We start from the raw sequence: 55,940 nt of genomic DNA, 5'->3' as shown, positions 1-55,940 counted from the left end.
CTGCGCCCAGGCGCGCAGGAAGTTGCCCGCCCAGAGCTTGGCGATGTCGGCTTCGCTGTAGCCGCGGGTGAGCAGCTCGGCGGTGACATTGCGGATTTCGCTGACGTCCTTCCAGCCGTCCAGGCCGCCGCCGTCGTTGAAGTCCGAGGCGATGCCGACGTGGTCGATGCCGACCTTCTTCACCGTGTAGTCGATGGCGTCGACGTACTGCTTGAGGGTGGCCTTGGGTTCTTCGTCGAGGATGCTGTAGAGCGAGCTTGCGTACTCGCCGAAGCGCGCCTCGGGCCAGATGGCGATCACCGCATCGCCGGGCATCAGGGCATTGGCCAGGCCTTGCAGCGGTTGCAGGTCGAAGCGCGCGCGCAGGGCGTCGAGCTTGTCCACCACCGGCTGGGTCAGCGGCTTGAGGTACTGGCCGAAGCCGACCACCTGGATGACCCCGCCGCTGTCCTTGATCAGCTGCATTTCCTTGTCGGAGAGGTTGCGCGGGATGTCGACCAAGGCCCGCGGCGCCGAATGCGAGGCCACCAGCGGCGCACGCGACAGGCGCGCGACATCTTCCAGGGCCAGGGTCGACATCTGCGAGACATCGATGATCACGCCCAGGTCGTTCAGGCGCTTGACCGCCTGCTCGCCCAGCGGCGACAGGCCACCCAGTGCGTCGGCGGTGTCGTTGAAGAACGGCAGCGGCCGCGAGGAGTCGGCCCAGTCGTTGTTGCCGACATAGCTGAAGCCGAACATGCGCATGCCGCGTGCCGCCCACAGGTCGAGCTGCGCCAGGTCGTGGCCCAGCGGGTAGGCGTTGAGCATGCTGATGAAGATGGCGAACTTGCCTTCGCCGTTCAGGCGCCGGAAGTCGTCGGGGGTGTAGGCGATGCCGACCTGGTTGGGGAAGTCGCGGACCATGCCGGTGATGATCTTGTAGCGCGCTTCCTGCTCTTGCCGGGCGGCATCGACGAAGCCAGGGGTGGGGCGGTGCGGGGCGTTGGCGCCGTTCCAGATTTCCGGCCAGCCGAACACCGTCAGCGCCGCGCCCGACAGGCGCCCGCGGTTGGCCTTGGCCAGGTCGAACTGGCCGGGGCCGTCCTTGTCCGCTTCGTGGCCGGCGCTGCCCAGGGCCAGTGGCACGGTGACGTGGCTGTCGAACGAGAGCATGTGATCGTGCAGCGCCTCGGCCTGCTGGACGATCTTCAGCGGGTAGCCTGCGTGCAGGTGCCGCCAGTAGAAGTAGCCGGCGGCACTCCCCAGGGCAACCGTCAGGGCCAGGGGCAGGCCGATGTACAGGGCTTTGCGGGAGCGGGTCTTGGTCATTGCCATCTCGTTGCGCGTTGATCGGGTGAGCCTTGCGCCGCAGCGGCGGTGGCGCGGCCAGGGCTTGGGTATCAGGTTGGACGAACGAGGGCGGGGCAAATTTATCGACGGCGCGCGGTGGGCGGGGCGTTAAATTTCGCTGCGTGGGCAACGTTCTAGCCTTGGACAGGCCGTGCTCCATGGCCGCAACGAATGCTCAGGTAGTGGCAATGACGATTTCACGACGCGGGTTCATCGCCGGTGTGGCATTGACGGGCGTGGTAGTACCCGGTGCGCTGTATGCGCGGCATGTGCAGCGCCAGCAGTTCGACGAGCAGTTCCCGGAAACCCCGGGCGAGGCCGTGGTGGAACTGGCCGATGCGACGCTGCAGCAGTTGGGCGATACCTTGCGCGGCGTCTGGCGCTGGAGCTGCCATGGCGCCGATGCCGGCCTGCAAGGCCTGCCCGCAGGGGAGCTGGAGCTGCTGCTGGACGTGGCGCAGAACGGCCGTGGCCTGCGCGGCTACCTGGACACCCCCGAGCGCCTGCGCGGTGAGCAGGAGCCCCGCTACCGGGTGCTCGGCGACCTGCTGACGGAGAAGCCCGGCACCCTGCGCTGGCGCCTGTTTGCCACCCAGGCGGGCGAGGCGCAGGCGGACTATGAATGCCAGGTGGTGCTCGACGAAGCCTGGGGCGGCCTGGGCAATGCCGGGCCGGCCAGCCTCAACGGCCGCATCGCCCGGCTCGACCGGGCCCTGACCCTGCCGCTGCAGGACAACCAGTTCCTGGCGGTCAAGCGCACCTTCCCCGAGCCCCGCGAACGCACGCCGTTGTCACCGGCCTTGCTGGCCTGGCTGGTGGCGCCCGAGCATCGGCTGTTCCACCAGTTGTGGCATGCCTCGCGGGACAAGTGGCACAAGCTGGACGAGCAGAAGCAGGCGTCCCTGCGCGGCCTGGGCTGGCAGCCCGGGCCCCGTGACCAGGAGCGCGATGCCCGCGGCCGGCACAAGGACCGCAATGGTTCGGGGGTGGATTTCTTCTTCATGCACCGGCACATGCTGCGCGCAGCTCGTGCCCTGCAGGACCTGCCCTCGTGGCCGCGGTTTCCGCTGCCGCAGCCGGAGCTGGAGCGCGACCGGGCCGGTTTCGTGCGCTATTTCGACAACCACGATGGCAATGCCTTGCCGCCCACCTGGCTGGCGCCGAGCGATGCGCAGTACACCCAGTGGGTGCGCGACATCAAGACGCCCGACACCTACCACGGCAACTTCCAGGTGTGGGAGTCGCGCTACAGCGACCCGCACTACCTGAGCACGCTGACCCTCGGCCAGTTCGGCTCGGAAATGGAGCTGGGCCTGCACGACTGGCTGCACATGCGCTGGGCGTCGGTGCCGCGTGACCCGTCCAATGGCATGCCGGTGCCGTTTGCGCGGGCGCCGGAGGACTTTGCCGGGCGTTGGTTCGAGGCGCAGAACGACTTTCTCGGCGACCCGTTTTCGTCCCATGTGAACCCGGTGTTCTGGCATTTCCATGGCTGGATCGATGACCGTATCGAGGATTGGTACAGGGCCCATGAGCGCATCCACCCGGGCCAGGTGCGGCGCACTGAAGTCAATGGCGTGCCGTGGTTCGCCCAGGGGCCGTGGGTGGAGGTGGCGGACCCGTGGCTGGGGCCGGATACCCATGGCTGCTCGACGGTGCCTGGGTTGAGGCCGGGGCGCAGCGTGGAGATGGACCCGGAGACCATGAAGCTGGCGTTGCGGATCATTTTTGGGGATGACGACCTGTTTGCCCGGTTGAAGCCCAAAGTGCCGCAGCGGCCTTGGTATGCGCGTAATTTGAAGCTGGCCAAACGCTGATAGCCGTTGTCTTCCCCAGAACCTGAACGCCCCCACGATCCCCTGTGGGAGCCGGCTTGCCGGCGATAGGGCTCTGGCAGGCTGACTGGTTTTTGCCTGCGCCGGCCTCATCGCCGGCAAGCCGGCTCCCACAAGGGCTCCCACAAGGCTTGCTTTTGTGTAATGCGCTGGCGCTCAGCGCTCGACCTGCCACCCGCCACCCAATGCCTTGTACAACGCCACGCTGCCTTGCAGCCGGGCCAGGCGCAGCTGCGCCTGCTGGTCCTGGGCCAGGTACAGGGTGCGCTGGGTTTCCAGCACGCTCAGCAAGGTTTCGGCGCCGGCGCCATAGCGCTGCTGCGCGAGGTCGAAGGCTTGGCGTGCCTGCAGCACTTCCTCATCCTGCCACTGGCGCTGGCGGTCCACGCCGTGGATGGCGTTCAGCGCCTTCTCGACATCGGCAAAGCCAGCCAGGATGCTGCTGCGGTAAGTCTCCAGCAGTTCGTCCTGCTCGGCTTCGGCCAGCTGCCTGGCGGCGCGCAGCCGGCCGTTGTTGAACACCGGCGCCACCAGGCCTGCGGTGAGGGTGTAGTAGGACGTGTCGAACACCTCGGCGAAAGTATTGGCGCCGGTGCCCAGGTTGGCGCCGAGGGTCAGCTTGGGCAGCAGCGCCGCCCGCGCCACTTGCACGTTGGCGCTGGCGGCGGCCAGGCGGGCCTCGGCGGCGGCGATGTCCGGGCGCCGGGCCAGCAGCTCGCTGGGCACGCCGCTGCCGATGGCGGGCCACTGCACGCTGGCGAGTGCCTGCTGGCTGGCTGGCAGCGCCTGCACCGGGTCGCCGAGCAAGGTCGCCAGGGTCACGCGGCTGTCCTGCAACTGTTGTTCGAGCAGCGGCAGCTGGCGCTGCTGGGCGGCCACCAGGCTGCGCTGCTGGGCCAGTTCCAGGCGCGTGGCGGAGCCTGCACGCTCGCGGCTTTCGACCAGGTGCAGCACGTCGCGGGCGTTGCTCAGGTTGAGCTGGGCGATACGCAGTTGTTCACCCAGGGCCAGGCCTTGCAGGTAGCTGTCGGCCACGGCGCTGAACAGGGTCAGCTGCACCGTCTGGCGGTCGAAGCGGCTGGCGTCGAGGCCGTGCAGGGCGCTGGCGCGGGCGGCGCGCAGGCCGCCCCAGAAGTCGAGTTCGTAGCTGGCGCTGAGCTGGGTGCCGAAGGTGGTGTAGGTCGGCTGGCGGCGGCTCACGTCCAGCGAGTCGGCGCCGTCGCCATGCAGCAGGCGCTGGCGGCTGCCGTCCAGGCCCGCCTGCAGCTCCGGCAGCAGCGGGGCGCCGGCGATCACGGCGCGGGCCTGGGCCTGGCGAACCCGCGCCGTGGCGGCCGCCAGGTCATGGGCATTGGCCCGGGCTCGTTCGATGAGCTGGTTCAGCTCGGGGCTGGCAAAGGCTTGCCACCAGGTGGACGACGGCAGGCCAAGGTTGGCGGTGGCTGTTTCGCCTTGCCAGTGCAGCGGGGCGGCGATGCCACTGGCGGGCGGCGGTGGCGTGCTGCAGGCGGCGAGGCCCAGGCACAGGGTCAAAAGGCTGATGCGGCTTGGCAATGTCATGGCTTATTCGCTGGTAAGGGCTTTGACCGGGTCGAGCCGGGAGGCTTTGCGCGCCGGCATGAAGCCGAACACGATGCCGGTGACCACGGCGCAACTGAACGCGCCGAGGATGGCCGGCAGGGCGAAGGCCACGGCCACCTGCGCCAGGGTCAGGGCGCCGCCGATCGCCAGGGCCAGGAGGATGCCGGTGACGCCGCCGACCATCGACAGCATCACCGCTTCGCTGATGAACTGGCGCTGGATGTCGCGCTGGCGGGCGCCGGTGGCCATGCGGATACCGATTTCGCGGGTACGTTCGCGCACGGTCATGAGCATGATGTTCATCACCCCGATGCCGCCGACCAGCAGCGAAATCGCGGCGATGGCCCCGAGCATCAGCGACAGGCTGTTCTGGGTGCGGGCCTCGGCCTGGATCAGCGCTGCGTCGTTGGTCAGTTCGAAGTCGTCCTTGCCCTGGTGGCGCTTGCGCATCAGCTGGGTGATCGCCGCTTCGCTGTCGGCCACCCGGGCCGAGTCGGCGGCGGCGATGATCACGTATTCCGGGTCATGGCTGCCGAACAGGCGGGTGGCGGCGGCGGAATAGGGCACCACGATGCGCTCGTCGCTCTTCTGATCGCCTGAGCTTGCGCCCTTGGCGGCGAGCAGGCCGACCACCTGGAACGGCACGTTGCCGATCAGCAGGTACTGGCCCAGGGCATCGCTGCCGGGGGCCATGAGTTTGTCCCGGACCTTCTGGCCGATCACCGCCACGGCGGCGCCGCTGCGCTCGTCGGCTTCGCTGAAGAAGCTGCCCTCGACCACCGGCCAGTTGAGGATGCGCGGGAACTCGACGTTGTTGCCGCCGACGTAGAACTTCTGGTTGTTGTTGCCATGGCGCACCATCACGTTGCTGCCGATCACCGGCATCACCCGCTGCACCTGGGGCAGCTCGGCGATGGCCGCGACATCGTCGAGGGTGACGATGCCGCCGGGCTCGCGCAGGGTCGGCGGGCGGCCGTTGAGGTAGAGGATGTTGGAGCCGAACGCGGCCATCTGCGCCATCACCTGGCGTTTGCTGCCTTCGCCGACGGCCAGCATGACCACCACCGAGGCCACGCCGATGACGATGCCGAGCAAGGTCAGGGCGGTGCGAAAGCGGTTGATCCACATCACCCGCCAGGCGGCTTGCAGGGCTTCGAGCAGTTCGCCTTGCCAGGCACCGTGCGCGGTGGCGCCGCGGTCCAGGCGCTGGCGCAGGGTATCGGCCTGCAGGCTTTGCGCCGTGGTTTGTGGCGGCTGGCCGGCAGCGGAGTCGCTGACCATCAGGCCATCGCGGATTTCCACCACCCGCCGGGCGCGCTGCGCCACGGCGCGGTCGTGGGTGATGAGGATGATCACATGGCCCTGGCTGGCCAGCTCGTCGAGCAGGGCCATGACTTCGCGGCCACTGTGGCTGTCGAGGGCGCCGGTGGGTTCGTCGGCGAGGATGATGTGGCCGCCGTTCATCAAGGCCCGGGCAATCGACACACGCTGCTGCTGGCCGCCGGAGAGCTGGTGCGGGCGGTTGCCCAGGCGGCTGGCCAGACCCAGGCGGGTCAGCAGGGCGGCGGCGCGGGCGTGGCGTTCGGCCGGTGGGGTGCCGGCGTAGATGGCGGGCATCTCGACGTTTTCCTGGGCCGAGCCGGAGGGGATCAGGTGGTAGCCCTGGAACACGAAGCCGAAGGCTTCGCGGCGTAGCCAGGCCAGTTGGTCGCCGTCCAGCTGGGCGACGTCCTTGCCGGCGAACAGGTAGCTGCCAGTGGTAGGGCGGTCGAGGCAGCCAAGGATGTTCATCAAGGTCGACTTGCCGGAGCCGGAGGCGCCGACGATGGCGATGAACTCGCCGGGCCGGATGCTCAGGCTGATGCCGCGCAGCACCTCGACCGTGGGCGTGTCGCCGCCGCCGTAGGACTTGCGGATATCGCGCAGCTCGATCAGGGGCGTGTCCATTCAACCTCCACTGGCGGCAGGGGCGCCGATGACCAGGCGTTCACCTTCGTCGAGGCCGTCGACGATCTGCACGCGCAGGCGGTCGCTGAGGCCGATGCGCACCTGGCGCTGTTCGACCTTGCCATCCTTGCCCAGCACCTGGGCCAGGCGCAGGCCTTCACCGGCGCCGTCGTCCAGGGCGGCCAGCGGTGCGGTGAGCACTTGGCTGGCGTGGCCGGCGACGAAGAACACCTGGGTGGTCATGTCGGCCATCAGCGCGCCGTCGGGGTTGTCGACGTCCAGCAGCACGGTGTACTGCACCACCTGGCTGGCGGCGGAGCCGGCGCTGGCGCTGAGCGGGCTGCCGCCGCCCTGGCTGGCGTGGGCCAGCGGCTTGGGCGGGATCGGCAAGATCTGGCGCACGGTGCTGTGCCAGCGGCGCTTGCCGCCGGCCAGGGTGGTGAAGTAGGCGGTCATGCCGGGCTTGACCTTGCCGATGTCGGCCTCCGAGACCTGCGCCCACACGGTCATCGGCGACAGTTTGGCGATGCGCAGGATCAGCGGGGTCTGCTGCTGGGCGTTGAGGGTCTGGCCTTCGCGCGCATCCACCGCGACCACGGTGCCGTCCATGGGCGCGTAGATGCGCGTGTAGCCGAGCTCTGCTTCGTCGCTGCGCAGGTTGGCCTGGGCCTGGCGGATTTGCGCCTGGTACATGGCGATGCGGGCCTGGGTCACCTTGAGCTGGGCGTCGGCGGCCTGCAGGTCTTCGGCGCGGGTGGCGCCGGCGGCGGCCAGTTCGCGCTGGCGCTTGTGCTGCTGCTGGGCCAGCAGGTATTGCGCCTGTTGCTCGGCGAGCTGGGCCTTGAGGTTGTCGATCGAGAAACGCCCGGCGTCGAGCCGGGCCTGCTGGGTCGAGGGGTCGATCTCCACCAGCAGCTGGCCCTTGTGCACTTGGTCGCCGGCTTCCACGTGCAGGGTGCGGATCTGCCCGGAGGCCTGGGCCCCGACGTCCACGTAGCGGCGCGGCTGCAGGGTGCCGAGGGCGGTGACACTGCTTTCGATGTCGCCACGGGCAACGGCGACGGTGCTGACCGGCAGGGCGCCATAGGGCAGCGCCTTCCAGGCCAGCAGGCAGCCCAGGGCCAGCAAGCCAAGGCTGCCAAGGGCGATGCGGCGGCGGGTATTGGGTGAGCGTCTCATGCGGGCTTCCAGCCAGGGGTGGGCCACGCGCGGCCAGGGCAGGGCGCGCAGGGAGGTGCCAGTAAGACGAAGGCAGGCAGGGCGGATTTACAGCGGCTGCAGGAGTGTTGCTGAGAATAATTATAATTTGTAAGATCCGTCGCTGTTATCACTCAGACCTTGTCCCGGCCTGTCAGGACGACCCCAGGTGCCGTCGTGGAACATTACTATCGCGAATTGGTGAGCTTCCTTGCTGCCCGCCTGGGCAACCGCCAGGCGGCCGAAGACGTTGCCCACGATGCCTACCTGCGGGTGCTGGAGCGAACCGGCACGCAGCAGATCGAGCACCCCCGCGCCTTCCTTTACCGCACCGCGCTGAACCTGGTGATCGACCGCCATCGGCGCCACCTGCTGCGCCAGGCCGAGCCGCTGGAGGTGCTGGACCAGGACGAGCGCTGGCACACCGCGCCGCCCACCCTGAACCTGCAGCTTGACCAGCGCCTGGCGCTGATGCGCAAGGCCCTGGACGAATTGAGCAAGCCCTGCCGCGACAGTTTCCTGCTGCGCAAGCTGGAGGGCTTGTCGCACCCGCAGATCGCCGAGCGCCTGGGGATCTCGCGCAGCCTGGTGGAAAAGCACATCGTCACCGCCATGAAGCACTGCCGGGTGCGCATGCGCCAATGGGAATCCTGAAAAAGTGGTCGTAAGTCAGTGAAAATTCTGTGTGCTGGCCACTTGATTTCTCCCTGTTTCCCGACAACTATCTAGATTGACCCCTCCAGAAAGTTCCTGGCGGTTGCCGGTTACTGGCGCAGTTTGGTCAGGGAGCGTGCCCCTATTCACCTGACTGCCCAGGTCCGACAATGACCAACAAGACCCTGCGCATCCTGATTGCCGACGAGCACCCGTGCCAGCGCCTGCAGCTGGAAAAACTGCTCAATGGCCTGGGCTATTACCGGATTGCCCCGGTGGAAAGCTTCGACGAACTGCAGCGCCTGGTGCATTGCGCGCTGGAGCCGTTCAACCTGCTGGTGGGCAACTACGAACTGGGCAGCCATGCCGGCGTCGACCTGGCGCGCTTTTGCCGGGTCAGTGCGCAGATCCAGCACGCTCTGCTGTATCACTCCCAGCACCTGAAAGTCCCTGCGGTGCCGCAGACCGAGCGCCAGGCGGTGAACGTCAGCCTGCCGCAGGTGCCGGACAACGAGGCGCTGGAATCTTTCATGGCGATCATCGATGCGCCGGTGGTGATCGGCAAACTGGCCCTGCCACCGGGGTTGTCCGGCGGCAAGCAGGCCTACCAGCGGCGCAACTTCGCGCACACGGTGTTCAGCCGCTAAGCGAGGAGGGCAGGGGCTGGCGGGGATTTGCTATCCTCTTGCCCTTTGCCGATTTGCGGACTCCTGCCAATGACTGCCATCGATACCGCTCGCCCGCCCCGGTTCAGCCGCGGCGATCACCGGACCCTGGGCCTGGCGGCACTGGGCGGCGCGCTGGAAATCTACGATTTCATCATCTTCGTGTTCTTTGCCCTGACCCTCAGCCAGCTGTTCTTCCCGCCCGAGATGCCCGAGTGGCTGCGCCTGCTGCAGAGCTTCGGGATCTTCGTCACCGGCTACCTGGCGCGGCCGCTGGGCGGCATCCTCATGGCCCATTTCGCCGACCACCTGGGGCGCAAGCGGGTGTTCAGCCTGAGCATTTTGATGATGGCCTTGCCGTGCCTGCTGATCGGGGTGATGCCGACCTATGCCGACATCGGCTATGCGGCGCCGCTGATCCTGCTGGGGCTGCGCATCCTGCAGGGCGCGGCGGTGGGGGGCGAGGTGCCGAGTGCCTGGACCTTCGTTGCCGAACATGCGCCACCCGGGCGGCGCGGCTATGCCCTGGGCTTTCTGCAGGCGGGGCTGACGTTTGGCTACCTGCTCGGTGCACTGACCGCGACGCTGCTGGCGCAGGTGTTCACGCCCCAGGAGATTCTCGATTACGCCTGGCGTTACCCGTTCCTGCTGGGTGGGGTGTTCGGCGTGATTGGCGTGTGGCTGCGCCGCTGGCTGAGTGAAACGCCGGTGTTCCTGGCGCTGCGCGAGCGCCAGGAAAAGCCGGTGAAGTTCCCGCTGCGACGGGTGCTGGGCGAGCACCGCCGGGTGTTGATCCCGGCGGCGCTGCTGACCTGCGTGCTGACCTCGGCGGTGGTGGTGCTGGTGGTGATCACCCCGACCGTGATGCAGCAGCGCTTCGGCATGAGCGCCGGGCACACCTTCGCCCTGAGCAGCGTTGGCATCGTCTTTCTCAATATCGGTTGCGTGCTGGCCGGGCTATTGGTCGATCGCCTGGGCGCCTGGCGGGCACTGATGATCTACAGCCTGCTGCTGCCACTGGGCATCGGCGCGCTTTATGCGAGCCTGGTGGGGCAGTGGGGCATGACCTGGCTGGCCTATGCGCTGGCGGGGCTGTCGTGTGGTGTGGTGGGGGTGGTGCCGTCGGTGATGGTCGGGTTGTTCCCGGCCGAGATTCGCGTGTCGGGTATTTCCTTTACCTACAACGTCGCCTATGCGCTCTGGGCCAGTACCACGCCGTTGGCACTGATTGCGCTGATGCCGTGGAGCCCGTGGGTGTGTGTCGGGTTTTGTCTGATCATGGGCACGGTCGGGCTGCTGACCGCGCTGTACTTCGGGCGCCGCGAGCCGCTGGCGTTTGCCGCGGAGCCGATGCCGATCATGTGCGGTGACAAATGAGGGGCTAGTGGCCGGTGGGCGGTGAGGCAATCTTTTGGGTGGAGGCTATTGGAATAACCTATTAGCCAAATTTAACCTAAAAGGTTAATTTCTCATGGAAAAGAGAACGCCTCATTGCTCCCTGGAGCGGGTTCACTCACTCGTTGCCGCCAACCGAATCAAGCCCGACGGGCGCCGCTTTGAAAGGGGCGAGGGCGTTGGGTGTCGATTTTGCCTGCATGGTGGACGTGATTCGTGGGTTGAGTCGAAAGGATTTCTACAAAAGCATGACCAGTCATGGGGATCATCAAGTTTGGCAGGATGTGTATCGGCCACTCACAGCGGTCGGCTACCTCTACCTCAAGCTGTCAGTCATTGATGACGTGCTTATCGTGTCTTTCAAGGAGTTGTGATCATGAAGTGCCCGATATGCGGTGGCGCGGAACTGGCGCAAGATACACAAGACATGCCTTATCGTTACAAGGGGCAGACAACATCGATCCCGGATGTCACGGGCCAATACTGTCCTGTTTGTGGCGAGGTGGTTCTGAGCTTCGATGAAGCCCATCGCGTCAGCGAGCGGATGACGGCCTTTGATCGGCAAGTCAATGCGGCAGAGGTTGACCCCAATTTCATCGCTGCCGTGCGCAAGAAGTTCGACCTCGATCAGCGCGAGGCAGGTGAAATCTTTGGCGGCGGGGTGAATGCTTTTTCTCGCTACGAGAATGGCAAGACCAGCCCGCCTGTAGCGCTGGTCAAGCTGTTCAAGCTGCTCGATCGCCACCCTGAGCTGTTCGAGGAAGTCAGGACTGCCTGAGCTCTGGCGTATACGAAAAAGCCCCCGGGCCGTGAGGCCAGGGGGCTTTTGTTTGCCGCAAGGGCAGGGGTTTACATGTTCGGGTAGTTCGGCCCGCCCGCGCCTTCAGGGGTGACCCAGGTGATGTTCTGGGCCGGGTCCTTGATGTCGCAGGTCTTGCAGTGCACGCAGTTCTGCGCGTTGATCTGGAAGCGCTTGTTGCCGTCTTCCTGGGTGACCACTTCGTACACGCCGGCCGGGCAGTAACGCTGGGCTGGCTCGTCGTACAGCGGCAGGTTGCTGGCGATCGGGATGTTCGGGTCGGTCAGCTTCAGGTGGCAGGGTTGTTCCTCTTCATGGTTGGTGCTGGAGAGGAATACCGAGCTGAGCTTGTCGAAGCTGAGCTTGCCGTCCGGTTTCGGGTAGTCGATCTTCTTCGAGTCGGCGGCCAGCTTGAGGCAGGCGTAGTCCGGCTTGGTGTCGTGCAGGGTGAACGGCAGCTTGCCGCCGAACCAGTTCTGGTCGACGTAGTTGAACGCACCGCCCAGCAGCGGGCCGAACTTGTGCAGTGCCGGGCCGAAGTTGCGGCTGGCGAACAGCTCTTCATGCAGCCAGCTGGCCTTGAAGGCCTCGACGTAGCTGTTCAGCGCATCGCCGCCCTCGCTGCCGGCGATCAGTGCGTCGGCCACGGCGTCGGCCGCGAGCATGCCCGACTTCATGGCCGTGTGGCTGCCCTTGATCTTGGAGAAGTTCAGGGTGCCCAGGTCGCAGCCGATCAGGGCGCCGCCGTTGAAGACCATCTTCGGCAGCGAGTTCAGGCCGCCCTTGCAGATGGCGCGGGCGCCGTAGCTGATGCGCTTGCCGCCTTCGAGGTACTGCTTCATCACCGGGTGGTGCTTGAGGCGCTGGAATTCGTCGAACGGCGACAGGTACGGGTTGGCGTAGGACAGGTCGACGATCAGGCCGACCACCACCTGGTTGTTTTCCAGGTGATAGAGGAACGAGCCGCCGGTGTTGTCGGCGCTGACCACGTCCAGCGGCCAGCCGGCGGTGTGCACCACCAGGCCCTGCTCGTGCTTGGACGGGTCGATTTCCCAGATTTCCTTGAGGCCGATGCCGTAGTGCTGGACGTCGGCTTCGCTGTCGAGGTTGAAGCGCTTGATCAGCTGCTTGCCGATGTGGCCACGGCAACCTTCGGCGAACAGGGTGTACTTGGCGCGCAGTTCCATGCCTGGGGTGTACAGGCCGTCTTTCGGGTTGCCTTCGCGGTCGACGCCCAGGTCGCCGGTGATGATGCCGCGGACCACGCCGTTCTCGTCGAACAGGGCTTCCTGGGCAGCGAAGCCCGGGTAGATTTCCACGCCCAGGTTCTCGGCCTGCTGGGCCAGCCAGCGGCACAGGTTGCCCAGGGAGATGATGTAGTTGCCCTGGTTGTGCATGGTCTTGGGCACGAACAGGTCAGGCACCTTGGTCGAGCTGCCGGCATCCTTGAGCACGTAGATGTCGTCGCGCTTGACTTCGGTGTTCAGCGGCGCGCCGAGTTCTTTCCAGTCGGGGAACAATTCGTTCAGGGCGCGCGGTTCGAACACCGCGCCGGAGAGGATGTGGGCGCCGACTTCGGAGCCTTTCTCGACCACGCAGACGCTGATCTCGCTACCGGCTTCGGCGGCCTTCTGCTTCAGGCGGCAGGCGGCGGACAGGCCCGCCGGGCCGGCGCCGACGATGACCACGTCGAATTCCATGTATTCGCGTTCCACTGGTTCTCTCCTACTCATCAAGGCTCGTGCTGTTGCTTGGGTCTTATTGGGGTGCTTGCGTGCAGCGGCTCGTCACGGGAGCGAAACTGTAGCTACGCAAAGGGGGGACTACACCGTTTTGTCTTGGCCGCGCATTATATCTACACCACTCGGCGGGTCCAATACAAACGTTTGTTTGAATTTGCCGCAGGCCAGTAAAATCACAGGAACGCGGCTGGAGGGTGACCGATTTGCCGTATTGACCGGATTGGGTGTTACGGTCAAGATACGAGCGGTTTTACGCTCGCCGTAGGCTGACCGTCGGGCGCAGGTGCACCCCTAAAGACCAGGCGTAGCGCAGGGTTTTCGGGCCGATCCCGGTTTTGTAGTGGAGTCTACACGCCACGACAGAAAATGACTCGCGGGTTTTGCCTGAAGCGTCTGAACAGGACTGATTGGTCACTGTGAAGTTCGCGCTTCCCGGTACGTTTTTAGAGGTGCCCTTGTACCCACGCGCATCGCAGGGCTTAGCCCAGGCGACTATCTATTCACCGGAGAGTAACGAGGAATCCATGAAGGTTCTTGTAGCTGTCAAACGAGTGGTCGACTACAACGTCAAGGTTCGCGTCAAGGCGGACAACTCCGGCGTCGACCTTGCAAACGTCAAGATGTCCATGAACCCCTTCTGCGAAATCGCCGTGGAAGAAGCCGTGCGCCTGAAAGAGAAGGGCGTTGCGACCGAGATCGTCGTCGTCTCCGTCGGCCCGACCACTGCCCAGGAACAGCTGCGTACCGCGCTGGCACTGGGTGCTGACCGCGCCATCCTGGTCGAGGCCGCCGATGAACTGAACTCCCTGGCCGTGGCCAAGGCGCTCAAGGCCGTTGTCGACAAGGAACAGCCGCAGCTGGTCATCCTCGGCAAGCAGGCCATCGACAGTGACAACAACCAGACCGGCCAGATGCTGGCGGCGCTGACCGGCTTCGCCCAGGGCACCTTCGCCTCCAAGGTCGAGGTAGCGGGCGACAAGCTGAACGTCACCCGTGAAATCGATGGCGGCCTGCAAACTGTTGCACTGAACCTGCCGGCGATCGTCACCACCGACCTGCGCCTGAACGAGCCACGCTACGCGTCGCTGCCGAACATCATGAAGGCCAAGAAGAAGCCGCTGGAGACCATTGCTCCAGACGCGCTGGGCGTATCGCTCACGTCCACCAACAAGACCTTGAAGGTCGAAGCGCCAGCTGCCCGCAGCGCGGGTATCAAGGTCAAGTCGGTGGCCGAACTGGTCGAGAAGCTGAAGAACGAAGCGAAGGTAATCTAAATGACTATCCTGGTTGTCGCTGAATACGAAAACGGTGCCGTTGCCCCGGCTACCCTGAACACTGTTGCCGCAGCCGCCAAGATCGGTGGCGATATCCACGTGCTGGTCGCAGGCCAGAACGTCGGTGGCGTCGCCGAATCCGCAGCCAAGATCGCGGGCGTGGCCAAGGTGCTGGTGGCCGATAATGCGGCCTACGCCCACGCCCTGCCGGAAAACGTCGCCCCGCTGATCGTCGAGCTGGCCAAGGGTTACAGCCACGTGCTGGCACCGGCTACCAGCAACGGCAAGAACATCCTGCCACGCGTTGCCGCACTGCTGGACGTCGACCAGATCTCCGAGATCATCTCGGTGGAATCGGCCGACACCTTCAAGCGCCCGATCTACGCCGGTAACGCCATTGCCACCGTGCAATCGAGCGCTGCGGTCAAGGTCATCACCGTGCGTACCACCGGCTTCGACGCTGTTGCCGCCGAAGGTGGCTCCGCTGCCGTCGAAGCGGTGGCTGCCGCGCACAACACCGGTATCTCCGCCTTCGTCGGCGAAGAACTGGCCAAGTCCGACCGCCCTGAGCTGACCGCTGCCAAGATCGTCGTTTCCGGCGGCCGTGGCATGGGCAACGGTGACAACTTCAAGCACCTGTACAGCCTGGCCGACAAGCTCGGCGCTGCTGTGGGTGCCTCGCGCGCCGCGGTCGACGCAGGCTTCGTGCCCAACGACATGCAGGTCGGCCAGACCGGCAAGATCGTTGCGCCACAGCTGTACATCGCCGTCGGTATCTCCGGCGCGATCCAGCACCTGGCCGGCATGAAGGACTCCAAGGTGATCGTTGCGATCAACAAGGACGAAGAAGCGCCGATCTTCCAGGTGGCTGACTACGGCCTGGTCGCTGACCTGTTCGAAGCGGTGCCAGAGCTGGAAAAGCTGGTCTGATCCGGCTGCTTCACTTATAAAGAAGCCCGGCCCTCCTACTGAGGGCCGGGCTTTTTTTTGCCGGGCAAGGAGTGAGGGATGGCGTTTCGCGAAGCGGGCAGGGTGCTGGTATGCATGGTGGCGATGCTCTCGCCGCTGGCCATGGCGGCGGGCAAGTGCGAGCGCCTGGTGGCGACCGGCAGCCCGGATGCACCGCCCTATTCCTGGCAGGACCCGAAAGACCCGAAGCACCTGATCGGCGCCAACGTCGACCTGCTCGGGCAGGTGGCTGGCGAGCTGGGCGTGAAGGTGGAAGTGCTCAATGCCGGCAGGCGCGACCAGGCGCTGGAGGAAGTGCGCAGCGGGCGCATCGACCTGCTGCTCGACACGCCCATGCAGGTGGAGCAGTTGACCGCGCTGGATTACATCCACCCACCGTTGCAGCTCAACGAATACCTGGTGTGGACGCGCCATGACGCGACGCTGGAGTACCAAGGCCCGGCGGACCTCGCCAAATACCGCGGCAGCCTGTCGGAGCGCGCCCGCCTGACCCCGGCCTTCAGCGCCTTCGCCAAGGCCCAGCTCAAGCTGGAGCCGGCGCAGAACCTGACCCAGGCCTTCCAGAAGCTGGTGCTGGGGCAGGTCGATTATGTGCTCGCCGGGCGCTACTCGGGCATGGCCATGACCCAGAGCCTGGGCATGAGCAGCCACCTGGTGGCCCGTGGCCTGCCGGTGGACCGCCCCGGCCTGTACCTGGCCATTTCGCACAACTCGGCCTGCAATGACGCCTGGTTGCGTGGGCAACTGGCGAAAAAGCTGACAGAATTGCCGATCTCCGGTGCGTCCGAAGCCGTGCTGCAACGCAATGTCGAGCGCTGGAAAGCGCAGATGCAAGTGCAGGCGGACGCCCCCAAACAGTAGGAAGAGTGCGTGAGAACCCAATCACTGATCCTTGCCGTGGCTGTGCTCGGCCTGGCTGGCTGCGCCAATGACCCGGCGCCCAATGAGCAGATGCGTATTTCCGAGCAGGCGCTGGAACAGGCCAAGGCGGTCGGTGCCACCGACCAGGTCGAGGCGATGAAGCTGGCTGAAGGCAAGTTCGCCCGGGCCAAGACCAACATGCTCACCGAAGACTATCGTGACGCCCGCATGCGTGCCGAACAGGCCGAGCTGGATGCGCGCCTGGCCGAGGCGCAGGTGCTGAACCAGAAGAGCGACGAGCAGCTCGACGTGCTGCAGCAGCGGGTCAAGCGCCTGCGCAAGCAGTTGGAGGTGCAGCCATGATGCGCGGCAGACCGATGGCGGCGCTGGCTTTGCTGGCGCTGGTGGCAGGCTTGCAGGGTTGTGCCAGCCAGCGCAGCTCTGCGGCACTGGACGATGCCACGGCAGCGTTCCAGAAGGTCAAGGACGATTCCGATGTGCTGCGCAGTGCGCCACGTGACGTGATCCGTGCCGGCGAGTCGCTGGCGCGGGCCGAACGCCTGTCCAGCTACATCGGCACCGGCAGTGACGTGCGCCATTACGCCTACCTGAGCGAGCGTTACAGCGAGATCGCCAGCGAGCATGCCAAGCTGGCGCTGAACCAGGAGCGCCTGGCCAAGCTCGACCTCGAACGCCAGCGCCTGCAGTTGGCATTGCGCGAGGCCAAGCTGGCCAGCGTGCAGCAGCAGGGCAAGTGGGTCGAAACGCAGATTGCCGCGCTGGCCTCGGAGCAGGCTGACCGTGGCCTGGTGATGACCTTGGGCGATGTGCTGTTCGACACCGGCCGTGCCGACCTGAAGAATTCGGCCAGCCGCACGGTGTTGAAGCTGGTGCAGTTCCTTCAGCTCAACCCGCGTCGCGTGGTGCGCATCGAGGGTTATACCGACAGCACCGGTGCGCCGGAGGACAACCTCAAGCTGTCGCGCGACCGCGCCCAGGCAGTGGCCGACATGCTGGTCGACCTGGGTATCGATGAGAAGCGCCTGCAGGTCGAGGGCTATGGCGACCAGTATCCGATCGAGGCCAATGCCTCGGAGCGGGGCAGGGCGCAGAACCGCCGGGTGGAAATCGTCTTCTCCGACGAGAAGGGCAAGCTCGCACCGGCGCGCTGATCGCGGCGGCCACTCGCCGGCAAGCCGGCTCCCACAGGTCCATGGCAGGTGCTGAAACGGTGGGAGCCGGCTTGCCGGCGATGAGGTTCACAGGTGCCACGTAACTGTAATGTCGACTATTCTGCAATCTGTCCCAGTACACTTTGCAACTGTTACGGTATTCTCTACCGCCAGTGAGTCGCACAAGAACAACGAGCCGCCCGCCATGACCAACCTGCTGCTGTACCAGCGTATCGCCCATCAACTGGCCGATGACATCCGCCGTGGTGTCTACCAGCCAGGCGAGCGGGTGCCGTCCGTGCGCAAGATGAGCGCCCAGCTCAATGTCAGCCATGCCACGGTGCTGCAGGCCTATGCCAATCTCGAAGACCAGGGCCTGATTCGTGCCCGGCCGCAGTCGGGCTACTACGTTCACCAGACCCCGGCACTGACCGCGCAGACCCCGGATATCGCCCGGGTCGAGCGGCCTGGCCTGGTCACTCGGGCCAGCATCATCCAGCAGGTACTGACCGAGGCGCGCCGCGACGGCGTGTTCCCCTTCGGTGCTGCCGTGCCTCACGTCGACTACCTGCCGGTGCGGGCCCTGCATCAGCAGATCGCCAAGGTCACCCGCTTTCACAGCCCGCGCGCCTTCAGCTACATGTTCAGCCCGGGGTTCGAGCCGCTGCGCCGGCAGATCGCCATCCGCATGCGCGATGCCGGCGTGCTGGTGGACCCGCGCGAGGTGATCGTCACCCATGGGTGTGTCGATGCCTTGCAGATGTCGCTGCGGGTGCTGACCCGCCCGGGCGACCTGATCGCGGCGGAGTCGCCCACCTATTACGGCCTGTTGCAGCTGGCGGACTTGCTGGGGCTGAAGGTCATTGAAATTCCCAGTGACCCGTCCACCGGCATCAGCCTGGAGGCCTTGCAGCTGGCGGCCAACCAGTGGTCGATCAAGGCGCTGGTGCTGACCACGCGCCTGAGCAATCCATTGGGCGGCACCGTCCCTGAAGAGCGGCAGAAGCAGCTGTTGCGCCTGGCGTCGGACTTCGACATCCAGATCGTCGAAGACGACATCTATGGCGAACTGATGTTCGAGCAGGGCAAGACCAAGGCGCTCAAGGCGTTCGACCGGCTCGACCGAGTCATCTACTGCTCGAGTTTTTCCAAGACCTTGTCGCCGGGTGTGCGGGTCGGCTGGATGGTTGCGGGGCGCTATCAGGATGAGATTCAGCGGCTGCAGACCTTCACCACTCATTCGGCCTGCAGCGTGACGCAGATGGGCGTGGCCGCCTATTTGGAAAACGGCGGTTACGACCGCCACCTGCGCTACATTCGCCAGGAGTACCGCAAGAACCTCAGTGCCTACCAGTTGGCGGTGCAGCAGCACTTCCCCGAAGGTACGCAGATGACCCGCCCCACGGGCGGTTTCATCCTGTGGGTGAGCCTGCCGGGGCGGGTCAATACCCAGGAATTGCACGTGCGCGCGCTGGAGCAGGGGATCAGCATTGCGCCGGGGCTGATCTTCAGCAATACCGAGCAGTTCAACCACTGCATACGCCTTAATTGCGGGATACCGTGGAACAAGGAAGCCGAGCGGGCGGTGATCACCCTGGGCTTGCTGGCCCAGCAATTGTGCCGCGAGTCGGCGACCCCACTTTTGTAAGGCTTGCCAGGGGCGGGCGGAACGTAGAGCATAGGCACTTTGCCAGCCTGTCCGCCGATGTCCATGAAACTGTTGCGTAGCCTTGCCCTGATCGTTTGCCTCGTGCCCCTGTACCTGCCCGCTGGAGTGGCCGAGGCTGCGCAGCCTGCCGTGCAGGCGCAGGACAAGGCGGCAAAGCCTGCGCCCAAGCAGCCTGCCAAGCCGGCCAAAAGCAAGGCCAAGCCGGTGCACAAACCCGTCAGCAAGGCGGTGCGCCAGCCATTGCCCAAGGCCAAGCTGGACCTGAGCCTGCCCGCCGACATGGTCAACGAGCTTGAGCCCAGCGTCGGCAGCACGCCGCCCAGGCGCAAACCTTTGCTGCCGGCCATGTTCACCGAAAAGCCGGAAACCGACGACAGCCCGTTCCAGCTCAACGGCCGCCTGATCAGCAACGAAATGCAGCTGCAGTTGCGCAACGACAGCCGGCGCGATGTGGAAGGTGCGGCCATCGAATTCCAGTTCCGCCAATAGCCGTACCCAACTGACTGCCGGGTCACGGCAGATTTCATCGGGTCAGCAATTTCAAACGCATGTTTGAGCGGTTACTATCCAGGGACGTTCGTCCCGTCTTGCTCCAGGGAGTCCTGTTTTCATGAAGTGTCGCGAGGGTTGCGGTGCCTGCTGCATCGCCCCGTCCATCAGCTCGGCGATGCCGCGCATGCCTGAGGGCAAGCCGGCCGGTGAGCGCTGCCTGCACCTGACTGTCGACAACCTCTGCGACTTGTTCGGCAAGCCCGAACGGCCAGCGGTGTGTGGAGGGTTCCAGGCGGATGTCGAGGTGTGTGGCAGCGACCGTGAAGAGGCGATCAGGATTCTGGGTTGGTGGGAGCAGATGACGGCGGCGTGACAAGGCTGGATCTTCGACAACAAGGATAAAGATGATGAGATCGTTCAAGCGTATTGCACTGCTGTGTGGCATGGGTGTCCTGCTGGCGCCGGCCGCCTGGGCGGAAAACTGGCAAGTGGCCAAGGACGAGGACGGGATCAAGGTCTCCCTCAGCGAAGTGGCCGGCTCCAAGTACAAGGCCTACCGTGGTGTGACCCTGATCAAGGCCCCTCTGGCCAAGGTGCAGGCGTTGCAGGAAGACGTGGTCGGGGCCTGTGCCTGGATCCACGAGTGCGAATCGCAGAAGCTGCTCAAGCACGAAGGCGACCAGAGCTGGACCTACACCCGTTTCAATACGCCATGGCCGGTGACGCCGCGCGACTCGGTGCTGCATGTCACCACGGTCAAGGATGCCGACGGCAGCCTGACCCGTAACCTGAAGGAAGAGCCGACCTATATCCCGGAAGAGAAGGGCTATGTGCGGGTGGCGAAAGTCGAAGGCTTCTGGAAGCTGGTGCCCAAGGGTGACAGCACTGAAGTGACCTACCAGGTGCACACCGAGCCAGGTGGCAGCGTGCCGGCGATGGTTGCCAACAAGTTCGTGGTCGATGCGCCGTTCAATACCCTGAAAGGGTTGCGCGAGCGGGCCGAGAAGAACTGAGGCCGCTACAGGCAAGCGGCAATGAAAAAAGGCTGCCCGAGGGCAGCCTTTTTTGCGTTCGGCTCGGGGAGCTTACTTGCGGTCCTTCAGTTCGACGATGTCGCGCTGCAGCTCGCCGGTGTACAGCTGGCGCGGGCGGCCAATCTTGTACGGGCTGGAGAGCATTTCCTTCCAGTGCGAGATCCAGCCCACGGTACGTGCCAGGGCGAAGATCACGGTGAACATGCTGGTTGGAATGCCGATCGCCTTGAGGATGATCCCCGAGTAGAAGTCGACGTTCGGGTACAGCGAGCGCTCGATGAAGTACGGATCGGTCAGGGCGATCTCTTCCAGGCGCATGGCCAGTTCGAGCTGCGGGTCGTTCTTGATGCCCAGCTCGCCGAGCACTTCGTCGCAGGTCTTCTTCATCACGGTGGCGCGCGGGTCGCGGTTCTTGTACACGCGGTGACCGAAGCCCATCAGCTTGAACGGGTCGTTCTTGTCCTTGGCCTTGGCGATGTACTTGTCGATGTTCGAGACATCGCCAATTTCATCGAGCATGGTCAGCACGGCTTCGTTCGCACCGCCGTGGGCAGGGCCCCACAGTGCGGCGATACCGGCGGCGATACAGGCGAACGGGTTGGCACCCGAGGAGCCGGCCAGGCGCACGGTGGAAGTGGAGGCGTTTTGCTCATGGTCGGCGTGGAGGATGAAGATCTTGTCCATTGCCTTGGCCAACACCGGGCTGATCGGTTTGATCTCGCACGGGGTGTTGAACATCATGTGCAGGAAGTTTTCCGCGTACGACAGGTCGTTGCGCGGGTACATCATCGGCTGGCCCATGGAATACTTGTAGACCATCGCGGCCAGGGTCGGCATCTTGGCGACCAGGCGCACCGCGGAGATTTCGCGGTGTTGCGGGTTATTGATGTCCAGGGAGTCGTGGTAGAACGCCGACAGGGCGCCGACCACACCGCACATCACCGCCATCGGGTGAGCGTCGCGGCGGAAACCGTTGAAGAACGACTTCAGCTGCTCGTGAACCATGGTGTGGTTCTTCACGGTGCTGACGAACTGAGCCTTCTGCTCGGCATTGGGCAGCTCGCCGTTGAGCAGCAGGTAGCAGGTTTCCAGGTAGTCCGATTGCTCGGCGAGCTGTTCGATCGGGTAGCCGCGGTGCAGCAGCACGCCCTTGTCGCCGTCAATGTAGGTGATCTTCGACTCGCACGAGGCGGTCGCCATGAAACCGGGGTCAAAGGTGAAGTGACCAGTGGCCCCTAACCCGCGGACGTCGATTACATCAGGACCAACGGTGCCGGTTAAAATGGGCAGCTCGACGGGGGCAGCGCCCTCGATGACCAACTGCGCTTTTTTGTCAGCCATGTGGCCTCCTATTAATGCTTGAAATCATCAGACAGACCCCCCACGCAGGGCCCGCACCACTATAGAGAAGTAAATTCGAATGTCAATTTGCCTAAAGGCTGCTTGAAAGCGGGCTGCAGGCCTGATTTTTCACGAAATTCTCGCCCATTTACGCCTTTTGTTCGCTAAAGGCAATGCGCTATTTGGGCTACCCCCTTCCGTTGTCATAAGCAGCCTAACTGTCTATACTCGGCACCCGACTCCCTGGGGCTTGCAAGCCCGAACTGCTGGGGGTCGCCGTTCCCTGGGTGGTGGGTACCTGACCAGTACACTTACCAACAACTTTGCCCTGATTCGCTAGGGGCTCTTCAGTGTGAAAAAAGCCGTGAAAAGCCAACGACCTGTAAACCTAGACCTAAGGACCATCAAGCTCCCGATCACCGCGTACACGTCCATTCTTCACCGTATCTCCGGCGTCATCCTGTTCCTCGGCCTTGCCATCATGCTTTATGCACTGGGCAAGTCGCTGGGTTCCGAGGAAGGCTTCGGCGAGGTGAAGGCGTGTCTGACCAGCCCGCTGGCCAAACTGGTGACCTGGGCCCTGCTGTCCGCCCTGCTGTATCACCTGGTGGCAGGCGTACGCCACCTGATCATGGACATGGGCATCGGTGAGACGCTGGAAGGCGGCAAGCTGGGCTCGAAAATCGTGATTGTCATCTCCGTGGTGGTGATCGTTCTGGTGGGAGTTTGGGTATGGTAACCAATGTCACGAACCTGTCGCGTTCGGGCCTCTATGACTGGATGGCGCAGCGCGTATCGGCGGTCGTTCTCGCGGCTTACTTCCTGTTCCTGATCGGCTACGTGGTCGCCCACCCAGGCATCGACTATGCCCAGTGGCACGGTCTGTTCTCCAACAACGCGATGCGGATCTTCAGTCTGCTGGCCCTCGTTGCCCTGGGCGCTCACGCCTGGGTCGGCATGTGGACCATCGCCACCGACTACCTGACGCCGATGTCGTTCGGCAAGTCGGCGACTGCGATTCGTTTCCTGTTCCAGGCGGTATGCGGCGTTGCGATGTTCGCTTACTTCGTCTGGGGTGTGCAGATTCTCTGGGGTATCTGATCCATGGCTAGCATTCCTACTATTTCCTTCGACGCCATCATCATCGGTGGCGGCGGCGCCGGCATGCGCGCAGCGCTGCAGCTGGCCCAGGGCGGTCACAAGACGGCCGTGGTCACCAAGGTCTTCCCGACCCGTTCGCACACTGTATCCGCCCAGGGCGGCATCACCTGCGCCATCGCCTCGGCCGACCCGAACGATGACTGGCGCTGGCACATGTACGATACCGTCAAGGGTTCCGACTACATCGGTGACCAGGACGCGATCGAATACATGTGTCAGGAAGGCCCGGCTGCGGTCTTCGAGCTGGACCACATGGGCCTGCCGTTCTCGCGTACCGAAACCGGCCGTATCTACCAGCGTCCGTTCGGTGGCCAGTCCAAGGACTTCGGCAAGGGTGGCCAGGCTGCCCGTACCTGCGCCGCTTCCGACCGTACCGGCCACGCGCTGCTGCACACCCTGTACCAGGGCAACCTGAAGGCAGGCACCACCTTCCTCAACGAGTACTACGCCGTTGACCTGGTGAAGAACAAGGAAGGCGCTTTCGTTGGTGTGATCGCGATCTGCATCGAAACCGGCGAAACCATGTACATCAAGTCCAAGGCCACCGTTCTGGCCACTGGCGGTGCCGGCCGTATCTACGCCTCCACCACCAACGCCTTGATCAACACCGGTGACGGTATCGGCATGGCCCTGCGTGCAGGCGTACCGGTGCAGGACATCGAGATGTGGCAGTTCCACCCGACCGGCATCGCCGGCGCCGGTGTACTGGTGACCGAAGGTTGCCGCGGTGAAGGTGGCTACCTGATCAACGCCCACGGCGAGCGCTTCATGGAGCGTTACGCGCCGAACGCGAAAGACCTGGCCGGCCGCGACGTGGTTGCCCGTTCCATGGTCAAAGAGATCATCGCCGGCAACGGCGTGGGCCCGAACAAGGACCACGTACTGCTGAAGCTGGATCACCTGGGCGAGGAAGTGCTGCACAGCCGCCTGCCAGGTATCTGCGAACTGTCCAAGACCTTCGCCCACGTCGACCCGGTCGTCGCGCCGGTGCCGGTGGTTCCGACCTGCCACTACATGATGGGCGGCGTTGCCACCAACATTCATGGCCAGGCCATCACCATGGACGAAGAAGGCAAGGATCACATCATTCCTGGCCTGTTCGCCGTAGGTGAAGTGGCGTGCGTATCGGTTCACGGCGCCAACCGCCTGGGTGGCAACTCGCTGCTCGACCTGGTGGTGTTCGGCCGTGCTGCCGGCCTGCACCTGGAGAAGGCGCTGAGCGACGGCATCGAGCACCTCGACGCCAGCGACACCGACATCGATGTTGCCCTGAGCCGCCTGAACAAGCTCAACGAGCGCTCCACCGGCGAAGACGTCGCCAGCCTCAAGCGCGAGCTGCAAAGCTGCATGCAGAACTACTTCGGTGTATTCCGTACTGGCGAATACATGCAGAAGGGTATCGAGCAGCTGGCTGGCCTGCGCGAGCGCATCGCCAACGTCAAGATCAACGACAAGTCCCAGGCCTTCAACACCGCGCGTATCGAAGCGCTGGAGCTGCAGAACCTGCTGGAAGTTGCCGAAGCTACCGCCATTGCGGCCGAAGCCCGTAAAGAGTCCCGCGGCGCACACGCCCGTGAAGACTTCGAAGACCGTGACGACGAAAACTGGCTGTGCCACACCCTGTACTACCCGGGTGAGAAGCGCGTTGCCAAGCGCGGCGTCAACTTTGCGCCGAAGACCGTTCCGGCCTTCGAGCCAAAAATCCGGACTTACTAAGGGTGGCTGCTATGTTGAAAGTCGAAGTTTATCGTTACAACCCCGACACCGACTCGGCGCCCAAGATGGAGTCGTTCGACGTCGATACCGGCGGCAAGGACCTGATGGTTCTGGATGTGTTGGCGCTGATCAAGGAAAAGGACGAAGGTTTCTCGTACCGTCGTTCCTGCCGTGAAGGCGTTTGCGGTTCCGATGGCATGAACATGAACGGCAAGAACGGCCTGGCCTGCATCACCCCGCTGTCGGGCGTGGTCAAGGGCAACAAGCTGGTTCTGCGCCCGCTGCCTGGCCTGCCGGTCATTCGTGACCTGGTGGTCGACATGAGCATCTTCTACAAGCAGTACGAGAAGGTGAAGCCGTTCCTGCAGAACGATACCCCGGCTCCGGCCATCGAGCGTCTGCAGTCGCCGGAAGACCGCGACAAGCTGGACGGTCTGTACGAGTGCATCCTGTGCGCTTGCTGCTCGACCTCCTGCCCATCGTTCTGGTGGAACCCGGACAAGTTCCTGGGCCCCGCCGCTCTGCTGCAGGCCTATCGTTTCCTGGCCGACAGCCGTGACACCAAGACCCAGGAGCGCCTGGCGTCCCTGGACGACCCGTTCAGTGTGTTCCGCTGCCGCGGGATCATGAACTGCGTCAACGTTTGCCCCAAGGGTCTGAACCCGACCAAGGCAATCGGTCACGTGCGTAACATGCTGCTGCAAAGCGGCACCTGATTCAAAAGTGTTGTAACTGCAGTAAGCCGAGGTGCGGGTGGTGAGCCCGCACTGAGGTAAAACCTGGGCAAGGGCCCACAAAGCCCGCGCCCGATACCTATGAAGATATGAGACCAGCAGGGGCTTCCGGGCTGGTACCCGGAAAATCAGCAGGATCCAGGTGGCGTGGTTCAGTCGCTGTGTTCGGACTTTTCCAGGTTTGCTGTGGCTCTCGCCGATCAGTCCCCTAACCGAGGGTGACCAAGCATGCAAGAAAGCGTGATGCAGCGCATGTGGGAAAGCGCCCACCTTTCAGGTGGTAACGCTGCATATGTGGAAGAGCTCTACGAGCTCTACCTGCACGACCCTAACGCTGTGCCAGAAGAGTGGCGCACTTACTTCCAGAAATTGCCCGCCGACGGCAGCACCGCTACCGATGTATCGCACTCGACAATCCGCGACCATTTCGTACTGCTGGCAAAGAACCAGCGCCGCGCCCAACCGGTTTCCGCCGGGAGCGTGAGCAGTGAACACGAGAAGAAGCAGGTTGAAGTTCTGCGACTGATCCAGGCCTATCGTATGCGCGGCCATCAGGCTGCCAAGCTCGACCCGTTGGGGTTGTGGCAGCGCCCTGCGCCCGTAGACCTGTCGATCAATCACTACGGCTTGACCAATGCCGATCTTGATACGACCTTCCGTGCCGGCGACCTGTTCATCGGCAAAGAGGAAGCGAGCCTACGCGAAATCTTCGAGGCGCTCCAGAAGACATATTGTCGCACCATTGGCGCCGAATTCACCCACATCACCGATTCCGAGCAGCGCAGCTGGTTCCAGCAGCGCCTGGAAAGCGTGCGCGGCCGTCCGGAGTTTTCCGCCGACGTGCAGGCCCACCTGCTCGAGCGCGTGACCGCAGGTGAAGGCCTTGAGAAGTACCTGGGCACCAAGTACCCGGGCACCAAGCGTTTTGGCCTTGAGGGTGGCGAAAGCCTGATCCCGATGCTGGACGAGATGATCCAGCGCTCCGGCTCCTACGGCACCAAGGAAGTCGTCATCGGCATGGCCCACCGTGGCCGTCTGAACGTGCTGGTGAACACCTTCGGCAAGAACCCGCGCGAGCTGTTCGACGAGTTCGAAGGCAAGAAGATGAACGAGCTGGGCTCCGGTGACGTGAAGTATCACCAGGGCTTCTCCTCGAACGTGATGACCCCCGGTGGCGAAGTTCACCTGGCCATGGCGTTCAACCCGTCCCACCTGGAAATCGTCTCGCCAGTGGTGGAAGGTTCGGTGCGCGCCCGTCAGGACCGCCGCAACGACACCGTGGGTGACAAGGTACTGCCGATCTCGATCCACGGCGACGCTGCGTTCGCAGGCCAGGGCGTGGTCATGGAAACCTTCCAGATGTCGCAGACCCGCGGTTTCAAGACCGGCGGTACCGTGCACATCGTGATCAACAACCAGGTTGGCTTCACCATCAGCAACCCGCTGGACTCGCGTTCCACCGAGTACGCCACCGACGTTGCCAAGATGATCCAGGCGCCGATCCTGCACGTGAACGGTGACGATCCGGAAGCCGTGCTGTTCGTGACCCAGCTGGCCATCGATTACCGCATGCAGTTCAAGCGTGACGTGGTCATCGACCTGGTCTGCTACCGCCGCCGCGGCCACAACGAGGCCGACGAGCCGAACGGTACCCAGCCGCTGATGTATCAGCAGATCAGCAAGCAGCGCACCACCCGTGAGCTGTATGCCGAAGCGCTGATCCAGGGCGGTCGCATCGACGCCGAGCGCGCTCAGGCCAAGATCGACGAGTACCGCAACGCGCTGGACAACGGCCTGCATGTGGTCAAGAGCCTGGTCAAGGAGCCGAACCGCGAGCTGTTCGTCGACTGGCGTCCGTACCTGGGCCACGCCTGGACCGCGCGTCACGACACCCGCTTCGACCTCAAGACCCTGCAGGAACTGTCGGCCAAGCTGCTGGAACTGCCAGAAGGCTTCGTCGTTCAGCGCCAGGTATCGAAGATCTACGAAGATCGCCAGAAGATGCAAGCCGGTGGCCTGCCGATCAACTGGGGTTATGCAGAGACCATGGCCTACGCCACCCTGCAGTTCGAAGGTCACCCGATCCGCATGACCGGCCAGGACATCGGCCGTGGCACCTTCTCGCACCGCCATGCGGTGTTGCACAACCAGAAGGACGCCAGCACCTACGTACCGCTGCAGAACCTGTTCCCGGGCCAGCCGCGCTTCGACCTGTACGATTCCTTCCTGTCGGAAGAAGCCGTGCTGGCCTTCGAATACGGCTACTCCACCACCACGCCGAACGCGCTGGTGATCTGGGAAGCCCAGTTCGGCGACTTCGCCAACGGTGCGCAAGTGGTGATCGACCAGTTCATCACCAGCGGCGAGCACAAGTGGGGCCGCCTGTGCGGTCTGACCATGCTGCTGCCACACGGCTATGAAGGGCAGGGGCCGGAGCACTCCTCCGCGCGTCTGGAGCGTTACCTGCAGCTGTGCGCCGAGCACAACATCCAGGTCTGCGTACCGACCACTCCGGCTCAGATCTACCACCTGCTGCGTCGCCAGGTCATCCGTCCGCTGCGCAAGCCGCTGGTCGTCCTGACGCCGAAGTCGCTGCTGCGCCACAAGCTGGCCATCTCGACCTTGGAAGACCTGGCAGAAGGCTCGTTCCAGACCGTGATCCCGGAAGTCGATGCAATCGACCCGGCCAAGGTCGAGCGCCTGGTGCTGTGCAGCGGCAAGGTCTACTACGACCTGCTGGAAAAACGCCGTGCCGAAGGCCGCGAAGACATCGCGATCCTGCGTATCGAGCAGCTGTATCCGTTCCCGGAAGACGACCTGGTCGAAATCCTGGCGCAGTACACCAACCTCAAGCATGCGGTCTGGTGTCAGGAAGAGCCGATGAACCAGGGCGCCTGGTACAGCAGCCAGCACCACATGCGCCGTATCCTGGGCCGCCACAACAAGGCGCTGGTCCTGGAATACGCCGGCCGCGACGCTTCTGCCGCGCCAGCTTGTGGTTACGCTTCGAAGCACGCCGAACAGCAGGAAAAACTGCTGCAAGACGCCTTCACTGTCTAACGCCTTCGCGCACCTGAAACCGAATTTAAGGAAACACTGATAATGGCTATCGAGATCAAAGCCCCAACCTTCCCGGAATCGGTCGCCGACGGCACCGTTGCCACCTGGCACAAGAAGCCGGGCGAAGCTGTCAAGCGTGACGAGCTGATCGTCGACATCGAGACCGACAAAGTCGTTCTGGAAGTGCTGGCTACCGCCGATGGCGTGCTGGGCGACATCGTCAAGGGCGAGGGCGAAACCGTCCTGTCCGACGAAGTACTGGGTTCGATCGTTGAAGGTGGCGCTGCCGCCGCCGCTCCAGCCGCTGCCCCGGCCGCTGCTGCTCCGGCTGCCGCTGCCGCCGACGCTGGCGAAGACGACCCGGTCGCCGCTCCAGCCGCGCGCAAGCTGGCTGAAGAGAATGGCATCGACCTGGCCACCGTTGCCGGCACTGGCAAAGGCGGTCGCGTAACCAAGGAAGACGTGGTTGCGGCCGTTGCCAACAAGAAAGCCGCTCCTGCTCCGGCTGCCAAGCCTGCTGCAGCGGCTGCTGCTCCGGTCGTGGTTGCCGCTGGCGATCGCACCGAGAAGCGCGTGCCGATGACCCGCCTGCGTGCCAAGATCGCCGAGCGTCTGGTCGAAGCCCAGTCGAACATGGCGATGCTGACCACCTTCAACGAAGTCGACATGACCGAAGTCATGGCTCTGCGTTCGAAGTACAAGGACCTGTTCGAGAAGACCCACAACGGCGTGCGCCTGGGCTTCATGTCGTTCTTCGTCAAGGCCGCTACCGAGGCGCTGAAGCGCTTCCCGGCAGTCAACGCCTCGATCGACGGCAACGACATCGTCTACCACGGCTATGCCGACGTCGGCGTTGCCGTGTCCAGCGACCGTGGCCTGGTGGTACCGGTGCTGCGTAACGCCGAGTCGATGAGCCTGGCGGAAATCGAGAACGGCATCGCCACCTTCGGCAAGAAGGCCCGTGACGGCAAGCTGGCCATCGAAGAGATGACCGGCGGTACCTTCACCATCACCAACGGTGGTACTTTCGGTTCGATGATGTCGACCCCGATCGTCAACCCGCCGCAGGCCGCCATTCTCGGCATGCACAACATCATCCAGCGCCCGATGGCCATCAATGGCCAAGTGGTAATCCGCCCGATGATGTACCTGGCGCTGTCGTACGATCACCGCCTGATCGACGGCAAGGAAGCGGTAACCTTCCTGGTCACCATCAAGAACCTGCTGGAAGATCCGTCTCGCCTGCTGCTGGACATCTAACCCTCTGGCTGCGTACCGTTCGGCGCCCGCTCTCGAAAGAAGCGGGGCCGCGCGGTTTGCGGCTTGTAGCTTGTAGCTGATAAGGAATCTTTTATGACCCAGAAATTCGACGTAGTGGTGATTGGTGCAGGTCCTGGCGGCTATGTGGCTGCCATCAAGGCTGCCCAACTTGGTCTGAAGACTGCCTGTATCGAGAAGTACACCGACGCCGAGGGCAAGCTGGCCCTGGGCGGCACCTGCCTGAACGTAGGTTGCATCCCCTCCAAGGCGCTGCTGGACAGCTCCTGGAAGTACAAGGAAGCCAAAGAGAGCTTCAACGTCCACGGCATCTCCACTGGCGAAGTGAAGATGGACGTGGCCGCGATGGTTGGCCGCAAGGCTGGCATCGTCAAGAACCTGACCGGCGGCGTTGCCACCCTGTTCAAGGCCAACGGCGTCACTTCGATCCAGGGCCACGGCAAGCTGCTGGCTGGCAAGAAAGTCGAAGTCACCAAGGCTGACGGCACCACCGAAGTCATCGAAGCCGAGAACGTGATTCTGGCTTCCGGTTCGCGTCCGATCGACATTCCGCCGGCTCCGGTCGACCAGAACGTCATCGTCGACTCCACCGGCGCCCTGGAATTCCAATCGGTACCCAAGCGCCTGGGCGTGATCGGTGCTGGCGTGATCGGCCTGGAGCTGGGCTCGGTATGGGCTCGCCTGGGTGCTGAAGTCACCGTCCTGGAAGCTCTGGACACCTTCCTGATGGCCGCCGACACCGCCGTGTCGAAAGAAGCCCAGAAGACCCTGACCAAGCAAGGCCTGGACATCAAGCTGGGCGCTCGCGTGACCGGCTCGAAAGTCAACGGCAACGAAGTCGAAGTGACCTACACCAACGCCGAAGGCGAGCAGAAGATCACCTTCGACAAGCTGATCGTCGCGGTCGGCCGTCGCCCGGTGACCACCGACCTGCTGGCTTCGGACAGCGGCGTGACCATCGACGAGCGTGGCTACATCTTCGTCGACGATCACTGCGCCACCAGCGTACCTGGCGTATTCGCCATCGGTGACGTGGTGCGTGGCATGATGCTGGCGCACAAGGCCTCGGAAGAGGGCATCATGGTCGTCGAGCGCATCAAGGGTCACAAGGCCCAGATGAACTACGACCTGATCCCGTCGGTTATCTACACCCACCCGGAAATCGCATGGGTCGGCAAGACCGAACAAGCCTTGAAGGCCGAGGGTGTTGAGGTTAACGTAGGCACCTTCCCGTTCGCGGCCAGCGGCCGTGCGATGGCAGCCAACGACACCGGTGGTTTCGTCAAGGTCATCGCCGATGCCAAGACCGACCGCGTACTGGGTGTGCACGTGATTGGCCCATCGGCTGCCGAACTGGTGCAGCAGGGCGCAATCGCAATGGAATTCGGCACCAGTGCCGAGGATCTGGGCATGATGGTCTTCAGCCATCCAACCCTGTCCGAAGCGTTGCATGAAGCAGCGCTGGCAGTGAATGGCGGCGCCATTCACGTGGCCAACCGTAAGAAGCGTTAATTATAAGAAACCACGGCGGACTGCCCGTCGTGAGTCTTGCGTGCATGACTCACCGCGGAACGTCCGCCGGATCGAACTACACGGGAAAAACCGGGGTTAACGGTCACAGGTGGTGCGGCGCCAGCAATGGCGCAGCGCCGAAGCGCAGTACCTAACGAAGACGGTAAAAAGCATGAATCTTCACGAGTATCAGGGTAAGCAGCTGTTCGCTGAATACGGCCTGCCAGTTTCCAAGGGTTTCGCTGTCGATACCCCTGAGCAAGCTGCAGAAGCTTGCGACAAGATCGGTGGTTCCGAGTGGGTTGTTAAGGCCCAGGTTCACGCCGGTGGTCGCGGTAAAGCGGGCGGCGTCAAGCTGGTTCGCAGCAAGGAAGACGCCAAGGCGTTCGCTGCACAGTGGTTGGGCAAGAATCTGGTCACCTACCAGACCGATGCCAACGGTCAACCCGTCTCCAAGATTCTGGTCGAATCCTGCACTGACATCGCCAAAGAGCTGTACCTGGGCGCTGTCGTAGATCGTTCGAGCCGCCGTATCGTGTTCATGGCTTCCACCGAAGGTGGCGTGGACATCGAGAAAGTCGCTCACGAAACGCCTGAGAAGATCCTCAAGGCCACCATCGACCCGCTGGTCGGCGCTCAGCCGTTCCAGGGTCGCGAGCTGGCATTCCAGCTGGGCCTGGAAGGCAAGCAAGTTCAACAGTTCGCCAAGATCTTCGTTGGCCTGGCCAAGCTGTTCAAGGATCACGACCTGGCGCTGCTGGAAGTGAACCCGCTGGTCATCAAGGCCGACGGCGACCTGCACTGCCTCGATGCCAAGATCAACATCGACGCCAACGCCATGTACCGTCAGCCCAAGCTGAAGACCTTCCACGACCCGTCCCAGGACGACGCCCGTGAAGCCCACGCTGCCAAGTTCGAACTGAACTACGTTGCCCTCGAAGGCAACATCGGCTGCATGGTCAACGGTGCCGGCCTGGCCATGGGTACCATGGACATCGTCAACCTGCACGGCGGCAAGCCAGCCAACTTCCTCGACGTAGGCGGCGGCGCCACCAAGGAGCGCGTTACCGAAGCGTTCAAGATCATTCTGTCCGACAGCAATGTCGCGGCCGTTCTGGTCAACATCTTCGGCGGCATCGTTCGCTGCGACATGATTGCCGAAGGCATCATCGGTGCAGTGAAGGAAGTCGGCGTCAAGGTTCCGGTCGTCGTTCGCCTCGAAGGCAACAACGCCGAACTGGGCGCTAAAGTACTGGCAGAAAGCGGTTTGAACATCATTGCGGCAACCAGCCTGACCGACGCTGCTCAACAAGTTGTCAAAGCTGCGGAGGGCAAGTAATGAGCGTCCTGATCAATAAAGACACCAAAGTCATCTGCCAGGGCTTCACCGGCTCGCAGGGTACTTTCCACTCCGAACAAGCCATCGCCTACGGCACCAAGATGGTCGGCGGCGTCACCCCAGGCAAGGGTGGCACCACCCACCTGGGCCTGCCGGTGTTCAACACCGTCAAGGAAGCCGTGGAAGCTACCGGCGCTGACGCTTCGGTCATCTACGTTCCGGCTCCGTTCTGCAAGGACTCGATCCTGGAAGCGGCATTCGGCGGCATCAAGCTGATCGTCTGCATCACCGAAGGCATCCCGACCCTGGACATGCTGGACGCCAAGGTCAAGTGCGACGAGCTGGGCGTTACCCTGATCGGCCCTAACTGCCCAGGTGTCATCACCCCGGGCGAGTGCAAGATCGGCATCATGCCAGGCCACATCCACCTGCCAGGCAAGGTCGGTATCGTTTCGCGTTCCGGCACCCTGACCTACGAAGCTGTGAAGCAGACCACCGACGCCGGCTTCGGCCAGTCGACCTGCGTCGGCATCGGCGGTGACCCGATCCCGGGCTCCAACTTCATCGACATCCTGAAGCTGTTCCAGGAAGACCCGAAGACCGAGGCGATCGTCATGATCGGCGAGATCGGCGGTTCGGCTGAAGAAGAAGCCGCGGCCTACATCAAGGCCCACGTGACCAAGCCAGTCGTTTCCTACATCGCCGGTGTTACTGCACCTGCGGGCAAGCGCATGGGCCACGCTGGCGCCATCATCTCCGGCGGCAAGGGCACTGCGGACGAGAAGTTCGCCGCCCTGCAGGACGCTGGTGTGAAAACCGTGCGTTCCCTGGCTGACATCGGCAAGGCCCTGGCCGAGCTGACTGGCTGGGAAGCCAAGAAGTAAGTAACACGTAATACCCCCACGCGCACAAAGGCCACCCTCGGGTGGCCTTTGTCGTTTCTGCAGCGCGCGGGTCACCAGGATTTTTCGATGGGTTTGATAGGAATTTTGAAGCAGACGAATGTGTCAATCCGAGGATAATTCCTACTGTCCACGGTCACACAGACGACAAACATGTACGCACATCGGACAAGCGTCAGCGTTGCAGTGCGTTTACCGGGTAAAACGGTTAATCTACGCGTTCACTCTGTGCCCGTACCCCAAAAGGGAACGACACGCTAAACGGGTCTGGCCTATCAAGCCGGGCAGCATTTCCCTCATCCATAGGGAAATCCCTTCTCGAATCCCGATTTCAGCAGTGTGGTACTACCCTAAATGAAAGTTTTAAAAGGCCAGGATATCCTGGCGCTTGGCTTTATGACGTTTGCGCTTTTCGTGGGCGCCGGCAACATCATCTTCCCGCCTATCGTCGGCCTGCAGTCTGGCCCGCACGTGTGGATGGCCGCACTAGGCTTCCTGGTGACCGCGGTAGGCCTGCCGGTCATCACCGTGGTCGCCCTGGCCAAGGTCGGTGGCGGCATGGATGCCCTGAGCAGCCCGATCGGCAAGTTCTTCGGCGGCCTGCTGGCGGCTGTGTGCTACCTCTCGGTCGGCCCGCTGTTCGCGACCCCGCGTACCGCGACCGTGTCGTTCGAGGTGGGCGTGGCGCCGCTGACTGGCGAAAGCCCGCTGGCCCTGTTCATCTACAGCCTGGTGTACTTCCTCGTGGTGCTGGCCGTGTCCATGTATCCGGGCAAGCTGCTCGATACCGTGGGCCGCTTCCTCGCGCCGCTGAAGATCATCGCGCTGGCGGTACTGGGCATCGCTGCCTTCGCGCTGCCGGCCGGGACCATTGGTGAAGCGCAGCCGGCCTATGCCGCCGCGGCGTTCTCCAAGGGCTTCTCCGATGGCTACCTGACCATGGACACCCTGGGTGCCCTGGTGTTCGGCATCGTCATCGTCAATGCCATCCGCTCGCGCGGCGTCGAGTCGCCCAAGCTGATCACCCGCTACGCCATCATCGCCGGCCTGATCGCCGGTGTGGGCCTGGCGCTGGTGTACATCAGCCTGTTCCGCCTGGGTGCCGGCAGCCACGACATCGCGGCCGATGCCACCAACGGTGCGGCGGTACTGCACGCTTATGTGCAGCACACCTTCGGCTCGCTTGGCAGCGGCTTCCTGGCCGTGCTGATCGCGCTGGCTTGCCTGGTGACCGCCGTAGGCTTGACCTGTGCCTGCGCCGAGTACTTCAGCCAGATCCTGCCGCTGTCGTACCGCGCGCTGGTGGTGATCCTGGCGGGCTTCTCGCTGGTGATTTCCAACCTGGGCCTGACCAAGCTGATCATGTTCTCGATCCCGGTGCTGACCGCCATCTACCCGCCTTGCATCGTGGTGGTGGGCCTGAGCTTCGTGAAGGAGCTGTGGAATTCGCCGACGCGCATCCTGGCGCCGGTGATGCTGGTATCGCTGGTGTTCGGCATCGTCGATGCGATCAAGGGCAGCACCATCGCCCATGTGCTGCCGGACTTCATGGCGCACCTGCCGCTGAGCGACCAGGGCCTGGCCTGGCTGGTGCCTTCGGTGGTGACGCTGGTGGCTGCCGTGGCCTGTGACCGCATGCTCGGCAAGCCGCGCGAAGCGCTGGCCTGATGCGTTGAAGCCTGGCGACGGCACCGGCCACAAGCCGTAGGGTGCGCGCCGCAGGCGGAAACCAGAAAACCCCGCATTCGCAAGGATGCGGGGTTTTTGTTTGCCTGTACGGGCCTCATCGCCGGCAAGCCGGCTCCCACAAGTGAGCCTCCCGAGGCCAGGCCGGGCAATGAACATTTTGTGCCGAATGTGTGTCTTTACCGACTTGCCGACGTCGAAACCCGGTTCCTATCCTTTGTGCACCTTGCCTTCGGGAAACCTGCATGAACTTCATCCAAAGCAACCTTCACAACCTGCTGGCCATCTGCTGGTTCGCGCTCTGCTGGGGCGGCTACACCCGCTATGCCATCTGGAAAGGGCGCGACACCGCGTGCCTGGCCAGCGTGTTGCACCTGTACCGCGAAGACTGGATGCGCCGCATGCTGCTGCGCGACAACCGTATCGCCGACGCCAGCGTGATCGGCAACCTCGAGCGCAATGCATCGTTCTTCGCCTCCAGCACCCTGATCATCCTGGCCGGTATCCTCACCGTGCTGGGCGCCTCGGACCGTGCGCTGTCATTGCTGGCCGACCTGCCTCTGGTGCAGCAGGCCTCCCAAGGCATGTCGGAGATCAAGTTGCTGTGCCTGGCGATGGTGTTCGTCTACGCCTTCTTCACCTTCAGCTGGTGCATGCGCCAGTACAACTTTGCAGCGGTATTGGTAGGCTCTGCGCCGATGATCGGCGAGCGCCTGGTCAATGAACTGGAGCGCAAGGCCTTTGCCTCAAGAGCCGCCCGGGTATTGTCGCTGGCGGCCAACCAGTTCAACTTGGGTTTGCGTTCCTACTATTTCGGCATGGCCATGCTGACCTGGTTCATCAGCCCCTGGTTGTTCATGGTCATGAGTGTGGGTGTGGTGCTGATTCTGTATCGCCGCGAGTTCCACTCCGATGTGCTCGAAGTGATGGTGTTCACGCCAACGGAAAGTGCACCTGCAGAGTTGGGCAAAGAAGCGACAGTCACTAACTGAAACGGTTAACCCGAAAGTTATAGGCACAAAAAAACCCGACAAAGTCGGGTTTTTTTGTACAGCGCGATTACTGCTTGGCAGGCTCGGCTGGCGCGGTTTCCGGCGCCGGAGTAGCCGGTGCGGCTTCTTCGGCGGCCTTCTGCTCGGCTTCGGCCTGATCTTTGGCGGCTTCGGCGTTTTCCTTGGCAGCGTCGTTCATTTTATCCTGAGCTTCGCCCATCTTTTCCTGGGCTTGCTCGGCGTGTTGCTGTGCGTCTTGGGCTTTGTCTTCGCTCGCTTTATCGCAAGCAGCCAGGCCCATGGCAGCGGCCAGCATCAGAGCAAAAGCAAAAGGTTTACGCATGGGGGTGTATCTCCTTGGTGGGATAAGTGACTTGTTCCTTCGAGTTCACTGCTCCGGAATAAGTTCCGCAGAGGTTACAGATATATAACGCCGCGTTCTATATAGACTTTTTATCCCTTTTATGCCGAGCGGGCAGTTGCCAGGGAAACTACCGATGAGCGATTCCAGCTTGATGGCCATGGCCGAACGATTCTTGTCGGCACTCAAACATTGCCAAGTATTGCAAATGCGCGTGACCCAGGCAGATGCCGAAGGCATGACCTTGATGATGCCCTGGTCACCCGCCATCGTCGGCAACCCGCAGACCGGTGCGGTGCATGGCGGCGCGCTGACCACGCTGATGGACACCACCTGCGGCATGGCCACGCTGTGCGTGCTGCCGCGCTTCGAGGTGTGCCCGACCCTGGATCTGCGCATCGACTACATGCACCCGGCCGAGCCGGGCAAGGCCATCTACGGCCATGCGCAGTGCTACCGGGTCACCCGCGATGTAATCTTCACCCGCGGCGCCGCCTACCATGACGACCCGAACCAGCCGATCTGCCAGGTGGTCGGCACCTTCATGCGCCTGGGCCAGGACATCAAGGGCGGCATTCGTTTCGGCAACAGCCTGAAGGAGGGCGGCGCATGATCCCCGAAGACGTCCGCCAACGCCTCAATGCGGCCCACGCCGTGGGCGACTACCAGCCATTGCTGGCCCTGATACCCTACGCCGCGCTGATCGGCATTACCTGCCAGCGCCAGGGCGACGATCTGCTGTTCTGCCTGCCGGCCAACCAGGACAACATCGGCAACCCCTTGCTGCCGGCCATCCACGGCGGCGTGATCGCAGGCTTCATGGAGCTTTCGGCAGCGCTGTACCTGCTGATCTACAGCGAGAGCGCCAGCATCCCGAAAATCATCGATTTCTCCATCGACTATCTGCGCGCCGGCCACTACCGCGACACCTACGCCCAGTGCCAGCTGTGGCGCCAGGGCCGGCGGGTGACCAACGTGGCGATCACCGCCTGGCAGGCTGACCGGCAGTCGCCGATCGCCACGGCCCGCGCGCATTTCAAGATCGAACCGGAAAAGCCCTTGAAATCATCGGGTCAGCCCCCATCTGAATGACATCCGCCGTCAACGCAGGCCGAATCGGCTGCCAGGCGCCAACTGCCATCAGATCGGAGTTTTGAAGACCATGAGTGTGGAAACACAAAAAGAAACCCTGGGCTTCCAGACCGAGGTGAAGCAACTGCTGCACCTCATGATTCATTCGCTGTACTCGAACAAGGAGATCTTCCTGCGCGAGCTGATCTCCAACGCCTCCGACGCCGCCGACAAGCTGCGTTTCGAAGCCCTGGCCAAGCCGGAGCTGTTCGAAGGCGACGCCGATCTGAAGATCCGCCTGAGCTTCGACAAGGACGCCGGCACCGTGACCCTCGAGGACAACGGCATCGGCATGAGCCGTGAAGACGTCATCGCGCACCTGGGCACCATCGCCAAGTCCGGCACCGCCGACTTCATGAAGAACCTCACCGGTGACCAGAAGAAGGATTCGCACCTGATCGGCCAGTTCGGCGTGGGCTTCTACTCGGCCTTCATCGTTGCCGACAAGGTCGACGTCTACAGCCGCCGCGCCGGCCAACCCGCCGCCGAAGGCGTGCACTGGTCGTCCAAGGGCGAGGGCGAGTTCGAAGTTGCCACCGTTGACAAGCCTGAGCGCGGCACCCGCATCGTCCTGCACCTGAAGAAGGACGAGCAGGAATTCGCCGATGGCTGGCGCCTGCGCAACGTGGTCAAGAAGTATTCCGACCACATTGCCCTGCCGATCCAGTTGCCCAAGGAGCAGGCAGCCGCCGAAGGCGAAGAGCAGCCGGCCGAGGAATGGGAAACCGTCAACCGCGCCAGCGCCCTGTGGACCCGTTCGCGTACCGAGATCAAGGACGAGGAATACCAGGAGTTCTACAAGCACATCGGCCATGACTTCGAGAACCCGCTCGCCTGGAGCCACAACAAGGTCGAAGGCAAGCTCGAGTACAGCTCGCTGCTGTACGTGCCGGCCCGTGCGCCGTTCGACCTGTACCAGCGCGAAGCGCCTCGCGGCCTGAAGCTGTACGTGCAGCGCGTGTTCATCATGGACCAGGCCGAATCGTTCCTGCCGCTGTACCTGCGCTTCATCAAGGGTGTGGTCGACTCCAACGACCTGTCGCTGAACGTCTCGCGCGAGATCCTGCAGAAAGACCCGATCATCGACTCGATGAAGACCGCGCTGACCAAACGCGTGCTGGACATGCTGGAGAAACTGGCGAAGAACGAGCCTGAGCAATACAAGGGCTTCTGGAAGAACTTTGGCCAGGTACTTAAAGAAGGCCCGGCCGAGGACTTCGCCAACAAGGAGAAGATCGCCGGCCTGCTGCGCTTCGCCTCCACCCACGATGACAGCGGCGAGCAGAGTGTTGCCCTGGCCGACTACCTGGCGCGCGCCAAGGAAGGGCAGGACAAGATCTACTACCTCACCGGCGAAACCTACGCGCAGGTCAAGAACAGCCCGCACCTGGAAGTCTTCCGCAAGAAAGGCATCGAAGTGCTGCTGCTGACCGACCGCATCGACGAGTGGCTGATGAGCTACCTCAACGAGTTCGATGGCAAGGCCTTCGTCGACGTTGCCCGTGGCGACCTGGACCTGGGCAAGCTGGACTCCGAGGAAGACAAGAAGGCCCAGGAAGAAGTCGCCAAGGAAAAAGAAGGCCTGGTCGAGCGCCTCAAAGGCGCCCTGGGTGACAGCGTTGCCGAAGTGCGCGTTTCCCACCGCCTGACCGATTCGCCGGCGATCCTCGCCATCGGCGAACAGGACCTGGGCCTGCAGATGCGCCAGATTCTCGAAGCCAGCGGGCAGAAGGTGCCGGATTCGAAGCCGATCTTCGAATTCAACCCAAGCCACCCGCTGATCGAGAAGCTCGACAACGAGCAGAGCGAAGACCGCTTCGCCGAGCTTTCGCACATTCTCTTCGACCAGGCGGCCCTGGCGGCCGGCGACAGCCTGAAGGACCCGGCGGCCTACGTTCGTCGCCTGAACAAGCTGCTGGTCGAGCTGTCTGCTTGAGTTGATGCACAGGAAAGCCCGCTTCGGCGGGCTTTTTTCATGGTGAGCTAAGGAGTGCTTGATGAGCAAGGTAATCGTCGAATCGTTGGTCTATCACCTGTCTGGCAAGACCTATGAAAGCCGCCTGGTCTACGAGCCAGGCGCGCTGCCAAAGCCCGGCCTGGTGATGGCGCCGAACTGGATGGGTATTGGCGAAGGCGCCGAGCGCATTGCCAAGGAAGTGGCCGAAAAGGGTTACGTGGTGCTGATCGCCGACCTGTATGGGCAATCGGTGCGCCCGTCCAATGCAGATGAGGCCGGTGCGGCGATGATGCCGCTGAAAAATGACCGGGCCGAGCTGCGCAAGCGCATGAACGAGGCGTTGTCGCAGTTGCTGGCGCAGTCCAAGGCGCTGCTGGAGCCGGGCAAGGTTGCCACGTTCGGCTTCTGCTTCGGCGGTTGCTGCGCCCTGGAGCTGGCCCGTACCGGCGCCGACCTGAGGGCTGCGGTGTCGTTCCATGGCACGCTGGATACCCCGAACCCGGAAGACGCCAAGCGCATCAAGGGCTCGGTGCTGGTGCTGCATGGCGCCGCCGACCCGCTGGTGCCGAAGGAGCAGCTGCCGGCGTTCGAGGAGGAGATGAACGCGGCCAAGGTGGATTGGCAGTTGCTCAGCTACGGCGGCGCGGTGCATTCGTTCACCGACCCCAACGCCAACGTGCCGGGCAAGATGCAATACGACCGCCGCACCTCGGAGCGCGCGTTCCGCTCGATGCACAACCTGCTGGCCGAAGTGTTCCAGCGCTGACGGCGCAGCCAGGCCCGCTCCCACAGATAAAGTGTTGCCCCTGATGTGGGAGCCGGCTTGCCGGCGATGGGCCGCAAAGCGGCCCTGACCTAGCGAGGCAACTCGATCCGCGAAGTCTCCCCAGGCACCACCGGCCAATCCCCCGCAGCCCACTTCACCCTGGCCCGCTCGATCAACTCCGGGTCACTGGCCACGAAGTTCCAGTTCATCCGCCGCGGCCCATCCAGCGCTGCGCCGCCGATCAGCACCAGCTGGCACTCGCCCTCGGCGTACAAGGCCACTTCTTCACCCTCTGGCAGCACCACCAGGCTGCACGCCTCGACTTCCTCGTCATCAAGCATCAGCTCACCATCGAGCACATACAGCGCACGCTGCGCGTGTTCGGCAGGCACCAGCAAGGTGGTCGCCGGTTGCATGTGCACGTGCGCGTACAGGGTAGGGGAGAGCACCGGCACCGGCGATTCCAGGCAGAACCCGCTGCCGGCGATCATGCGGATGCGCACCCCCAGGCTATCGCTGACCGGCAGGCTCGCTGCCGGGTGATGGCTGTAGCTCGGCGTGCCCTGTTCGAGCTCGCGTGGCGAGGCCAGCCATACCTGCAGCCCATGCAGGCGCGAACCGTGGGCCAGGGCGTCGGCAGGCGTGCGCTCGACGTGGGCCACGCCGCTGCCTGCGGTCATCCAGCTCACATCGCCGGGCAGCACACGTTGCTCCGAGCCGAGGCTGTCCTTGTGCACGATGGCCCCTTCGAACAGGTAGGTCAGGGTCGATAGCCCGATATGCGGGTGCTGGCGGATATCCATGCCGTGCCCGGGCGCGTAATCGGTCTCGAGCATATGGTCGAAGAACACGAACGGGCCGACGCTGCGGCACTGGGCCGAGGGCAGCGGGCGCAGGATCGGTTGGCCCTCCACCGATTCGGCACGTGGGCGGATGACCAGGGGGCGGCTCATGGTGGGCTCCAGGCGGGCGGCATTTGCCCCCAAGCATAGCGGTTTGCCGGGCGCAGCTGAACCGTGGTGCGCGGTGGCGGGTCTATGCTGCTGTATTGGCCAAAGGAAGCTGCCCATGATCGCCAAAACACTGGCTGGCATGCTGTTGTTCGCAGGGCTGTGCCAGGCGGCGCAGGCGCGTGAGTACCGCTACAGTGACGCCCACCTGCACTACGTCGACTTTTTCCAGGAAAGCGAAGGCATGCCTGCGCTGCTCAAGGCCATGGATGAGGCGGGTGTCGAGCATTCGATGATCTCGGGCATCCCGGTGGCCAAGAAGTGGCACGAGGATGAACCCAAGCGCCCGCGCTATTACGCCGGCGACGACGCCGATGCCTACTGGTACAGCGCCACCGACACCTATGTGGCGGCAGCCCTGCAGAAGCTGCCGGCTGAGCAGCGCAAACGCTTTCACCCGTTTCTCAGCGGCTTCAACCCGGTGGACAAGAACGCGGTCAGCCATATCGAGCGCATGCTCGATCTGCACCCCGGCCTGTGGCAGGGCATCGGCGAAGTCTTCACCCGCCACGACGACCTCACCGCACTGACCAGCGGCGATACCCCCCGGGCCAACAACGAGGCGATGACGCGCATCTATCACCTGGCTGCCGAGCGCGACATGCCGGTGCTGGTGCATTCCAACATCACCTCCAAGCGCGAGCGCAACCCGCTGTACCTGGCCGAGATCGAAGAGCCGCTGCGCAATCACCCGCACACCCGGTTCATCTGGGCGCATGCGGGCAGCAGCGTGGAGATTCATCGGCACCAGACGCACATGGACTTTTTGCTGCCGGTGTTGACGCGCCTGCTGGAGGATTACCCGAATTTGTATGTCGACTTGTCGTGGAGTGTGCTGGCGCCTTATCTGCTGGACGAGCAGGGCGTGCCGCGCAAGGCGTGGGTCGATCTGGTGGCGAAGTACCCCGAGCGGTTCATGCTGGGCTCGGATGTGGTGGGCAGGTTTGGCAGCCTGGGCGAGCAGATGCACGGCTTCGAGCCGTTTCTCGATGCCTTGCCCGAGGCGGTGGCGAACAAGGTAGCGCGGGATAATTTTCTGGCTGTCTTGCCCAGGCAGCGTTAGATGTTGCCTTTGCTGGCCTCATCGCTGGCAAGCCAGCTCCCACCTGTACCGCGCTGTGCTCAAGGCGCAAGCACAAAAGAAAACGCCCCGAACCAGTCGGGGCGTTTTCATTTACAGCGCCAGGGCCTTACTTGCCTTCCCAGCGCTTGAGCACCAGGGTGGCGTTGGTGCCGCCGAAGCCGAAGCTGTTGCTCATGACCGTATCGATCTTGGCGTTTTCTTCGGTCTTGCGCAGGATCGGCAGGTCGGCGACCTCCGGGTCCAGCTCGTCGATGTTGGCGGAGCCGGCGATGAAGTTGTTTTCCATCATCAGCAGGCAGTAGATCGCCTCGTGCACACCAGCGGCGCCCAGCGAGTGGCCGGACAGGCTCTTGGTCGAGCTGATCTTCGGTGCCTTGTCGCCGAACACGGCGCGCACGCCCTTCATTTCGGCAACGTCACCGACCGGGGTCGAGGTGCCGTGGGTGTTCAGGTAGTCGATCGGGGTGTCGACGGTGGACAGCGCCTGCTGCATGCAGCGGATGGCGCCTTCGCCGCTTGGGGCGACCATGTCGTAGCCGTCGGAGGTCGCGCCGTAGCCGACGATTTCGGCGTAGATCTTGGCGCCGCGGGCCAGGGCATGTTCCAGCTCCTCGACCACCACCATGCCGCCACCGCCAGCGATGACGAAGCCATCACGGTCGGCGTCGTAGGCGCGCGAGGCCAGTTCCGGGGTTTCGTTGCGCTTGGTCGACAGGGCGCCCATGGCATCGAACAGGAACGACTGGCTCCAGTGCTCTTCTTCACCGCCACCGGCGAAGACGATGTCCTGCTTGCCCCACTGGATCTGCTCCAGGGCGGTGCCGATGCAGTGCGCGGAAGTGGCGCAGGCCGAGGAGATCGAGTAGTTGATGCCCTTGATCTTGAACGGCGTGGCCAGGCACGCCGACACAGTGCTGCCCATGGTGCGGGTGACGCGGTACGGGCCGACGCGCTTGACGCCTTTCTCGCGCAGGGTGTCCAGCGCTTCCATCTGGTTCAGGGTCGAGGCGCCGCCGGAGCCAGCCACCAGGCCGGTACGCGGGTTGGAAACCTGCTCTTCGGTCAGGCCCGAGTCCTTGATCGCGTCCTGCATCGCCAGGTAGGCGTAGGCCGCGGCGTGGCCGACGAAGCGGTAGACCTTGCGGTCGATCAGTTCTTCGAGGTTGAGGTCGATGGAGCCGGAAACCTGGCTACGCAGCCCCTGTTCCTTGTATTCCGGGTTGTAACGGATACCCGGACGGCTGTTGCGCAGGTTTTCGGTGACGGTAGCTTTGTCATTGCCCAGGCACGAAACGATGCCCAGACCAGTGATAACGACGCGGCGCATGCGAATAACCCTTAGAAATTGTCAGTGGAGGTGAACACGCCGACCCGCAGGCCTTCGGCAGTGTAGATCTCGCGGCCGTCAACGCTGACCGAGCCATCGGCGATGGCCATGTTCAGCTTGCCCTTCAGGACGCGCTTGATGTGAATGTTGTAGGTGACGGTCTTGGCGGTAGGCAATACCTGGCCAAAGAACTTCACTTCGCCCGAACCCAGCGCACGGCCGCGGCCTGGCAGGCCCTGCCAGCCGAGGAAGAAGCCGACCAGCTGCCACATGGCATCGAGGCCCAGGCAGCCTGGCATTACCGGGTCGCCTTCGAAGTGGCAGGCGAAGAACCACAGGTCCGGGGTGATATCCAGCTCGGCGACCAATTCACCTTTGCCGTACTTGCCGCCTTCTTCGCTGATATGGGTGATGCGATCGACCATCAGCATGTTCGGCGCGGGCAGTTGCGCATTACCTGGGCCGAACAGCTCACCGCGACTGCAGCGCAGCAGGTCTTCCCGAGTAAAGGCGTGTTGTTTGGTCATGCGAGCTCCTCAATAACCCCCTGTGGCAGGGGATGAATCTTCCCGGCCAACCCGGCATCTCTCCGGGCGGCAGCCTACAGGTAGACTATTGCGTTGTGGTGAAAGTCACAGCGCACCTGGCGAAAGAAGTACAGGTGTGCACTGAAACGTCTATTTTCAGGGCCGGCGAAGGTCCTGTCCAGTCCTTAAGACTGCCGCACTTTAGCATTTATCGCCAGTCGCGGCTGTCCGGCCGGGTAACCAGCGTTGCAATATCCTTTGCAGGTCGGTGCGGCGGAACGGTTTGCTCAGGTAATCGTTCATGCCGGCGGCCATGCAGCGTTCGCGATCGCCCTGTAGCGCGTTGGCGGTCAGGGCGATGATCGGCAGCTGCGCGGTGCCAGGCAGCAGGCGGATGCGCCGGGTGGCCTCGTAGCCGTCCAGCTGGGGCAGGCGGCAATCCATCAGCACCGCGGAAAAACGTTGCTGGCTGACCTGCTCGACGGCCTGGAGGCCGTCGTGGGCCACGCTCACCTCCAGGCCCAGGCTGCGCAACATGGCCTCGATGACGCTTTGATTGACCGGATTGTCCTCCACCAGCAGGATGCGCTCGCCTGCGGCCATCGGCGCCGGCTCCAGGGTGCTGCCCGGCAACGCCGCAGGCGCGGGGCTGGCCAGGGCCAGGGGCATTTCCAGGGTGAAGGTCGAGCCCAGGCCCTCGCGGCTTTCGCCACGCAGCTTGCCGCCCATGCGCTCGGCCAGGGTGCGGGCGATCGACAGGCCCAGCCCGGTGCCGCCATAGCGGCGGGAAATCGAACTGTCGGCCTGCTGGAAGGCGACGAACATCATCTCCAGGCGCTCGCTGTCGATGCCGATGCCCGTGTCGCGCACGCTGCAGGTGAACCACAGTTGTTGGCGGTCGAGCACCTGCCAGCGCGCCTGCACCTGCACCTGGCCGCGCTCGGTGAACTTCAAGGCGTTGCCCACCAGGTTCAAGAGCACCTGGCGAATGCGCGTCGGGTCGCCGACCACCTGGACCTGCTCATCGCCCTCCGGCAGTTGCAGGTGCAGCTCCAGCCCGCGCTGCTGTGCGCTGTGCTGGAACGACTGCACGCTGCTGGCCACCAGCTCGCCCAGGTTGAAGTCGATGCGCTCAAGCTCCAGGGTAGTGCGCTCGATCCGCGAGAAGTCGAGGATGTCGTTGATCACCTTCAGCAGGTGCCCGGTGGATTCGCTGGCCACGGCCGTGTATTCGGCCTGCTCGCTGGTCAACTGGGTGGTTTCCAGCAGCTGCAGCATGCCCAGCACGCCATTCATGGGGGTGCGCAACTCGTGGCTCATCATTGCCAGGAATTCCGACTTGGCGCCGTTGGCCTGCTCGGCCTCCTCACGGGCCTGGATCAACTGCGCAATCGCCTGCTTCTGCTCGACGCTGGCCTGCTCCAGGGCGCTGGCCAGGTTGTTGATATGGCGCGCCAGATGGCCCAGTTCACTGTCATCGACCTCCGGCAGCGGTGCGTCGTATTCGCCTTGCTGGATGGCCTTGACCGCATGGCCCATGTCGCTGATCGGCTTGGCCAGGCTCAGCGCCAGGCGGCGCGCGAGCAAGAAGGTGAAGAGCAATGCGAACAGCGCCAGGATGCCGGCCTTGATGACGATTTCCTGCTGGCGCTGGCTGAAGGCGTCATCCGACATGCCGACGATCACCCGCCCTAGATAATCGTCGCCGATCGACGGCGGCGAGGCTTTGCCTTCCTGGAGGAAGTCGTTGTCCAGGCGAATCTGCTGCAGGCGGATCGGCGCCTGGAACACTTCGACCCGCTGCGCCCGGTTGCTGCTCTCGTCGGACTGCTCGACGTACACCAGGATATGGTTGCGGCTGTCCTGGACCTCGAGAAAGCGCACGTGGGGGATGCTCAAGGTGGCGCGCATCAACCCTTCGAGCACTTCGTTGTTGCCGGAGATCACCCCGTATTCGGAGGCCGGCGCGAGCTGGTTGGCGATCAGCTGGCCGGTGTGGTTGAGCTCCTGGCGCAGGTCCTGGATGCGCACGAAGGTAAAGAAGCTGATCAGCAGCAGGGTCAGCAGCAGCGCAGGGCCCAGGCTGATGATCTGAGTGCGGGTGTGGATGTCCCAGCTCAGGCGTTTGCTCATGGGGTGGGTTCTCCTTCGGCCAGGGCCTTGGCAGTGGCCTTCGGATCGATCGCTTCAAGGCCCAGGGCACGCGCCACCTGCTGGTTGCCGCTGACTCCGAAACGGGCCGGGTACAGGCTGCGCGGCCAGCGCGCGGGCGGGTGGTCGAGCAACTGGTCGAGTACCGCCAGCCAGTCGTCCTGGTCGCTGTAGGTGCTGGCCAGGGCGCCGGCGCGGACAAAACCTGCGTTCGGGCCGATCAGCGCCATCTGCCGGCCGTAGCTGCTGAGCAGCACGTTCTTTGCGGTCTTGGAGTTGTACAGGTCGGGGTCGTCCAGGCCCAGCAGCACGTCGCTGCTGCCCAGCAGGTGCTGCAGGGGCCGGCTGTCACGCTGGTCGGGCCAGTCCTGGGCGACGATTTCCAGGCCCAGCGGGCGCGCCGCCTGGCGCAGTTCATCGACCAGGAAGTGGCTGTGCTCGCCATACAGCACGCCGATGCGCTGGGCCTGCGGCAGCAGGTAGCGGGCCAGGCGCAACTGCCGAGCCAGCGGCGGGTCACTCCACAGCAGGGTCAGGTAGCCGGGGCGCGACTTTCCCAGGCGCTGTTCGGCCTGCACCCGGCTGATGCGCATGGCCAGGGCCGGCGGCCCGGCGTTTTCCGCCAGGCGCCAGTCCAGCGCGGCGCTGTCGAGCAGCACCAGGCGCGTGTCGGCCTTCAGCTGGCTGGGGCGCGGCAGTTCGGCGACGGTCTGGAACCGCACCTGGTCATGGCTGCGACGGCTTTCCAGGGCCGTGGCAAAGCTGCGGATGCCGGGCTGATCCTCGCCACCGACCACCAGGATCTCGCTGGCGCACAGCGAGCCTAAGGGCCAGAGACAGAACAGCAGCAGGCGCAGCAGACGGGCCATCAGAACTCCAGCTCCGCGCTCACGCTCAGGCGGTGGCGGCTGTCGTAGCGGTTCTGCACCAGGGTGGTGGGTTCATCGTCCAGGCGCTGTTGCCACAGCGCGGCCAGCTCCAGGTTGCTGCCCTGGATGCGAAAGCGCTTGGCCACGCGCAGGTCGAGGCGCTCGTAGCGGTACTGGTTGAGCGCATCGTCGCCATAGTAGAACAGCGCGCTCGACCAGCCCTGGCCCCATTCGCGCAGCCAGCCGGCCGAGCCGCTGTTGCGGGCGGTGTTGGCGCTGTCGGCGGGGTTGCTGGCCCAGGCGTCGACATAGGCATAGGTCAGGCGCAGGCGGTCGCGGCGGGTGGCGCGCCAATCGAACTGCGCTTCGCTGCCACTGAAGCGGGCCTTGTTGGCATTGCTGGCGATGTACTGGTTGTTGCGCAAAGGCTCGCTGATCATTCCGGTGATCTCGTCGTAGAACAGCTTCACATCCATGTTCAGGTCGATGTCGCTGAACTGGCCGTTGTAGCCCAGTTCGCGCGAGCGCATGCGCTCCTGCTCGAGGTCGCCCGGGCCGCGGGTCTTGACGAAGTATTCGCCGTGCTGCTGGCCGAAGGCGTTGGGGGTCAGGTTCTTGACCGTGTAGCTCCAGTTGACGTTGTTCTCGAACATGTCGGGCGAGCGCACCGCCTCGGAATACACCGCGCGCAAGCCGTGGCGCGGGGTGATCAGGTAGTTCACCGCCATGCGCGGGGTCAGCGAGCTGCCGGACAGCTTCGAGTCTTCGAACATCGCACCGCCCTGCAGGATCCAGTGCTCGTCGGCGCGCCACTCGAGCTGGCCGAACAGGCGCCAGGTCTGGTCGTCGAGGCTGCCGTCGAAGTAGGTCTGCGAGTCGGCGCGATCGTAGCGGTAGTTCATGCCGCTGAGCAGGCGCAGGCTGTCGGTAAGGCTCAGGGTGTCCTGGATTTCCAGGTCGTAGCGGGTTTCCCGGGTGCTCTGGTCGACATCGCCGCAAACCACGTTGCTGCCGCCCTGGTTGTTCCACTGGTTCTTGATCGCATCGACCAGCGCCTGCTCTTCGGGGTTGCTGCTGCTGGGCGGGTTGTTGGCGCCGCGTGCAACCAGCTCGGCGAAATTCGGGTTCAGCTGCCACAGCCGGGTCAGCTCCGGGCTGAACGACAGCGCCGCGTCGCAGGCGCGCCAGACCTGCTGGCGGTCGAAATGCTGCGCCGAGCCCTGCACATAGAGGCTGTGCTCGGGGTTGAAGTCGATGTTCCAGCGCACGGAGCCGGCGTAATCCTTGGCATTGACGTCGGCGTTGTCGCCGCTCTCGGTGACGAAGGGGAACACCGGCTGGTAGGTGTAGGGCCGCTGGTTGCTGCCTTCCTTGGCCGCCAGCTGCCATTCCAGGGTCTGGTTCGGCGCCAGGGTATGGCTGACGCTGAGGTTGAAGCGGTTCGCCCGGCGGCTGTCGCGGTAGTTCTGGCCGAACTGGTTTTCATCGAAACCGTCGTCCTTCTGGCCCGACACCGAAAGGCGCAGGTCGCCGCCGTCCCAGCCCAGGCCGTGGCTGAGGTAGTAGTCGTCGATGCCGTCCTGGCCGCGGGTCAGCTTCATGCGCGTGCCGTGGCTGTCGGCCGGGTTGCGGGTGAGGATGTTGACCACCGCCATCAGCGCGTTGGCGCCGTAGCTGACGGTGTTGGGGCCGCGGAACACCTCGATGCGCTCGATATCCTCCAGCGCCACCGGGATGTCGCTCCAGTCCACCGTGGCCAGGCCCGCGCGGTACACCGAGCGGCCATCGATCAACACCTGCATGCGCCGCGCTTCGTTGACGTTGGTGCCGTGATAGTTGACGGTCGGCTGGTTGCCGGCGCCATAGCCGATCATCATGCCCGGTACCAGGCGCAGCAGCTCCGGGATGTCGCGGGCACCGCTGGCACGGATCAGTTCGCTGTCGAGCACGGTCATGCTGCCGGGCACCGCTGCCGGGGATTGTTTGAGCCGCGTGGCGGTCAGAACCTGCGGCAGGTCGGTGTTGTCGATGAACAGATCGTCGGCCATGGCCGGGCCGCCGAGCAAGGCGGTGAGCAGCAGCAGGCGAGGGTAGGGAGGCGTGCCAGGAAACACGATACGGCCTTGTATCAGGGTTGAAACACGCATGTTAACTGACCGGTGCGGTTTTGCCAGTGATCTACCGCATGGCCACTGGCTCTGGCGCAGGCGCGCCGTATAATGGCGGGGTCGCCACTTAACTTATGGCTTTAACGGATTGAATATGACTGAACAGCAACCTGTTGCAGTTCTGGGAGGCGGCAGCTTCGGCACCGCCGTGGCGAACCTGCTGGCCGAGAACGGTGTGCCGGTGCGCCAATGGATGCGCGACCCCGAGCAGGCCGAGGCGATGCGCGTCAACCGCGAGAACCCGCGGTACCTCAAGGGTATCCGCCTGCACGATGGTGTCGAGCCGGTCAACGACCTGCTGGCGACCTTGCAGGCCTGCGACCTGGTTTTCGTTGCCCTGCCATCGAGCGCCCTGCGCAGCGTGCTGGCCCCGCATGCCGAGCTTTTGCGGGGCAAATGCCTGGTCAGCCTGACCAAGGGCATCGAGGCGCAGAGCTTCAAGCTGATGAGCCAGATTCTCGAGGAGATCGCGCCCCAGGCCCGAATCGGTGTGCTGTCGGGCCCGAACCTGGCGCGCGAGATCGCCGAGCACGCGCTGACCGCCACCGTGGTCGCCAGTGAAGACGAAGCACTGTGCCAGCGCGTGCAGGCCGTGCTGCACGGGCGCACCTTCCGCGTCTACGCCAGTGCCGACCGCTTCGGCGTCGAGCTGGGCGGTGCGCTGAAGAACGTCTACGCGATCATCGCCGGCATGGCCGTTGCCCTGGATATGGGCGAGAACACCAAGAGCATGCTGATCACCCGCGCGCTGGCCGAAATGACCCGCTTTGCCGTGAGCCAGGGTGCCAACCCGATGACGTTCCTCGGCCTGGCCGGGGTCGGCGACCTGATCGTCACCTGCTCCTCGCCCAAGAGCCGCAACTACCAGGTCGGCCACGCGCTGGGCCAGGGCTTGAGCCTGGAAGAGGCGGTCAACCGCCTGGGCGAGGTGGCCGAGGGGGTCAACACCCTCAAGGTGCTCAAGGCCAAGGCCGAGCAAGTGCAGGTGTACATGCCGCTGGTGGCCGGCCTGCACGCCATCCTCTTCGAAGGCCGCACGCTCAACCAGGTCATCGAGCGCCTGATGCGTGCCGAGCCCAAGACCGACGTCGACTTCATTTCCACCAGCGGTTTCAACTGAGCCGCCGACACTGAGCAAGGAGCAAGACATGAACGATACCCCCGAGCGCGCCCAGCGCGAGTCGATCATCCTGCGCGTGCTGTGGATGCTGGTGTTCCTGGTGGTCTGGCAACTGGCCGAGCTGCTGCTGGGTGGCCTGGTGCTGGTGCAGCTGATCTACCGGCTGGTCTACGGCGCGCCCAGCGCCAGCCTGATGAACTTTGGCGACAGCCTCAGCCAGTACCTGGCGCAGATCGGCCGCTTCGGCACCTTCCACACCGACAACAAGCCTTGGCCGTTCGCCGACTGGCCGGCGCCGCGTGCCCCCGAAGGCGAAACCCCGCACGCCGTGGCCCCGGCGCCACACCCGGCACGCGACGAGGAGCCCAAGCTGTGAAGCTGTGGGTTCTGCGCCACGGTGAAGCGGAGCCGCGGGCCAACACCGACGCCGAGCGGCGGCTCACCGCCCATGGCCGCGAGCAGGTGCTGCACAGCGCCGCGCGGCTGCTCGGGCAACCGCTGCAGGCGATCATCGCCAGCCCCTACGTGCGCGCCCAGCAGACCGCAGCGCTGGTGCACGACACCCTGGGCTTCGCCGAACCGGTGCGCACCGTGCCCTGGCTGACCCCCGAAAGCAGCGTGCAGCAGGCCATCGGCGAGATCGAACGGCTGGGCCTGGAGCATGTTTTGCTGGTCAGCCACCAACCGCTGGTCGGGACGTTGGTGGGCATGCTCGAGCATGGCCACGGCCAGCAACCGGCCGCCATGAGCACTGCAAGCCTTGCAGAGCTTGAGGGAGACTGGCCGTTGGCAGGCCTGATGACCCTGCGGGCGATCAGTTCGCCTCACTGATCCACGGCAACTGGCATTTTTGTCAGTTGCCGGGGCATTGGATCCATTGCTAGCGTTGCATCCGGATCGATCAGTGGCTGAACCTGCCAGGGAGTGTTGTATGAGTGGTCTGATGGCAGAACTGATACGTTCGCTGGACCTGCAGCCCACGCTGGAAAAACTCAACGAAGGCGAGGTACTGGACTATGCCCAGTACAGCCTGTTGCGCGAATCGGCCGACGCCAAGCTGTATCACCTGCTGGGCAAGGTGCGCAGCGCAGGGCCCGAACAGGCCAGCAACCTGCAGGGCGAGGAAGAACTGCGCAAGCTCCAGGACGCCTGCCTGCGGGTTTCCCACCTGCTGCAGGCCAGCTGCCTGGCGCTGCGGCGCCTGCAGCTCGACTACCAGGACCAGCGCCTGGCCCGCGAGGCGCTGGAAGGGCAACTGGCCTACATGCAGGCCTGCCTGCAGCGCTCGTTGGCCAGTTTCGACAACAACCCCTGACCTGAACGCCCTTGGCGATGACCTTTCCGGACGTTGCCGTGCGGCGGCAGGATGCCGACAATAGGCCATCATTCCTCGGTCCGGACCAGGCGCCATGTCGCAGCAGATCTTCTTCGCCCATGCCAACGGTTTTCCCTCGGCCACCTACGGCAAGCTGTTCGCTGCCCTGGCGCCGGACTACCAAGTCAGCCACCTGGCCCAGCACGCCCACGACCCGCGCTTCCCGGTCAACGAAAACTGGCAGAACCTGGTGGATGAACTGCTGCACCACCTGGCCAGCCAGGAAGCCCCGGTGTGGGGCGTGGGCCATTCCCTGGGCGGCGTGCTGCACCTGCATGCGGCCTTGCGTTGCCCACAGTACTACCGCGGCGTGGTGATGCTGGATTCGCCGGTGCTGACCCGCGCCGACCAGTGGCTGCTGCGCACCGCCAAGCGCTTTGGCTTCATCGACCGCATCACCCCGGCAGGGCGCACCCTGGGCCGGCGCGAGGCCTTCAGCGACCGCGACAGCGCGCGGGACTACTTCGCCAGCAAAAGCCTGTTCCGCCATTTCGACCCCGAATGCCTCGAAGCCTATCTGCAACATGGCCTGGAGGAGGGCGAGCAGGGCCTGCGCCTGCGCTTCGACCCGGCCACCGAAATCAGCATCTACCGCAGCATCCCCCACGCCAGCCCAGCCCCCGCGCGGCAACTGCAGGTGCCGCTGGCGATGGTGCGCGGCGATCGCAGCAATGTGATCCGCCACCATCACACCCTGGCCGTGCGCGGCATGCCCAGGGGCGAATACCACAGTGTGCCCGGCGGCCACATGTTCCCGCTGGAGCGCCCGACCGATACCGCCAGCCTGATCAAGGGCCTGTTCGACCGCTGGAGCCAGGCGTGAGCGCGCAGGTCGAGGAAGTGCGCCTGAGCCTGGGCCATATCGAACTGGCCGCGCACCTGTTCGGCCCGCAGGACGGCCTGCCGGTGATCGCCCTGCATGGCTGGCTGGACAATGCCAACAGCTTCGCCCGCCTGGCGCCGCAACTCAAAGGCCTGCGCATCGTCGCCCTGGACCTTGCCGGGCACGGTTACTCCGAACACCGCCCGCCAGGCGCAGGCTACGCCCTGGCCGACTATGCCCACGACGTGCTGCGGGTGGCCGAACAGCTGGGCTGGCAGCGCTTTGCCCTGCTGGGGCATTCGCTGGGGGCGATCATCTCGCTGCAACTGGCCAGTGCCTTGCCTGATCGGGTCAGCCACCTGGCGCTGATCGACGGCGTCATCCCGCCCACCGGCGCCGAACAGGACGCCGGCGAGCGCTTGGGGATGGCCCTGCAGGCCCAGCTGCGCCTGGATGGCAAGCGCAAGTCGGTGTACCCGAGCCTGGAACAGGGCGTGCAGGCACGAATGAAAGGCATGGTCGCCGTCAGCCGCGAGGCCGCCGAGCTGCTGGCCCAGCGCGGGCTGATGCCCGTGCCCGGCGGATACAGCTGGCGCAGCGACAGCCGCCTGACCTTGCCCTCGCCGGTGCGCCTGAGCCAGGCCCAGGCGATGGCCCATGTGCGCCGCGTCGCATGCCCGGCCTGCCTGGTGGTGGCCGCCGACGGCATGCTGGCGCGCCACACCGAACTGCTGGAGCAGCTACCCTTCGAGCAAGTGGTGTTGCCCGGCGGGCATCACCTGCACCTGAACGACGAACAGGGTGCGGCCCTTGTCGCAGACTGTTTCAATCGCTTCTTTGGCTTTGCTTGACTTGCACCGGACAAGTGTCGAGGCTTGGCGGGTTGAACAGGGAGACAACCATGTACATGCCAGACATCCATCAACTTTTCACCGGCGCCGCGTGCGGCATGGGTGGCCGATGAGCATTCGAGTTCTCGTTGCCGGCTGCCTGGGGCTCGCCAGCCCGTTGTTGTGGGCCGGCAGCCTGCCAGTGCCGGTGGATGCCAAGGTGGTCGACCAGCGCCCGGCCGTGGAGCAGGAGCGCATCTACCCGATGGGCCCGCTGCGCAAGATCAGCGGCCGCCTGCGCGTCGACGACAAGGTCGAGAGCCGCGGCCAGGTCAGCTCGGTGACCTACGAGCTGCCGGTCGAGCGTACCGCGCGCGAAGCCTTTACCAGCGCCCGCGAGGAACTGCAGCACGACGGCGGCTACCCGCTGTTCTGGTGCCAGGGCCGCGACTGCGGCGAAGCCAGCCTGTGGGCCAACGATGTGTTCGGCAACGCACGCCTCAATGGCGGCGACGAGCAGCAGGCATTCATCCTCCTGCGCCGCTCCGCCGAAGAGGCCGACACCCTGGTTGCGCTGTACAGCGTCACCCGCGGCAACCGCCGCGCCTACCTGCACGTCGAAGAGTTCGTGGCCGGCAGCCCGCTCGGCGACTTGCTGCCCACGGCCGCCACCGTGCTGCGCGAAATGCGCGACACTGGCAAGCTCGACTACCCTGACCTGAGCGCGCCACAGCCGGCCTGGGTCGGCTTGCTCAGCCGCAGCCTGAACCTTGACAGCACCCTGCGTGCCAGCCTCAGCGGCGAACAGGCCGAAAGCTGGCGCGAGCAACTGGTCAAGGCCGGGGTGCGCAGCAACCGCCTCGAAGTCGGCAGCGCTCCTACCGATGGCCTGCACCTGGAACTGATCCGTTGAACGAGTGCCACCATGGCCAACCATGACCGCCTGTTGGTCCAGATCGTATTGCTGGCATTGCTCGGTGCCGCGTTGTGGGTGATGGCGCCTTTCATTTCAGCCTTGTTGTGGGGCGCCATCCTGGCCTTTGCCAGCTGGCCATTGATGCGCCTGCTGACGCGGGTGCTCGGCGGGCGCGAAACCCTGGCCGCGAGCCTGCTGACCAGCGCCTGGATCCTGATCGTGGCGTTGCCGCTGGTGTGGCTGGGGTTCAACCTGGCCGACCACATCCGCGACGCGACGGCATTCGTGCGTGACGTGCAGGTCGGTGGCCTGCCCGAGGCGCCGGACTGGCTGGGCAGCGTGCCCCTGGTGGGTGAGCGCCTGGTCCGCTGGTGGCAATCGATGGACCAGCAAGGCGCCGCGCTGATGGCTTCGGTCAAGCCGTACCTGGGCCAGGTGGGCAACTGGCTGCTGGCGCGCAGTGCGCAGATCGGCAGCGGGATGCTGGAATTGTCCCTGAGTCTGGTGTTCGTGTTCTTCTTCTACCGTGACGGCCCGCGCCTGGCGGCGTTCGTGCTGCGCCTGCTACAGCGGCTGGCGGGTGATCGCGCCGAGTATTACCTGGAGTTGGTGGCAGGCACCGTGCAGCGGGTGGTCAACGGCGTGATCGGCACCGCCGCGGCCCAGGCGCTGCTGGCGCTGATCGGCTTCGTGATCGCCGGTGTACCCGGCGCCATCGTGCTGGGCCTGGTGACGTTCATGCTGAGCCTGATCCCCATGGGGCCGCCGCTGGCCTGGATCCCCGCGACCGCTTGGCTGGTGTGGAAGGGGGAGTACGGGATGGCGGTGTTCCTGGGTATCTGGGGCACCTTCGTCATCAGCGGCGTGGACAACGTACTCAAGCCTTACCTGATCAGCCGCGGCGGCAATTTGCCGTTGGTGATCGTGCTGCTCGGTGTGTTCGGTGGCCTGATTGCCTTTGGCTTCATTGGCTTGTTCATCGGGCCGACCTTGCTGGCAGTGGGCTACAGCCTGCTGCTGGACTGGAGCCGCAACGCGGGGCAGCAGACGCCGCAGCGCTAGCCTGCACCGGCCCCATCGTCGGCAAGCCGGCTCCCACAGGCCCTGAGCCGAACCTTGTGGGAGCCGGCTTGCCGGCGATGAGGCCGGTAAAACCACCGCAAAACCCAAATCTTTACGCTTTCTT

51 protein-coding genes and 1 pseudogene (1 of these 52 running past the window's edge) are annotated in these 55,940 nt (G+C 64.1%); 39 read left to right on the top strand and 13 right to left on the bottom strand.

The features are described from left to right. Nucleotides 1-1,311, bottom strand: partial view of a pyoverdine-tailoring dipeptidase-like protein PvdM gene (gene pvdM / locus L6D75_RS06730; RefSeq protein WP_176516644.1) — the 5' portion only. It extends 36 nt beyond the left edge of the window; only the first 1,311 of its 1,347 coding nucleotides appear in the window; its start codon is at nucleotides 1,309-1,311; the stop codon falls past the left edge of the window. Nucleotides 1,312-1,520: 209 nt separating this feature from the next. On the opposite strand from pvdM, the gene pvdP reads away from it, so the two are divergent. Next, on the top strand, nucleotides 1,521-3,149 hold the full coding sequence (pvdP, locus tag L6D75_RS06725) for a pyoverdine maturation tyrosinase PvdP (protein ID WP_176516642.1): 1,629 nt from the start codon (nucleotides 1,521-1,523) through the stop codon (nucleotides 3,147-3,149). A gap of 174 nt (nucleotides 3,150-3,323) precedes the next feature. Here pvdP and L6D75_RS06720 read toward each other — a convergent pair whose 3' ends face one another. From L6D75_RS06720 to L6D75_RS06710, 3 genes are read right to left on the bottom strand one after another with little or no spacing between them, the layout of a single operon-like run. Further along, complete coding sequence (locus tag L6D75_RS06720; RefSeq protein WP_176516640.1) at nucleotides 3,324-4,727, bottom strand: efflux transporter outer membrane subunit; 1,404 nt, start codon at nucleotides 4,725-4,727, stop codon at nucleotides 3,324-3,326. A 3-nt stretch (nucleotides 4,728-4,730) separates the two neighbouring features. Beyond that, complete coding sequence (locus L6D75_RS06715) at nucleotides 4,731-6,695, bottom strand: MacB family efflux pump subunit (protein WP_176516638.1); 1,965 nt, start codon at nucleotides 6,693-6,695, stop codon at nucleotides 4,731-4,733. Then, nucleotides 6,696-7,874 carry an efflux RND transporter periplasmic adaptor subunit gene (locus L6D75_RS06710; protein WP_176516636.1) on the bottom strand — a complete coding sequence of 393 codons (1,179 nt, stop codon included), beginning with the start codon at nucleotides 7,872-7,874 and terminating at the stop codon, nucleotides 6,696-6,698. A 195-nt stretch (nucleotides 7,875-8,069) separates the two neighbouring features. Between L6D75_RS06710 and L6D75_RS06705 the strand changes: the two genes are divergently transcribed. The 5 genes and pseudogenes from L6D75_RS06705 (at nucleotide 8,070) to L6D75_RS06685 (ending at nucleotide 11,384) form a co-directional block, all read left to right on the top strand. Further along, nucleotides 8,070-8,546, top strand: coding sequence for a sigma-70 family RNA polymerase sigma factor (locus L6D75_RS06705; RefSeq protein WP_176516634.1), 477 nt, complete (start codon nucleotides 8,070-8,072; stop codon nucleotides 8,544-8,546). Between the two features lie 170 nt (nucleotides 8,547-8,716). Continuing rightward, a complete protein-coding gene (locus L6D75_RS06700) occupies nucleotides 8,717-9,193 on the top strand; it encodes a histidine kinase (protein ID WP_176516633.1) in 477 nt (158 codons plus the stop codon). A 69-nt stretch (nucleotides 9,194-9,262) separates the two neighbouring features. Beyond that, nucleotides 9,263-10,588 carry an MFS transporter gene (locus tag L6D75_RS06695; RefSeq protein WP_176516631.1) on the top strand — a complete coding sequence of 442 codons (1,326 nt, stop codon included), beginning with the start codon at nucleotides 9,263-9,265 and terminating at the stop codon, nucleotides 10,586-10,588. 94 nt (nucleotides 10,589-10,682) lie between these two features. Further along, nucleotides 10,683-10,980: pseudogene (locus L6D75_RS06690) on the top strand (type II toxin-antitoxin system MqsR family toxin). A 2-nt stretch (nucleotides 10,981-10,982) separates the two neighbouring features. Continuing rightward, a complete protein-coding gene (locus L6D75_RS06685; RefSeq protein WP_176516629.1) occupies nucleotides 10,983-11,384 on the top strand; it encodes a type II toxin-antitoxin system MqsA family antitoxin in 402 nt (133 codons plus the stop codon). A gap of 71 nt (nucleotides 11,385-11,455) precedes the next feature. On the opposite strand, the gene L6D75_RS06680 is transcribed toward L6D75_RS06685, so the two are convergent. Beyond that, nucleotides 11,456-13,138 (bottom strand): electron transfer flavoprotein-ubiquinone oxidoreductase, encoded by a 1,683-nt coding sequence (locus L6D75_RS06680; protein WP_176516627.1) that lies wholly within the window; start codon nucleotides 13,136-13,138, stop codon nucleotides 11,456-11,458. 533 nt (nucleotides 13,139-13,671) lie between these two features. On the opposite strand from L6D75_RS06680, the gene L6D75_RS06675 reads away from it, so the two are divergent. The 9 genes from L6D75_RS06675 (at nucleotide 13,672) to L6D75_RS06635 (ending at nucleotide 20,597) form a co-directional block, all read left to right on the top strand. Beyond that, complete coding sequence (locus tag L6D75_RS06675) at nucleotides 13,672-14,421, top strand: electron transfer flavoprotein subunit beta/FixA family protein (RefSeq protein WP_176516625.1); 750 nt, start codon at nucleotides 13,672-13,674, stop codon at nucleotides 14,419-14,421. Beyond that, nucleotides 14,422-15,351, top strand: a complete 930-nt coding sequence (locus L6D75_RS06670; RefSeq protein ID WP_176516623.1) for an electron transfer flavoprotein subunit alpha/FixB family protein — start codon at nucleotides 14,422-14,424, stop codon at nucleotides 15,349-15,351. 78 nt (nucleotides 15,352-15,429) lie between these two features. Continuing rightward, nucleotides 15,430-16,251: a substrate-binding periplasmic protein gene (locus L6D75_RS06665; RefSeq protein WP_176516622.1), complete on the top strand. Its 822-nt coding sequence runs from the start codon at nucleotides 15,430-15,432 to the stop codon at nucleotides 16,249-16,251. Nucleotides 16,252-16,260: 9 nt separating this feature from the next. Then, on the top strand, nucleotides 16,261-16,614 hold the full coding sequence (locus L6D75_RS06660) for a DUF4398 domain-containing protein (RefSeq protein ID WP_176516619.1): 354 nt from the start codon (nucleotides 16,261-16,263) through the stop codon (nucleotides 16,612-16,614). Further along, nucleotides 16,611-17,423 carry an OmpA family protein gene (locus L6D75_RS06655; protein WP_176516617.1) on the top strand — a complete coding sequence of 271 codons (813 nt, stop codon included), beginning with the start codon at nucleotides 16,611-16,613 and terminating at the stop codon, nucleotides 17,421-17,423. The genes L6D75_RS06660 and L6D75_RS06655 overlap by 4 nt, the downstream gene beginning before the upstream one ends. 205 nt (nucleotides 17,424-17,628) lie before the next feature. Continuing rightward, nucleotides 17,629-19,071, top strand: coding sequence for an aminotransferase-like domain-containing protein (locus tag L6D75_RS06650; RefSeq protein WP_176516615.1), 1,443 nt, complete (start codon nucleotides 17,629-17,631; stop codon nucleotides 19,069-19,071). Nucleotides 19,072-19,134: 63 nt separating this feature from the next. Further along, on the top strand, nucleotides 19,135-19,581 hold the full coding sequence (locus L6D75_RS06645; protein ID WP_176516613.1) for a hypothetical protein: 447 nt from the start codon (nucleotides 19,135-19,137) through the stop codon (nucleotides 19,579-19,581). A gap of 121 nt (nucleotides 19,582-19,702) precedes the next feature. Next, entirely contained in the window at nucleotides 19,703-19,957 is a 255-nt protein-coding gene (locus L6D75_RS06640) for a YkgJ family cysteine cluster protein (RefSeq protein ID WP_008091885.1), read from the top strand. Between the two features lie 34 nt (nucleotides 19,958-19,991). Beyond that, nucleotides 19,992-20,597, top strand: coding sequence for an START domain-containing protein (locus L6D75_RS06635; protein ID WP_176516611.1), 606 nt, complete (start codon nucleotides 19,992-19,994; stop codon nucleotides 20,595-20,597). A 72-nt stretch (nucleotides 20,598-20,669) separates the two neighbouring features. On the opposite strand, the gene gltA is transcribed toward L6D75_RS06635, so the two are convergent. Next, complete coding sequence (gltA, locus tag L6D75_RS06630; protein ID WP_012315351.1) at nucleotides 20,670-21,959, bottom strand: citrate synthase; 1,290 nt, start codon at nucleotides 21,957-21,959, stop codon at nucleotides 20,670-20,672. Between the two features lie 352 nt (nucleotides 21,960-22,311). Here gltA and sdhC point away from each other — a divergent pair, with 352 nt between their 5' ends. The 11 genes from sdhC to L6D75_RS06575 all read left to right on the top strand — a co-directional run bounded on the left by sdhC (nucleotide 22,312) and on the right by L6D75_RS06575 (nucleotide 36,339). Then, the gene (gene sdhC / locus L6D75_RS06625; RefSeq protein ID WP_077068487.1) at nucleotides 22,312-22,698 is read left to right on the top strand and encodes a succinate dehydrogenase, cytochrome b556 subunit; all 387 of its coding nucleotides are present in this window, start codon (nucleotides 22,312-22,314) and stop codon (nucleotides 22,696-22,698) included. After that, nucleotides 22,692-23,060 carry a succinate dehydrogenase, hydrophobic membrane anchor protein gene (gene sdhD, locus L6D75_RS06620; protein WP_054899920.1) on the top strand — a complete coding sequence of 123 codons (369 nt, stop codon included), beginning with the start codon at nucleotides 22,692-22,694 and terminating at the stop codon, nucleotides 23,058-23,060. The genes sdhC and sdhD overlap by 7 nt, the downstream gene beginning before the upstream one ends. Nucleotides 23,061-23,063: 3 nt before the next feature. After that, nucleotides 23,064-24,836, top strand: a complete 1,773-nt coding sequence (gene sdhA / locus L6D75_RS06615; protein WP_176516609.1) for a succinate dehydrogenase flavoprotein subunit — start codon at nucleotides 23,064-23,066, stop codon at nucleotides 24,834-24,836. 11 nt (nucleotides 24,837-24,847) lie between these two features. Continuing rightward, nucleotides 24,848-25,552 carry a succinate dehydrogenase iron-sulfur subunit gene (locus L6D75_RS06610; RefSeq protein ID WP_012315348.1) on the top strand — a complete coding sequence of 235 codons (705 nt, stop codon included), beginning with the start codon at nucleotides 24,848-24,850 and terminating at the stop codon, nucleotides 25,550-25,552. A gap of 246 nt (nucleotides 25,553-25,798) precedes the next feature. Continuing rightward, entirely contained in the window at nucleotides 25,799-28,630 is a 2,832-nt protein-coding gene (locus tag L6D75_RS06605; protein ID WP_176516607.1) for a 2-oxoglutarate dehydrogenase E1 component, read from the top strand. Between the two features lie 42 nt (nucleotides 28,631-28,672). Further along, complete coding sequence (gene odhB, locus L6D75_RS06600) at nucleotides 28,673-29,890, top strand: 2-oxoglutarate dehydrogenase complex dihydrolipoyllysine-residue succinyltransferase (protein WP_176516605.1); 1,218 nt, start codon at nucleotides 28,673-28,675, stop codon at nucleotides 29,888-29,890. Between the two features lie 93 nt (nucleotides 29,891-29,983). Then, on the top strand, nucleotides 29,984-31,420 hold the full coding sequence (gene lpdA / locus L6D75_RS06595) for a dihydrolipoyl dehydrogenase (protein ID WP_176516603.1): 1,437 nt from the start codon (nucleotides 29,984-29,986) through the stop codon (nucleotides 31,418-31,420). Between the two features lie 172 nt (nucleotides 31,421-31,592). Then, nucleotides 31,593-32,759: an ADP-forming succinate--CoA ligase subunit beta gene (sucC, locus tag L6D75_RS06590; RefSeq protein WP_011534748.1), complete on the top strand. Its 1,167-nt coding sequence runs from the start codon at nucleotides 31,593-31,595 to the stop codon at nucleotides 32,757-32,759. Further along, complete coding sequence (sucD, locus tag L6D75_RS06585; protein WP_003254203.1) at nucleotides 32,759-33,643, top strand: succinate--CoA ligase subunit alpha; 885 nt, start codon at nucleotides 32,759-32,761, stop codon at nucleotides 33,641-33,643. The genes sucC and sucD overlap by 1 nt, the downstream gene beginning before the upstream one ends. A gap of 372 nt (nucleotides 33,644-34,015) precedes the next feature. Next, on the top strand, nucleotides 34,016-35,329 hold the full coding sequence (gene brnQ, locus L6D75_RS06580; protein WP_176516601.1) for a branched-chain amino acid transport system II carrier protein: 1,314 nt from the start codon (nucleotides 34,016-34,018) through the stop codon (nucleotides 35,327-35,329). Nucleotides 35,330-35,592: 263 nt separating this feature from the next. Beyond that, complete coding sequence (locus tag L6D75_RS06575; RefSeq protein WP_176516598.1) at nucleotides 35,593-36,339, top strand: DUF599 domain-containing protein; 747 nt, start codon at nucleotides 35,593-35,595, stop codon at nucleotides 36,337-36,339. A gap of 67 nt (nucleotides 36,340-36,406) precedes the next feature. Here the strand turns inward: L6D75_RS06575 and L6D75_RS06570 are convergent, their stop codons facing one another. Continuing rightward, a complete protein-coding gene (locus L6D75_RS06570; protein WP_079229000.1) occupies nucleotides 36,407-36,682 on the bottom strand; it encodes a hypothetical protein in 276 nt (91 codons plus the stop codon). 154 nt (nucleotides 36,683-36,836) lie between these two features. On the opposite strand from L6D75_RS06570, the gene L6D75_RS06565 reads away from it, so the two are divergent. From L6D75_RS06565 to L6D75_RS06550, 4 genes are all read left to right on the top strand, one after another. Continuing rightward, a complete protein-coding gene (locus L6D75_RS06565) occupies nucleotides 36,837-37,313 on the top strand; it encodes a PaaI family thioesterase (RefSeq protein ID WP_176516596.1) in 477 nt (158 codons plus the stop codon). After that, entirely contained in the window at nucleotides 37,310-37,792 is a 483-nt protein-coding gene (locus L6D75_RS06560) for a PaaI family thioesterase (RefSeq protein ID WP_176516594.1), read from the top strand. The genes L6D75_RS06565 and L6D75_RS06560 overlap by 4 nt, the downstream gene beginning before the upstream one ends. Nucleotides 37,793-37,862: 70 nt before the next feature. Further along, entirely contained in the window at nucleotides 37,863-39,767 is a 1,905-nt protein-coding gene (gene htpG, locus L6D75_RS06555) for a molecular chaperone HtpG (protein ID WP_176516591.1), read from the top strand. A gap of 61 nt (nucleotides 39,768-39,828) precedes the next feature. After that, a complete protein-coding gene (locus L6D75_RS06550) occupies nucleotides 39,829-40,554 on the top strand; it encodes a dienelactone hydrolase family protein (protein WP_176516589.1) in 726 nt (241 codons plus the stop codon). An 89-nt stretch (nucleotides 40,555-40,643) separates the two neighbouring features. Here the strand turns inward: L6D75_RS06550 and L6D75_RS06545 are convergent, their stop codons facing one another. Then, nucleotides 40,644-41,507, bottom strand: coding sequence for a pirin family protein (locus tag L6D75_RS06545; protein ID WP_176516587.1), 864 nt, complete (start codon nucleotides 41,505-41,507; stop codon nucleotides 40,644-40,646). A gap of 115 nt (nucleotides 41,508-41,622) precedes the next feature. On the opposite strand from L6D75_RS06545, the gene L6D75_RS06540 reads away from it, so the two are divergent. Then, nucleotides 41,623-42,627 (top strand): amidohydrolase family protein, encoded by a 1,005-nt coding sequence (locus tag L6D75_RS06540; RefSeq protein WP_176516584.1) that lies wholly within the window; start codon nucleotides 41,623-41,625, stop codon nucleotides 42,625-42,627. Between the two features lie 127 nt (nucleotides 42,628-42,754). Here the strand turns inward: L6D75_RS06540 and fabB are convergent, their stop codons facing one another. From fabB to L6D75_RS06515, 5 genes are all read right to left on the bottom strand, one after another. After that, nucleotides 42,755-43,975 carry a beta-ketoacyl-ACP synthase I gene (gene fabB, locus L6D75_RS06535; RefSeq protein WP_176516582.1) on the bottom strand — a complete coding sequence of 407 codons (1,221 nt, stop codon included), beginning with the start codon at nucleotides 43,973-43,975 and terminating at the stop codon, nucleotides 42,755-42,757. Between the two features lie 11 nt (nucleotides 43,976-43,986). Further along, nucleotides 43,987-44,502: a 3-hydroxyacyl-[acyl-carrier-protein] dehydratase FabA gene (gene fabA / locus L6D75_RS06530; protein ID WP_054899906.1), complete on the bottom strand. Its 516-nt coding sequence runs from the start codon at nucleotides 44,500-44,502 to the stop codon at nucleotides 43,987-43,989. Nucleotides 44,503-44,703: 201 nt separating this feature from the next. After that, on the bottom strand, nucleotides 44,704-46,635 hold the full coding sequence (locus L6D75_RS06525; RefSeq protein WP_176516581.1) for an ATP-binding protein: 1,932 nt from the start codon (nucleotides 46,633-46,635) through the stop codon (nucleotides 44,704-44,706). Then, nucleotides 46,632-47,522: an ABC transporter substrate-binding protein gene (locus tag L6D75_RS06520; RefSeq protein WP_176516579.1), complete on the bottom strand. Its 891-nt coding sequence runs from the start codon at nucleotides 47,520-47,522 to the stop codon at nucleotides 46,632-46,634. The genes L6D75_RS06525 and L6D75_RS06520 overlap by 4 nt, the downstream gene beginning before the upstream one ends. Continuing rightward, nucleotides 47,522-49,669 (bottom strand): TonB-dependent receptor plug domain-containing protein, encoded by a 2,148-nt coding sequence (locus tag L6D75_RS06515; protein ID WP_176516577.1) that lies wholly within the window; start codon nucleotides 49,667-49,669, stop codon nucleotides 47,522-47,524. The genes L6D75_RS06520 and L6D75_RS06515 overlap by 1 nt, the downstream gene beginning before the upstream one ends. A 115-nt stretch (nucleotides 49,670-49,784) precedes the next feature. On the opposite strand from L6D75_RS06515, the gene L6D75_RS06510 reads away from it, so the two are divergent. From L6D75_RS06510 to L6D75_RS06475, 8 genes are all read left to right on the top strand, one after another. Next, a complete protein-coding gene (locus tag L6D75_RS06510; RefSeq protein ID WP_176516575.1) occupies nucleotides 49,785-50,810 on the top strand; it encodes an NAD(P)H-dependent glycerol-3-phosphate dehydrogenase in 1,026 nt (341 codons plus the stop codon). Between the two features lie 28 nt (nucleotides 50,811-50,838). Next, entirely contained in the window at nucleotides 50,839-51,186 is a 348-nt protein-coding gene (locus tag L6D75_RS06505; RefSeq protein ID WP_176516573.1) for a DUF4389 domain-containing protein, read from the top strand. Beyond that, nucleotides 51,183-51,641: a phosphohistidine phosphatase SixA gene (gene sixA / locus L6D75_RS06500; RefSeq protein ID WP_176516571.1), complete on the top strand. Its 459-nt coding sequence runs from the start codon at nucleotides 51,183-51,185 to the stop codon at nucleotides 51,639-51,641. Before L6D75_RS06505 ends, sixA begins: the two co-directional genes overlap by 4 nt. Before the next feature lie 112 nt (nucleotides 51,642-51,753). Continuing rightward, entirely contained in the window at nucleotides 51,754-52,125 is a 372-nt protein-coding gene (locus L6D75_RS06495) for a hypothetical protein (protein WP_176516569.1), read from the top strand. A gap of 94 nt (nucleotides 52,126-52,219) precedes the next feature. After that, nucleotides 52,220-53,008 (top strand): alpha/beta fold hydrolase, encoded by a 789-nt coding sequence (locus L6D75_RS06490; RefSeq protein ID WP_176516567.1) that lies wholly within the window; start codon nucleotides 52,220-52,222, stop codon nucleotides 53,006-53,008. After that, nucleotides 53,005-53,859, top strand: a complete 855-nt coding sequence (locus L6D75_RS06485; RefSeq protein WP_176516566.1) for an alpha/beta hydrolase — start codon at nucleotides 53,005-53,007, stop codon at nucleotides 53,857-53,859. Before L6D75_RS06490 ends, L6D75_RS06485 begins: the two co-directional genes overlap by 4 nt. Before the next feature lie 109 nt (nucleotides 53,860-53,968). Further along, a complete protein-coding gene (locus tag L6D75_RS06480) occupies nucleotides 53,969-54,751 on the top strand; it encodes a DUF4892 domain-containing protein (protein ID WP_176516564.1) in 783 nt (260 codons plus the stop codon). Between the two features lie 12 nt (nucleotides 54,752-54,763). Then, complete coding sequence (locus L6D75_RS06475; protein WP_176516562.1) at nucleotides 54,764-55,816, top strand: AI-2E family transporter; 1,053 nt, start codon at nucleotides 54,764-54,766, stop codon at nucleotides 55,814-55,816. Nucleotides 55,817-55,940 lie beyond the last annotated feature (124 nt).

This window comes from Pseudomonas faucium, from assembly GCF_021602585.1.
In the GTDB taxonomy this organism is placed as follows: Bacteria; Pseudomonadota; Gammaproteobacteria; order Pseudomonadales; family Pseudomonadaceae; genus Aquipseudomonas; species Aquipseudomonas faucium.
The sequence above is the reverse complement of the archived record's forward strand: the minus strand, read 5'-3'. Positions and strand labels throughout refer to the sequence as shown.

Excerpts from the sequence above, each read along its gene's own strand:
- pvdP (WP_176516642.1), top strand. The coding sequence starts at position 1,521 with ATGACGATTTCACGACGCGGGTTCATCGCCGGTGTGGCATTGACGGGC.
- L6D75_RS06720 (WP_176516640.1), bottom strand. The coding sequence starts at position 4,727 with ATGACATTGCCAAGCCGCATCAGCCTTTTGACCCTGTGCCTGGGCCTC.
- L6D75_RS06715 (WP_176516638.1), bottom strand. The coding sequence starts at position 6,695 with ATGGACACGCCCCTGATCGAGCTGCGCGATATCCGCAAGTCCTACGGC.
- L6D75_RS06710 (WP_176516636.1), bottom strand. The coding sequence starts at position 7,874 with ATGAGACGCTCACCCAATACCCGCCGCCGCATCGCCCTTGGCAGCCTT.
- L6D75_RS06700 (WP_176516633.1), top strand. The coding sequence starts at position 8,717 with ATGACCAACAAGACCCTGCGCATCCTGATTGCCGACGAGCACCCGTGC.
- L6D75_RS06695 (WP_176516631.1), top strand. The coding sequence starts at position 9,263 with ATGACTGCCATCGATACCGCTCGCCCGCCCCGGTTCAGCCGCGGCGAT.
- L6D75_RS06685 (WP_176516629.1), top strand. The coding sequence starts at position 10,983 with ATGAAGTGCCCGATATGCGGTGGCGCGGAACTGGCGCAAGATACACAA.
- L6D75_RS06680 (WP_176516627.1), bottom strand. The coding sequence starts at position 13,138 with ATGAGTAGGAGAGAACCAGTGGAACGCGAATACATGGAATTCGACGTG.
- L6D75_RS06675 (WP_176516625.1), top strand. The coding sequence starts at position 13,672 with ATGAAGGTTCTTGTAGCTGTCAAACGAGTGGTCGACTACAACGTCAAG.
- L6D75_RS06670 (WP_176516623.1), top strand. The coding sequence starts at position 14,422 with ATGACTATCCTGGTTGTCGCTGAATACGAAAACGGTGCCGTTGCCCCG.
- L6D75_RS06665 (WP_176516622.1), top strand. The coding sequence starts at position 15,430 with ATGGCGTTTCGCGAAGCGGGCAGGGTGCTGGTATGCATGGTGGCGATG.
- L6D75_RS06655 (WP_176516617.1), top strand. The coding sequence starts at position 16,611 with ATGATGCGCGGCAGACCGATGGCGGCGCTGGCTTTGCTGGCGCTGGTG.
- L6D75_RS06650 (WP_176516615.1), top strand. The coding sequence starts at position 17,629 with ATGACCAACCTGCTGCTGTACCAGCGTATCGCCCATCAACTGGCCGAT.
- L6D75_RS06645 (WP_176516613.1), top strand. The coding sequence starts at position 19,135 with ATGAAACTGTTGCGTAGCCTTGCCCTGATCGTTTGCCTCGTGCCCCTG.
- L6D75_RS06640 (WP_008091885.1), top strand. The coding sequence starts at position 19,703 with ATGAAGTGTCGCGAGGGTTGCGGTGCCTGCTGCATCGCCCCGTCCATC.
- L6D75_RS06635 (WP_176516611.1), top strand. The coding sequence starts at position 19,992 with ATGAGATCGTTCAAGCGTATTGCACTGCTGTGTGGCATGGGTGTCCTG.
- gltA (WP_012315351.1), bottom strand. The coding sequence starts at position 21,959 with ATGGCTGACAAAAAAGCGCAGTTGGTCATCGAGGGCGCTGCCCCCGTC.
- sdhD (WP_054899920.1), top strand. The coding sequence starts at position 22,692 with ATGGTAACCAATGTCACGAACCTGTCGCGTTCGGGCCTCTATGACTGG.
- sdhA (WP_176516609.1), top strand. The coding sequence starts at position 23,064 with ATGGCTAGCATTCCTACTATTTCCTTCGACGCCATCATCATCGGTGGC.
- L6D75_RS06610 (WP_012315348.1), top strand. The coding sequence starts at position 24,848 with ATGTTGAAAGTCGAAGTTTATCGTTACAACCCCGACACCGACTCGGCG.
- L6D75_RS06605 (WP_176516607.1), top strand. The coding sequence starts at position 25,799 with ATGCAAGAAAGCGTGATGCAGCGCATGTGGGAAAGCGCCCACCTTTCA.
- odhB (WP_176516605.1), top strand. The coding sequence starts at position 28,673 with ATGGCTATCGAGATCAAAGCCCCAACCTTCCCGGAATCGGTCGCCGAC.
- lpdA (WP_176516603.1), top strand. The coding sequence starts at position 29,984 with ATGACCCAGAAATTCGACGTAGTGGTGATTGGTGCAGGTCCTGGCGGC.
- sucC (WP_011534748.1), top strand. The coding sequence starts at position 31,593 with ATGAATCTTCACGAGTATCAGGGTAAGCAGCTGTTCGCTGAATACGGC.
- sucD (WP_003254203.1), top strand. The coding sequence starts at position 32,759 with ATGAGCGTCCTGATCAATAAAGACACCAAAGTCATCTGCCAGGGCTTC.
- brnQ (WP_176516601.1), top strand. The coding sequence starts at position 34,016 with ATGAAAGTTTTAAAAGGCCAGGATATCCTGGCGCTTGGCTTTATGACG.
- L6D75_RS06575 (WP_176516598.1), top strand. The coding sequence starts at position 35,593 with ATGAACTTCATCCAAAGCAACCTTCACAACCTGCTGGCCATCTGCTGG.
- L6D75_RS06570 (WP_079229000.1), bottom strand. The coding sequence starts at position 36,682 with ATGCGTAAACCTTTTGCTTTTGCTCTGATGCTGGCCGCTGCCATGGGC.
- L6D75_RS06565 (WP_176516596.1), top strand. The coding sequence starts at position 36,837 with ATGAGCGATTCCAGCTTGATGGCCATGGCCGAACGATTCTTGTCGGCA.
- L6D75_RS06560 (WP_176516594.1), top strand. The coding sequence starts at position 37,310 with ATGATCCCCGAAGACGTCCGCCAACGCCTCAATGCGGCCCACGCCGTG.
- htpG (WP_176516591.1), top strand. The coding sequence starts at position 37,863 with ATGAGTGTGGAAACACAAAAAGAAACCCTGGGCTTCCAGACCGAGGTG.
- L6D75_RS06550 (WP_176516589.1), top strand. The coding sequence starts at position 39,829 with ATGAGCAAGGTAATCGTCGAATCGTTGGTCTATCACCTGTCTGGCAAG.
- L6D75_RS06545 (WP_176516587.1), bottom strand. The coding sequence starts at position 41,507 with ATGAGCCGCCCCCTGGTCATCCGCCCACGTGCCGAATCGGTGGAGGGC.
- L6D75_RS06540 (WP_176516584.1), top strand. The coding sequence starts at position 41,623 with ATGATCGCCAAAACACTGGCTGGCATGCTGTTGTTCGCAGGGCTGTGC.
- fabB (WP_176516582.1), bottom strand. The coding sequence starts at position 43,975 with ATGCGCCGCGTCGTTATCACTGGTCTGGGCATCGTTTCGTGCCTGGGC.
- fabA (WP_054899906.1), bottom strand. The coding sequence starts at position 44,502 with ATGACCAAACAACACGCCTTTACTCGGGAAGACCTGCTGCGCTGCAGT.
- L6D75_RS06525 (WP_176516581.1), bottom strand. The coding sequence starts at position 46,635 with ATGAGCAAACGCCTGAGCTGGGACATCCACACCCGCACTCAGATCATC.
- L6D75_RS06520 (WP_176516579.1), bottom strand. The coding sequence starts at position 47,522 with ATGGCCCGTCTGCTGCGCCTGCTGCTGTTCTGTCTCTGGCCCTTAGGC.
- L6D75_RS06515 (WP_176516577.1), bottom strand. The coding sequence starts at position 49,669 with ATGCGTGTTTCAACCCTGATACAAGGCCGTATCGTGTTTCCTGGCACG.
- L6D75_RS06510 (WP_176516575.1), top strand. The coding sequence starts at position 49,785 with ATGACTGAACAGCAACCTGTTGCAGTTCTGGGAGGCGGCAGCTTCGGC.
- L6D75_RS06505 (WP_176516573.1), top strand. The coding sequence starts at position 50,839 with ATGAACGATACCCCCGAGCGCGCCCAGCGCGAGTCGATCATCCTGCGC.
- L6D75_RS06495 (WP_176516569.1), top strand. The coding sequence starts at position 51,754 with ATGGCAGAACTGATACGTTCGCTGGACCTGCAGCCCACGCTGGAAAAA.
- L6D75_RS06490 (WP_176516567.1), top strand. The coding sequence starts at position 52,220 with ATGTCGCAGCAGATCTTCTTCGCCCATGCCAACGGTTTTCCCTCGGCC.
- L6D75_RS06480 (WP_176516564.1), top strand. The coding sequence starts at position 53,969 with ATGAGCATTCGAGTTCTCGTTGCCGGCTGCCTGGGGCTCGCCAGCCCG.
- L6D75_RS06475 (WP_176516562.1), top strand. The coding sequence starts at position 54,764 with ATGGCCAACCATGACCGCCTGTTGGTCCAGATCGTATTGCTGGCATTG.